This is a genomic window from Nocardia sp. NPDC050413, assembly GCF_040655475.1.
In the GTDB taxonomy this organism is placed as follows: domain Bacteria; phylum Actinomycetota; class Actinomycetes; order Mycobacteriales; family Mycobacteriaceae; genus Nocardia; species Nocardia coubleae.
On sequence record NZ_JBFAJZ010000014.1, the window covers coordinates 71,030 to 128,700 of the forward strand.

The 57,671-nt window shown below is 68.4% G+C and carries 53 protein-coding genes and 1 tRNA gene (1 of these 54 cut by a window edge); 21 read left to right on the top strand and 33 right to left on the bottom strand.

Going from position 1 to position 57,671, the window contains the following annotated elements:
- The coding region (locus tag AB0I19_RS25855) for a peptidylprolyl isomerase (RefSeq protein ID WP_357151930.1) at window positions 1–464 on the top strand (464 nt) is incomplete at its 5' end.
- Window positions 465–560: 96 nt separating this feature from the next.
- On the opposite strand, the gene AB0I19_RS25860 is transcribed toward AB0I19_RS25855, so the two are convergent.
- Together AB0I19_RS25860 and crgA are read right to left on the bottom strand one after the other, a co-directional pair.
- On the bottom strand, window positions 561–1,019 hold the full coding sequence (locus tag AB0I19_RS25860) for a PH domain-containing protein (RefSeq protein WP_357151933.1): 459 nt from the start codon (window positions 1,017–1,019) through the stop codon (window positions 561–563).
- A 76-nt stretch (window positions 1,020–1,095) separates the two neighbouring features.
- Window positions 1,096–1,359, bottom strand: coding sequence for a cell division protein CrgA (gene crgA, locus AB0I19_RS25865; RefSeq protein WP_067495154.1), 264 nt, complete (start codon window positions 1,357–1,359; stop codon window positions 1,096–1,098).
- 95 nt (window positions 1,360–1,454) lie between these two features.
- Here crgA and AB0I19_RS25870 point away from each other — a divergent pair, with 95 nt between their 5' ends.
- From AB0I19_RS25870 to AB0I19_RS25880, 3 genes are all read left to right on the top strand, one after another.
- Window positions 1,455–2,117 (top strand): aminodeoxychorismate/anthranilate synthase component II, encoded by a 663-nt coding sequence (locus AB0I19_RS25870; RefSeq protein ID WP_357151936.1) that lies wholly within the window; start codon window positions 1,455–1,457, stop codon window positions 2,115–2,117.
- Window positions 2,114–2,866 carry a dihydrofolate reductase family protein gene (locus AB0I19_RS25875; protein WP_357151939.1) on the top strand — a complete coding sequence of 251 codons (753 nt, stop codon included), beginning with the start codon at window positions 2,114–2,116 and terminating at the stop codon, window positions 2,864–2,866. The genes AB0I19_RS25870 and AB0I19_RS25875 overlap by 4 nt, the downstream gene beginning before the upstream one ends.
- A 131-nt stretch (window positions 2,867–2,997) precedes the next feature.
- Window positions 2,998–3,456 carry a deaminase gene (locus AB0I19_RS25880; protein WP_357151941.1) on the top strand — a complete coding sequence of 153 codons (459 nt, stop codon included), beginning with the start codon at window positions 2,998–3,000 and terminating at the stop codon, window positions 3,454–3,456.
- Between the two features lie 7 nt (window positions 3,457–3,463).
- Here the strand turns inward: AB0I19_RS25880 and AB0I19_RS25885 are convergent, their stop codons facing one another.
- The 8 genes from AB0I19_RS25885 to AB0I19_RS25920 form a co-directional block, all read right to left on the bottom strand.
- Window positions 3,464–3,883, bottom strand: a complete 420-nt coding sequence (locus AB0I19_RS25885; RefSeq protein ID WP_067495164.1) for a CBS domain-containing protein — start codon at window positions 3,881–3,883, stop codon at window positions 3,464–3,466.
- Window positions 3,884–3,948: 65 nt separating this feature from the next.
- On the bottom strand, window positions 3,949–5,838 hold the full coding sequence (gene pknB / locus AB0I19_RS25890) for a Stk1 family PASTA domain-containing Ser/Thr kinase (protein WP_357151944.1): 1,890 nt from the start codon (window positions 5,836–5,838) through the stop codon (window positions 3,949–3,951).
- Window positions 5,835–7,325: a serine/threonine-protein kinase gene (locus tag AB0I19_RS25895; RefSeq protein ID WP_357151947.1), complete on the bottom strand. Its 1,491-nt coding sequence runs from the start codon at window positions 7,323–7,325 to the stop codon at window positions 5,835–5,837. The genes pknB and AB0I19_RS25895 overlap by 4 nt, the downstream gene beginning before the upstream one ends.
- Before the next feature lie 37 nt (window positions 7,326–7,362).
- Complete coding sequence (locus AB0I19_RS25900) at window positions 7,363–8,826, bottom strand: penicillin-binding protein 2 (protein WP_357151950.1); 1,464 nt, start codon at window positions 8,824–8,826, stop codon at window positions 7,363–7,365.
- Complete coding sequence (locus AB0I19_RS25905) at window positions 8,823–10,295, bottom strand: FtsW/RodA/SpoVE family cell cycle protein (RefSeq protein WP_067495175.1); 1,473 nt, start codon at window positions 10,293–10,295, stop codon at window positions 8,823–8,825. Before AB0I19_RS25905 ends, AB0I19_RS25900 begins: the two co-directional genes overlap by 4 nt.
- Window positions 10,295–11,737, bottom strand: a complete 1,443-nt coding sequence (locus tag AB0I19_RS25910; protein WP_357151952.1) for a PP2C family serine/threonine-protein phosphatase — start codon at window positions 11,735–11,737, stop codon at window positions 10,295–10,297. The genes AB0I19_RS25905 and AB0I19_RS25910 overlap by 1 nt, the downstream gene beginning before the upstream one ends.
- A complete protein-coding gene (locus AB0I19_RS25915; RefSeq protein WP_067495180.1) occupies window positions 11,734–12,210 on the bottom strand; it encodes an FHA domain-containing protein in 477 nt (158 codons plus the stop codon). Before AB0I19_RS25915 ends, AB0I19_RS25910 begins: the two co-directional genes overlap by 4 nt.
- Window positions 12,211–12,375: 165 nt before the next feature.
- Window positions 12,376–13,767 carry a DUF3662 and FHA domain-containing protein gene (locus AB0I19_RS25920; RefSeq protein ID WP_067495183.1) on the bottom strand — a complete coding sequence of 464 codons (1,392 nt, stop codon included), beginning with the start codon at window positions 13,765–13,767 and terminating at the stop codon, window positions 12,376–12,378.
- 218 nt (window positions 13,768–13,985) lie between these two features.
- Between AB0I19_RS25920 and AB0I19_RS25925 the strand changes: the two genes are divergently transcribed.
- A tRNA-Leu gene (locus tag AB0I19_RS25925) sits at window positions 13,986–14,068 on the top strand.
- A gap of 57 nt (window positions 14,069–14,125) precedes the next feature.
- Here AB0I19_RS25925 and AB0I19_RS25930 read toward each other — a convergent pair.
- On the bottom strand, window positions 14,126–14,764 hold the full coding sequence (locus tag AB0I19_RS25930; RefSeq protein WP_357151955.1) for a methyltransferase domain-containing protein: 639 nt from the start codon (window positions 14,762–14,764) through the stop codon (window positions 14,126–14,128).
- A 700-nt stretch (window positions 14,765–15,464) separates the two neighbouring features.
- Window positions 15,465–16,490, bottom strand: coding sequence for a stage II sporulation protein M (locus AB0I19_RS25935; RefSeq protein ID WP_357151958.1), 1,026 nt, complete (start codon window positions 16,488–16,490; stop codon window positions 15,465–15,467).
- Between the two features lie 18 nt (window positions 16,491–16,508).
- Between AB0I19_RS25935 and AB0I19_RS25940 the strand changes: the two genes are divergently transcribed.
- Window positions 16,509–17,255, top strand: a complete 747-nt coding sequence (locus tag AB0I19_RS25940; protein ID WP_357151961.1) for an RDD family protein — start codon at window positions 16,509–16,511, stop codon at window positions 17,253–17,255.
- Between the two features lie 91 nt (window positions 17,256–17,346).
- Here AB0I19_RS25940 and AB0I19_RS25945 read toward each other — a convergent pair whose 3' ends face one another.
- The 6 genes from AB0I19_RS25945 to AB0I19_RS25970 form a co-directional block, all read right to left on the bottom strand.
- Window positions 17,347–18,642, bottom strand: coding sequence for a DUF58 domain-containing protein (locus AB0I19_RS25945; RefSeq protein WP_357151963.1), 1,296 nt, complete (start codon window positions 18,640–18,642; stop codon window positions 17,347–17,349).
- A gap of 2 nt (window positions 18,643–18,644) precedes the next feature.
- Complete coding sequence (locus tag AB0I19_RS25950) at window positions 18,645–19,631, bottom strand: MoxR family ATPase (protein WP_357151966.1); 987 nt, start codon at window positions 19,629–19,631, stop codon at window positions 18,645–18,647.
- Window positions 19,628–20,644, bottom strand: coding sequence for a DUF4129 domain-containing protein (locus tag AB0I19_RS25955; protein WP_357151968.1), 1,017 nt, complete (start codon window positions 20,642–20,644; stop codon window positions 19,628–19,630). The genes AB0I19_RS25950 and AB0I19_RS25955 overlap by 4 nt, the downstream gene beginning before the upstream one ends.
- A complete protein-coding gene (locus AB0I19_RS25960; protein WP_357151971.1) occupies window positions 20,641–21,501 on the bottom strand; it encodes a hypothetical protein in 861 nt (286 codons plus the stop codon). Before AB0I19_RS25960 ends, AB0I19_RS25955 begins: the two co-directional genes overlap by 4 nt.
- A 37-nt stretch (window positions 21,502–21,538) precedes the next feature.
- Window positions 21,539–23,092 carry an adenylate/guanylate cyclase domain-containing protein gene (locus AB0I19_RS25965; protein ID WP_357151974.1) on the bottom strand — a complete coding sequence of 518 codons (1,554 nt, stop codon included), beginning with the start codon at window positions 23,090–23,092 and terminating at the stop codon, window positions 21,539–21,541.
- Between the two features lie 166 nt (window positions 23,093–23,258).
- Complete coding sequence (locus tag AB0I19_RS25970) at window positions 23,259–25,025, bottom strand: DUF4407 domain-containing protein (protein WP_357151977.1); 1,767 nt, start codon at window positions 25,023–25,025, stop codon at window positions 23,259–23,261.
- Window positions 25,026–25,962: 937 nt separating this feature from the next.
- On the opposite strand from AB0I19_RS25970, the gene gltB reads away from it, so the two are divergent.
- The 8 genes from gltB to AB0I19_RS26010 all read left to right on the top strand — a co-directional run bounded on the left by gltB (window position 25,963) and on the right by AB0I19_RS26010 (window position 36,632).
- The gene (gene gltB, locus AB0I19_RS25975; RefSeq protein ID WP_357151979.1) at window positions 25,963–30,615 is read left to right on the top strand and encodes a glutamate synthase large subunit; all 4,653 of its coding nucleotides are present in this window, start codon (window positions 25,963–25,965) and stop codon (window positions 30,613–30,615) included.
- Window positions 30,608–32,077 carry a glutamate synthase subunit beta gene (locus tag AB0I19_RS25980; protein WP_181698180.1) on the top strand — a complete coding sequence of 490 codons (1,470 nt, stop codon included), beginning with the start codon at window positions 30,608–30,610 and terminating at the stop codon, window positions 32,075–32,077. The genes gltB and AB0I19_RS25980 overlap by 8 nt, the downstream gene beginning before the upstream one ends.
- Window positions 32,078–32,356: 279 nt before the next feature.
- Entirely contained in the window at window positions 32,357–32,917 is a 561-nt protein-coding gene (locus AB0I19_RS25985) for a tetratricopeptide repeat protein (protein WP_067644105.1), read from the top strand.
- A 360-nt stretch (window positions 32,918–33,277) separates the two neighbouring features.
- Window positions 33,278–33,658, top strand: coding sequence for a hypothetical protein (locus AB0I19_RS25990; RefSeq protein ID WP_357151982.1), 381 nt, complete (start codon window positions 33,278–33,280; stop codon window positions 33,656–33,658).
- Complete coding sequence (locus tag AB0I19_RS25995; protein ID WP_357151984.1) at window positions 33,655–34,650, top strand: hypothetical protein; 996 nt, start codon at window positions 33,655–33,657, stop codon at window positions 34,648–34,650. The genes AB0I19_RS25990 and AB0I19_RS25995 overlap by 4 nt, the downstream gene beginning before the upstream one ends.
- Window positions 34,647–35,159, top strand: coding sequence for a roadblock/LC7 domain-containing protein (locus AB0I19_RS26000; RefSeq protein ID WP_357151987.1), 513 nt, complete (start codon window positions 34,647–34,649; stop codon window positions 35,157–35,159). Before AB0I19_RS25995 ends, AB0I19_RS26000 begins: the two co-directional genes overlap by 4 nt.
- Before the next feature lie 10 nt (window positions 35,160–35,169).
- Window positions 35,170–35,541 (top strand): hypothetical protein, encoded by a 372-nt coding sequence (locus AB0I19_RS26005; protein ID WP_067495219.1) that lies wholly within the window; start codon window positions 35,170–35,172, stop codon window positions 35,539–35,541.
- 191 nt (window positions 35,542–35,732) lie between these two features.
- Window positions 35,733–36,632, top strand: coding sequence for a cutinase family protein (locus AB0I19_RS26010; RefSeq protein WP_084457544.1), 900 nt, complete (start codon window positions 35,733–35,735; stop codon window positions 36,630–36,632).
- Between the two features lie 48 nt (window positions 36,633–36,680).
- Here the strand turns inward: AB0I19_RS26010 and AB0I19_RS26015 are convergent, their stop codons facing one another.
- From AB0I19_RS26015 to lysX, 3 genes are all read right to left on the bottom strand, one after another.
- On the bottom strand, window positions 36,681–37,298 hold the full coding sequence (locus AB0I19_RS26015; protein ID WP_357151989.1) for a histidine phosphatase family protein: 618 nt from the start codon (window positions 37,296–37,298) through the stop codon (window positions 36,681–36,683).
- A gap of 102 nt (window positions 37,299–37,400) precedes the next feature.
- Entirely contained in the window at window positions 37,401–37,721 is a 321-nt protein-coding gene (locus AB0I19_RS26020) for a hypothetical protein (protein WP_133734150.1), read from the bottom strand.
- Window positions 37,722–37,871: 150 nt separating this feature from the next.
- Window positions 37,872–41,111 (bottom strand): bifunctional lysylphosphatidylglycerol synthetase/lysine--tRNA ligase LysX, encoded by a 3,240-nt coding sequence (gene lysX, locus AB0I19_RS26025; RefSeq protein WP_357152041.1) that lies wholly within the window; start codon window positions 41,109–41,111, stop codon window positions 37,872–37,874.
- 160 nt (window positions 41,112–41,271) lie between these two features.
- On the opposite strand from lysX, the gene AB0I19_RS26030 reads away from it, so the two are divergent.
- The gene (locus AB0I19_RS26030; RefSeq protein WP_067495227.1) at window positions 41,272–41,493 is read left to right on the top strand and encodes an RNA-binding S4 domain-containing protein; all 222 of its coding nucleotides are present in this window, start codon (window positions 41,272–41,274) and stop codon (window positions 41,491–41,493) included.
- Between the two features lie 20 nt (window positions 41,494–41,513).
- Here AB0I19_RS26030 and rraA read toward each other — a convergent pair whose 3' ends face one another.
- From rraA to AB0I19_RS26065, 7 genes are read right to left on the bottom strand one after another with little or no spacing between them, the layout of a single operon-like run.
- Entirely contained in the window at window positions 41,514–42,002 is a 489-nt protein-coding gene (gene rraA, locus AB0I19_RS26035; RefSeq protein ID WP_067495230.1) for a ribonuclease E activity regulator RraA, read from the bottom strand.
- Window positions 42,003–42,015: 13 nt separating this feature from the next.
- Window positions 42,016–42,471 carry an SRPBCC family protein gene (locus AB0I19_RS26040; protein ID WP_225281666.1) on the bottom strand — a complete coding sequence of 152 codons (456 nt, stop codon included), beginning with the start codon at window positions 42,469–42,471 and terminating at the stop codon, window positions 42,016–42,018.
- A 30-nt stretch (window positions 42,472–42,501) separates the two neighbouring features.
- Entirely contained in the window at window positions 42,502–43,422 is a 921-nt protein-coding gene (locus AB0I19_RS26045) for a CopD family protein (RefSeq protein WP_357151993.1), read from the bottom strand.
- Between the two features lie 6 nt (window positions 43,423–43,428).
- Complete coding sequence (locus tag AB0I19_RS26050) at window positions 43,429–44,064, bottom strand: copper resistance CopC family protein (RefSeq protein WP_357151996.1); 636 nt, start codon at window positions 44,062–44,064, stop codon at window positions 43,429–43,431.
- Window positions 44,064–44,714 (bottom strand): YcnI family protein, encoded by a 651-nt coding sequence (locus AB0I19_RS26055; RefSeq protein ID WP_357151998.1) that lies wholly within the window; start codon window positions 44,712–44,714, stop codon window positions 44,064–44,066. Before AB0I19_RS26055 ends, AB0I19_RS26050 begins: the two co-directional genes overlap by 1 nt.
- A gap of 40 nt (window positions 44,715–44,754) precedes the next feature.
- On the bottom strand, window positions 44,755–45,300 hold the full coding sequence (locus AB0I19_RS26060) for a hypothetical protein (protein ID WP_357152001.1): 546 nt from the start codon (window positions 45,298–45,300) through the stop codon (window positions 44,755–44,757).
- 4 nt (window positions 45,301–45,304) lie between these two features.
- Window positions 45,305–45,976, bottom strand: coding sequence for a DUF6474 family protein (locus AB0I19_RS26065; RefSeq protein ID WP_067495246.1), 672 nt, complete (start codon window positions 45,974–45,976; stop codon window positions 45,305–45,307).
- 133 nt (window positions 45,977–46,109) lie between these two features.
- Here AB0I19_RS26065 and AB0I19_RS26070 point away from each other — a divergent pair, with 133 nt between their 5' ends.
- The 4 genes from AB0I19_RS26070 (at window position 46,110) to AB0I19_RS26085 (ending at window position 52,358) form a co-directional block, all read left to right on the top strand.
- The gene (locus tag AB0I19_RS26070; protein WP_357152004.1) at window positions 46,110–47,903 is read left to right on the top strand and encodes a TM0106 family RecB-like putative nuclease; all 1,794 of its coding nucleotides are present in this window, start codon (window positions 46,110–46,112) and stop codon (window positions 47,901–47,903) included.
- A gap of 13 nt (window positions 47,904–47,916) precedes the next feature.
- Window positions 47,917–49,875 (top strand): molecular chaperone HtpG, encoded by a 1,959-nt coding sequence (gene htpG / locus AB0I19_RS26075; protein WP_357152007.1) that lies wholly within the window; start codon window positions 47,917–47,919, stop codon window positions 49,873–49,875.
- A 261-nt stretch (window positions 49,876–50,136) separates the two neighbouring features.
- The gene (locus AB0I19_RS26080) at window positions 50,137–51,858 is read left to right on the top strand and encodes a GMC family oxidoreductase (protein ID WP_357152009.1); all 1,722 of its coding nucleotides are present in this window, start codon (window positions 50,137–50,139) and stop codon (window positions 51,856–51,858) included.
- A gap of 50 nt (window positions 51,859–51,908) precedes the next feature.
- Window positions 51,909–52,358 carry a GNAT family N-acetyltransferase gene (locus tag AB0I19_RS26085; protein ID WP_357152012.1) on the top strand — a complete coding sequence of 150 codons (450 nt, stop codon included), beginning with the start codon at window positions 51,909–51,911 and terminating at the stop codon, window positions 52,356–52,358.
- Between the two features lie 53 nt (window positions 52,359–52,411).
- Here AB0I19_RS26085 and AB0I19_RS26090 read toward each other — a convergent pair whose 3' ends face one another.
- The gene (locus AB0I19_RS26090; RefSeq protein WP_067495259.1) at window positions 52,412–53,179 is read right to left on the bottom strand and encodes an SDR family NAD(P)-dependent oxidoreductase; all 768 of its coding nucleotides are present in this window, start codon (window positions 53,177–53,179) and stop codon (window positions 52,412–52,414) included.
- A gap of 263 nt (window positions 53,180–53,442) precedes the next feature.
- Between AB0I19_RS26090 and AB0I19_RS26095 the strand changes: the two genes are divergently transcribed.
- Window positions 53,443–54,318, top strand: coding sequence for an SDR family NAD(P)-dependent oxidoreductase (locus tag AB0I19_RS26095; protein ID WP_357152016.1), 876 nt, complete (start codon window positions 53,443–53,445; stop codon window positions 54,316–54,318).
- Window positions 54,315–54,962 carry a TetR/AcrR family transcriptional regulator gene (locus tag AB0I19_RS26100; protein WP_067495265.1) on the top strand — a complete coding sequence of 216 codons (648 nt, stop codon included), beginning with the start codon at window positions 54,315–54,317 and terminating at the stop codon, window positions 54,960–54,962. Before AB0I19_RS26095 ends, AB0I19_RS26100 begins: the two co-directional genes overlap by 4 nt.
- Here the strand turns inward: AB0I19_RS26100 and AB0I19_RS26105 are convergent.
- The 4 genes from AB0I19_RS26105 to AB0I19_RS26120 all read right to left on the bottom strand — a co-directional run.
- Complete coding sequence (locus AB0I19_RS26105) at window positions 54,938–55,645, bottom strand: TMEM165/GDT1 family protein (RefSeq protein ID WP_067644146.1); 708 nt, start codon at window positions 55,643–55,645, stop codon at window positions 54,938–54,940. The genes AB0I19_RS26100 and AB0I19_RS26105 overlap by 25 nt on opposite strands.
- A 358-nt stretch (window positions 55,646–56,003) precedes the next feature.
- Window positions 56,004–56,531: a peptidase gene (locus AB0I19_RS26110; RefSeq protein ID WP_067495270.1), complete on the bottom strand. Its 528-nt coding sequence runs from the start codon at window positions 56,529–56,531 to the stop codon at window positions 56,004–56,006.
- Between the two features lie 141 nt (window positions 56,532–56,672).
- Window positions 56,673–57,296, bottom strand: a complete 624-nt coding sequence (locus tag AB0I19_RS26115) for a superoxide dismutase (protein WP_067495485.1) — start codon at window positions 57,294–57,296, stop codon at window positions 56,673–56,675.
- Window positions 57,297–57,416: 120 nt separating this feature from the next.
- On the bottom strand, window positions 57,417–57,671 hold the final stretch of the coding sequence (locus AB0I19_RS26120; protein WP_357152020.1) for a hypothetical protein. Its footprint extends 357 nt past the window's final position; only the last 255 of its 612 coding nucleotides appear in the window; its start codon lies off the right edge, out of view; the stop codon is at window positions 57,417–57,419.

Here is a 57,671-nt window from a genome sequence, read left to right on the forward strand (position 1 = left end):
CGTTTTTCGGTAACCACGCGCCCAAGACGGTGCGCAATTTCGTCGGCCTCGCCGACGGCAGCGCCCCGTACACCACCCCGAACGCGGGTGGCACGGAAGCTGGCCCGTTCTACGACGGCGCCGTCTTCCACCGGGTGATGCAGGGATTCATGATCCAGGGCGGTGACCCTACCGGTACCGGCCGCGGCGGTCCGGGCTACGAATTCGGCGACGAGTTCCATCCCGAGCTGCGTTTCGATCGCGGATACCTGCTGGCCATGGCCAATGCGGGCCCGGGTACCAACGGATCGCAGTTCTTCATCACCGTCGGCCCGCAACCGCATCTGAACCGCAAGCACACGATTTTCGGCGAGGTGGTCGACCCGGATTCACGCAAGGTGGTCGACGCGATCGCGGCGGTGGAGACCGACCGCAACGATCGCCCGACCGAACCGGTCGTCATCTCTTCGGTCACTGTTACATAGCGGCTGGCGCCGCGGTTCTCGGCGCTTGACTCCGAGAACAGAACTCCCCGTCGCGATCGTCGCGGCGGGGAGTTCTTTGCTTCACGTGAAACAACGTCAGTCGGTGGCGACCTTCGCGAAGCCGTTGACGACGAGGGCGTCGAAGACGTCGGCAGGGTTGGCGCCCAGGTCCCAGCGACCGAAGATCAGCAGGCGCTCGGTGTCGTTGTGGCGGACGTCGACCTCGAGCATGGTGTTCTTGCGGCCGATGCGCCGGTAGGAGGTCACACGGATCCGGTCGATGTGGTCGAGGGGGTATTCGTCGCGGCCGGTGAGGGTGCCGACGACGAGGCGCGGCGGGGAACCGGGAACCATGGTGAGCCGGGGGCGCTGACGCAGGGCGAGCACGGCCATGGCCAGCACCGCGACGGCGGCGACGCCGAGGAACAGCCGCGAGGGGCCGTCCTGAGCAAGAACGGCCGCTACGGTCAGCAGGAGGCCGCCGCCGGTCACCGCGATCAGGGCCGCGGTCGGCGTGGTCCATGACTTGCTGGCGGCGGGTCGACCTGCGTTCACGCGGCTTGTTCCCTCATTGATCCTCGAGTTGTCCACAGCTTCATCCACAGGTGTGCATGAATGACACCGGTGTAGTTCAGCGCCACCGCATGGTCATGATGAGTCCGATGACCATCAGGCCGAAACCGATCAGGAAGTTCCAGGCGTTCAGGTCGTTCATCCAGCTGATCTTCTCGGCAGCCAGGTAGTACACGAGCAGCCAGAGCAGGCCGGCCAGCATGAAGCCGAGCATGATCGCGACGTACCAGACAGGCGACGGACCCGCTTTGACCTTCACCGGGGTACGGCTGGCAGGGCTCGGGGTGTAATCGGCCTTCTTACGGACCTTGGACTTGGGCATGACGTCCTCGTATTCTCCGGTACTGGTCGTCTCCTAGGCTATCCCACCAGGTAATGGATGCGACGACCTACCGGCCGGGCACGTACCCTCGTTGCATGCGTGTTCTGGTCGTCGACAACTACGACAGCTTCGTGTTCAACCTGGTGCAATACCTCGGCCAGCTGGGTGCCGACGCCGTCGTATGGCGGAACGACGACCCGCGCCTGGCCGATCTCGACACCCTGCTCACCCGCGGCGACGAAGGCGGCGCTTTCGACGGCGTACTGGTGAGCCCCGGGCCGGGCAGCCCCGACCGGGCGGGCGCGAGCATTCCGCTGGTGCACGCCGCCGCCGAGTACGAGAAGCCGCTGCTCGGCGTCTGTCTCGGACACCAGGCCATCGGCGAGGCGTTCGGTGGCACCGTCGACCGGGCGCCGGAATTGCTGCACGGCAAGACCAGCTCGGTGTACCACCTCGGCTCGGGCGTGTTGGCCGGTCTGCCCGACCCCTTCACCGCCACCCGATACCACTCGCTCACCGTGCTCCCGGAGACCATGCCCGCGGAGCTGGAAGTGGTCGGCCACACCGAGAGCGGCATCGTGATGGCCATGCGGCACCGCAGCCTGCCGATCCACGGCGTGCAGTTCCACCCGGAGTCGGTGCTCACCCAGGGCGGACACCGGATGCTGGCCAACTGGCTCGAGGTCTGCGGCGAACGCCCGGCCGAGGCGCTGGTGTCGGCGCTCGAGGCGGAGGTCGCCGCGCTGGTGACCCCGTGAGCGAGGCCGCCGCGGCATCGTCCGGTGGCGACGGGAGTGTCGCCCCGCCGAGACGGCCGCGAGTGCTGTTGTCGGTGGCGACCAGTCTCGATGGCTACATCGATGACACGAGCGCGCAGCGGCTGCTGCTGTCCAACAGCGCCGATTTCGACGAGATCGATCGCTTGCGTGCCGAGTCCGACGCGATCCTGATCGGCGCGGGCACCTTGCGGATCGACAATCCACGGCTGCTGGTCAACAGCGCCGAGCGGCGGGCAACGCGCGTCGCGTCGGGACGCCCGGAGTATCCCGTGAAGATCACCGTCACCGCATCGGGTGAGCTGGATCCGGCGCTGCGCTTCTGGCACACCGGAGGCGCGAAGGTCGTCTACACCACCACGGCGGGCGCGGTCCGGCTCGGTGATCGACTCGCAGGCAGGGCCGAGGTCGTGTGCCTGGGCGACCGGCTCGACCTGGCCGCCTTGCTCGACGACCTCACCGCACGCGATATCCACAGGCTGATGGTCGAAGGCGGCACCGGGATGCACACCGCCTTCCTCGCCGCCGACCTGGTCGACGAGATCCGCGTGGCGATCGCGCCGATCCTGGTCGGTGACGCGGCCGCGCCCCGCTTCGTCGGCCCGGCCCTGTTCCCCGGTGGACCACAGCGTCGACTCCACTTGACGGGTGTGGAACAACTTGGGGATGTCGCTGTCATGAACTACCTGGTCGGCGCCCCCACAGACCCGGTTCGTCCACCGGCCCTGTGATCGGATTCCGGCTGTCGACCTGGGGAAATACCGCTGTTCACAGTTCATCCGCCGGTGTACTGCACAACCTGAACATGACCGACTCCACAAATGCCACAGGCTGTGGATAACTTCCGAACCCAGGGGAAATGGTGCACACAGACAGCCTCGATCACCGCTTCATGCACAGGGCCATCGAGCTGGCCCGGCAGTGTCCGCCCAGTTCGACGGCCTACTCGGTGGGCGCGGTCATCGTCGTCGACGGTGTGGAGATCTCCACCGGCTACTCACGTGAGACCGACGAAAAGGTGCACGCCGAGGAATCGGCGCTGAACAAACTCGACGCCGACGACCCCCGCCTGGCCCGCGCGACGATCTACAGCACGCTCGAACCCTGCTCGACGCGCGCCACCGCGACCCGGCTGCCCTGCACCGACCGCATCCTGGCGGCGGGTATCCCCAGGGTGGTCATCGCCTGGCGCGAACCGAGCCTGTTCGTCGCGGCCTGCGAGGGTGTGGACAAACTCCGAACCAACGGTGTGGAGGTCGTCGAGCTCACCGACCTGGCCGAGGCGGCCAGGTCGATGAACGAGCACCTCGACCTGAGCTGACGGGGAGTCAGGGCCGCCCGTAGATGGCGGTGACGAACTCGCCGAGCTGATTGTCGTCCAGGTGGCGAGCCAGATCGGCCTCGCTGATCATGCCGACCAGCCGCTTGTTCTCGATCACCGGCATCCGCTTGACCCGATGGTCTTCCATCTGGTCGAGCACGTCTTCCACGTCGGCGTCCGCGCTGATCCAGCGCGGCGTCGCCTCGCACAGTTCGGCCGCGGTCGTCAGTTCCGGTGACAGGCCGCGCGCGATGCACTTCACGACGATGTCGCGGTCGGTGATGATGCCGCACATGCGTTCGTTGTCGTCGGCGACGACGAGCGAGCCGACACCGAGATCGGCCATCGCCGCCGCGGCCGTGGCCACGGTGTCGTCGCGGGTGATCCACTGAGCGCCGGGCTTCATGATGTCCCTGGCTGTGGTCATGGGCTACCTCCTCGTTCAGCAGTGCTGGGTGGGATGGAGCTAGCCCAAGTCTAGGCCCGTGGGCCTCACCGTGGAATGGGTGAGGCTCCTACCTGCAGGATCACGTTTCCGTTCATCGTCACCGAGGTGCCCGCCGGCGGATTCTGCCCGACGACCTTGCCCGAGGCGCTGCCGTCGAGGGTGATGACCGTCGTCTGGCTGAGCTGACCGGTCCAGCCCTGCGCGCGCAACTTCTCCTGGGCCTGGGTGGGGGTGAGCCCGGTCAGGTCAGGAACGGTGATGCGGTCGCCGAGGGACACCTGCACGGTGATGGTCGAACCCTTCTCCGCGTTGCTGCCGCCCGCCGGGCTCGTGGAGAGCACCTGGCCCTTCGGCTGGGGCGAGAGCACCTCCTTGACCTCCACCTTGAATCCGGCGCTCACGGTGAGGTTCGGTTCGGCGACGGAGATGTCCTGGCCGACCACATCGGGTACCCGGACCTGTTCGGGCCCGCTGCCGATGACGATGACGATCGGCTGCTCGATGTCGATGCGCACGCCCGCGGTCGGTTCCTGCCCGATCACCCGGTCGGTGTCGGCGACGCTGGAGGCGCGCCGCTGTACGTTCGGATCCATCTGCAGCCCGGTCGAATTCAGCGCCTGCTCGGCCTCGGCCTGGGTCATCCCGAGGATGCGCGGCACCGCGACCTGCGCGGGTCCGGTCGACACCTGCAGGGTGACGGTGCTGCCCTCGTCGATGCGCGACCCACCGAGCGGCTGGGTGGCGATCACATTGCCCGGCGCGACCTTGCCGTCCGGCTTCTGCTGCACGGCCACGCTGAAACCGGCCTTGACGAGCTCGGATTCGGCCTGCTGCGCGGTCTTGCCGGACAGGTCGGGCACCGCGACCTGGTCGGGCTTGCTGCCCGGGCCGATCAGCACCCAGAACATGCCGAACGCGACGGCGAGCGCCGCGGCGACGCCGAGCGCGATCAAACCGGTGCGATTGCCCTGCTCGGCGGGCGGGCCGACGGCGGGGTGTTCGGAGGTGTCGTCGCGGTCGTGGAACCGGCGCGGCGCGGGCTCGTCGTAGCCGGCGTAGTCCTCGTCGTTCATCACCATCGGCGCGCTGGGCTTCTGCCCACCGAGCACGCGGATCAGATCGGCGCGCATCTCCGCGGCGGTCTGGTAGCGGTTGGCCGGGTTCTTGGCCATCGCTTTGAGGATCACCGAATCGAGCTCGCGCGGGACCGCCGGGTTCACCGACGACGGCAGCGGCGGGTCCTCCTTCACATGCTGATAGGCCACCGCGACCGGCGAATCACCGGTGAAAGGCGGCTGGCCGGTGAGGATTTCGAACAGCACACAGCCGACCGAGTACACGTCCGAGCGCGCGTCGACGGTCTCGCCGCGCGCCTGCTCGGGTGAAAGGTATTGCGCCGTACCGATCACGGCGGCGGTCTGGGTCATCGGGTTGGAGCTGTCGGCGATCGCGCGCGCGATGCCGAAGTCCATCACCTTCACCGCGCCCGCACGGTTGATCATGATGTTGGCGGGCTTCATGTCCCGGTGGACGATGCCCGCCTTGTGGCTGAAGTCGAGTGCGGCGCAGACATCGGCGACGATCTCCATCGCCTTGCGCGGCGCCAGCGGACCCTTGCCGCGCACGATGTCGCGCAGGGTGTCGCCCTCGACGTATTCCATGACGATGTAGGGCAGCGGCCCGTCGTCGACGGTGGCCTCGCCGGTGTCGTAGACCGCGACGATGGCCGGGTGGTTCAGCGCGGCCGCGTTCTGCGCCTCGCGCTTGAAGCGCAGGTAGAACGTTGGGTCGCGGGCCAGGTCGGCGCGCAGCACCTTGATCGCGACGTCGCGCGAGAGGCGCACGTCGCGGGCCTTGTGCACCTCCGACATGCCGCCGAACCCGATGATCTCGCCCAGCTCGTACCGCGAGGAGAGATTCTTCGGGGTGGTCATTGCTGTCCTATGTTCGGGCCTACGGCGTTGTTGTCCTCATTCGGAAATGGTAGATCGAAGGTGGGGATACGCGGCTTGTCCCGGGTGGTGGTCGCCGCCGCCGGTTTCGTGGTGGTCGGTTCCGGTTTGGTCGTCTTGGGGACGGTGGTGGTCGGTTCCGGTTTGGTCGTCGTCGGTTCCGGCGTGGTGGTCGGCGGTTCCGTTGTCGTCGTCGGTTCCGGCGTGGTCGTCGTCGGGCGGTCGGGTTGCGTCGGCGCGGGTTCCTCGGAGGTGACCGGCGGCGGCAGCGGACGGGTGGTCGTCACCGGCGGAGCCACCGGCGCGGTGGTCTGCACGGTGGTTGTGGTCGGGCCGGTGTCGCGGTTGGGTTCGCCGCCGAACAGCAGCCAGATCACGCCACCGCCGAGCAGCAGCGCGCCCACACCGAGCGCGATCAGCCATTTCTGGTTGTTCTTGGCATCGTTGGTCGCGGCGACGGCGGCGGGCGCGGCGGCCTGGGTGGCCGGGCCCGCGTATCCGCCGGTCGGCGGCTGATTGCCGAAACGCATGGTCGCGCCGTCGTAGTCGGCGGCCGGAATCACGGTGGTCGGGCCGGGCGGCAGTACGCGGGTCGCCCCGGTCATCGACGCGGCGGCACCACCGGGCACGGGCGGCATGTGTCCGGCGCGCACGGCGGCCACGGCATCGGCGAACTCGCCACCGCTGCGGTAGCGCTGCGCCGGATCCTTGGCCATGGTGATCGCGATCAGCTCGTGCACATTGGCGGGCAGATCGGCGGGCAGCGGCGGCGGCGCGTCGCGCACGTGCTTCATGGCGACGGTGATCGCACCCTCACCGGTGAACGGGCGGACGCCTGCCAGCGCCTCGTACCCGACCACGCCGAGGGAGTACACGTCGGAGGCGGCGGTGGCGTCCTCGCCGACGGCCTGTTCGGGGGCGATGTACTGGGCGGTACCCATCACCATGCCGGTCTTGGTCACCGGGGATGCGTCGACGGCCTTGGCGATGCCGAAGTCGGTGATCTTCACCTGACCGGTCGGCGTCACCAGGATGTTGCCCGGCTTCACGTCGCGGTGCACCACACCCGCGGCGTGGGCCACCTCGAGCGCGCGGCCGGTCTGCTCGAGCATGTCGAGGCCCTGGATCACCGAGAGCCTGCCCATGCGGTTGAGCACGGCGTTGAGCGGTTCGCCCTGCACCAGCTCCATCACCAGGTAGGCGGTTTCGCCGCCGGACGGGTCGGTGGTCTCGCCGTAGTCGTAGATGCCCGCGATCCCCGGCGCGTTCAGCTGCGCGGTGGTGCGTGCTTCGACCCGGAACCGCTGACGGAACGTCGGGTCGGCGGAGAACTCGGTCTTGAGGACCTTGACCGCCACCCGGCGGTCGAGCCGGGTGTCCATCGCTTCCCACACCTGACCCATACCGCCGGTGGCGATGAGCCGCTGCAGGCGGTAGCGGTCGGCGATCATGGCGCCGTTGTTCAGCATCGGGGCCCCCGTGTTGTCACTCGCACACTCATTTCGTTCAGCCCCCTGCCAGGCCTGCGTCCAGTACCGACCTGGCGATCGGTGCGGCCACCGAGCCGCCGGTCGCCGCCAGCGCCCGGTCGCCGCCGTTCTCGACGATCACCGCGATGGCGATCTTCGGGTTCTGCGCGGGCGCGAAGGCCATATACCAGGCATGCGGCGGGGTGTTACGGGGATTGCTGCCGTGTTCGGCCGTGCCGGTCTTGGACGCGATCTGGTACGGCGACCGGCCGCCGCCCGCGGTGTTGGCTTCGGAGGCGATCATCAGGTTCACCAGGCTCGACGCTACCTGTGGACTCACGGCCTGGCCCACCGAGAAGGGCTCGGTCACACTCAGTTCCGACAGGTCGGGAGCCTGCGTCTGGTCGACCAGGTACGGCTGCATCCGGGAGCCACCGTTGGCGATCGTCGCGGCGATCACGGCGACGTCGAGCGGGGTCACCGCGACATCGCGCTGACCGATGCTGCTCTGGCCGAGAGCCGCGTTGTCGGGGATCGGCCCGACCGTCGACTCGGCGACCGGGATCGGGACGCCGCGGTGCGGGCCGATCCCGAAGGCCGCGGCCTGGTCCTTGAGTTCGGCGGCGCCGACCTTCATCCCCAGCTCGACGAACGCGGTGTTGCAGGACCGCCGGAAGGCCTCGGTGAGCGAGGCGGTCGGCTGGTCACCGCAGGTGGCGCCGTTGTAGTTCTCCAGCGTGGTCCTGGTGCCGGGCAGGGTGATGTTGGGTGCGGCGGTGAACTGGTCGTCCACGCTCACACCGTTGGCAAGCGCGGCGGCGGTGACCACGGCCTTGAACGTGGAACCGGGCGGATAGGTCTGCGAGACCGCGCGATTGAGCATCGGCTGGGACGGGTCGTTCTTGAGCCGGTCCCACGCCGCCCGACCGGCCGCGCCGTCGTGGCCCGACAGTTCGTTGGGGTCGTAGCTCGGGGTGGAGACCATCGTCAGGATCTTGCCGGTGCTCGGCTCGATCGCCACCACCGAACCGGTGTAGCCCTTGGCGGTCATCTCGTCGTAGGCCACCTGCTGCATCACCGGGTTCAAGGTGGTGATCACGTTGGCGCCGCGCGGGTCGCGACCGGAGAACATGTCGACGAGCCTGCGCCCGAACAGGCTCGAGTCGTTGCCCGAGAGCAGCGGGTCCTCGGCCAGTTCGATCCCGGTCTTGCCGTACTGCATCGAGTAGAACCCGGTGACGGGCGCGTAAGCCGGTGGGGTGCTCGGGTATTGGCGCAGGTACTTGTACCGGTCGTCGGTGGCGACCGACCCCGCGAGCACGGTACCGCCGGCCGAGATCTGGCCGCGCTGGCGCGAGTACTCGTCGAGCAGCACGCGCACATTGCGCGGGTCGGCGCGCAGGTCGTCGGCCTTGACCACCTGCAGATAGGTGGCGTTCACCAGGAGCGCGACGACCATCACCATCACGGCGACGGCGACCCGGCGTAGTGGAGTGTTCATGCGCTCGCCCTGCCTTCCGACCTGCGCAACAACTCGGTCGACGCCTCGGCGATCGGCGCCGGTGCGCGTTTGCGGGTCGGCGCGGGCGCGCGGGCGGCGTCGGAGATCTTGATCAGCAACCCGAGCAGCGCGTAGTTGGCCAGCAGCGAGGAGCCACCGTAGGAGATGAACGGTGTGGTCAGACCCGTCAGCGGGATCAGCTTGGTGACGCCGCCGACCACCACGAAGATCTGGATGGCGATGGTGAACGACAGGCCCGCCGCGAGCAGCTTGCCGAAACTGTCGCGCACGGCGAGCGCCGTGCGCAGCCCACGCACGATGAAGATCAGGAACAGCATCAGCACGGCGGCCAGACCGATCAGGCCGAGTTCCTCACCGATGGTGGTGACGATGAAGTCGGTCTTGGCGAACGGCACCTGCTGCGGACGCCCGCTGCCCAGACCCGTGCCCGCCAGGCCGCCGGTGGCGAAACCGAACAGCGACTGCGAGATCTGGTAGCCGGTGTTGTGGTAGTCGTCGAACGGGTGCAGCCAGGTGTCCACGCGCACGCGCACATGCCCGAACAGTTGGTAGGCGAACACGAAGCCGAGCGCGAGCAGGCCGCCGCCGATGAGCAACCAGCCCACCCGTTCGGTCGCGATGTAGAGCATCACCAGCACCGTGCCGAAGATCAGCAGCGAGGTGCCGAGATCCTTTTCGAGCACGAGCACACCGATGCACACGACCCACACGATCAGCACCGGACCGAGGTCGCGCGGACGCGGGAACTCCATGCCGAGGAAATGCTTGCCCGCGGCGGTGAACAGGTCACGCTGGGCGACGAGCACACCCGCGAAGAAGATGATGAGCAGGATCTTGGCGAATTCGCCCGGCTGCACACTGAATCCGGGGAGCTTGATCCAGATCTTGGCGCCGTTGACTTCGGAGAACCGGCTCGGCAACAGTGCCGGAATCGCCAACGCGATCAGTCCGACCAGGCCTAGTGTGTAGGTGTAGCGCGCCAGCGTGCGGTAGTCACGCAACACGATGAGCAGGCTGATGAACACCACGATGCCGAGGCCGGTCCACATGATCTGCTGGTTGGCGTCCGGGGACGGGATGGGGCTCGAGTCGTATGCCGCCTGCTGCGCGTCGGCGAGGTCGAGGCGGTGAATCAGGACGAGACCGAGACCGTTGAGCAGCGCCACGATCGGTAGCAGTAGTGGGTCGGCGAACGGCGCGAACCGGCGAACCGCCAGGTGCGCCACTCCGAACAGCGCGAGGAACGCCACACCGTACTTGGCGATGTCCCAGGTGATCGACTGTTCCTGGCTCGCCTCGACGATGAACAACGACACCGTCGTGATACCCGCCGCGCCCGCCAGCAGCAACAGCTCCTGGTTCCGCCGCGTCGAGGGCGGCGGTGCGGGCGCGAATCCGCCTGGGGGACTCGGGAAAGCCCCCGCCGACGGTGGTGCCGGTGCGGACATCAGTCCGTCACCCGGCAGTTCTCCCCTGAGATCTGCGGGGAAGGTGTCGGGGCGGGCGTAGTGGTCGGTGCGGGCGTCGGTGTCGCCGTCGCGGGCTGGTCACCGGGGCCGGGCGCGGGCGCCGGGGTGGCAGGGGGAAGCTCGGTGGGCAGCACACCCGGCTGCGGCACCGATTCCTTCTTGGGGCACGGGTCGAGCACCTCGCCGGTCAGCCGACGCATGCTCTCGCGGGCCTGGGCCAGCGAATCCGGCGGCAGGCTGCGCTCCACCTGGTCGCGGCCGGTCTGCTTGAGATCGCTGACCATCAGCTTCTTGCAGCCGGTGGGGGCGGTGGCGCCGACTTCGAGGAGGGTGATCTCGTTCTTGCTGTTCACGCAGGCAGTGAGCTCCACGTCGTGGATGGCGTAACCGAGGATCGAACCGGGCAGGCCGCGCATCACGACCACCTGATCGTTGTCGGCGCCCACGTAGTAGTTGCTGCGAATCATCTTGTAGCCCACCACGAGTCCCACCGCGACGGCCACGATCAAGGCCACCGACAGCAGCAGCCAGCGCAGCTTGTGCGACTTGGTCTCGGGCGGCGGGGGAGCGGCGGCGGCCCGGCGCGGCTGGGCGCGCGGCGGACGCATGGCGGCGGCGCGGCCGGCCGCGGTGTTCGGCGGCGGCGCGTCTTCCTCCTCCTCGGTGGAGGCGGCACCGGCGACGATCGGATGACTCTGCCCGTAGTCGAGGTCGATCACATCGGCGACGACAACGGTGACGTTGTCGGGACCGCCTGAGCGCAAAGCCAATTCGATGAGCCGGTCGGCGCACTCGTCGGTGTTGCCCTCGCGCATGGTGTTGCCGATGGTCTCGTCGCTCACCACGTCGGAGAGTCCGTCGGAGCACAGCAGATACCGGTCACCGGCGCGGGCTTCGCGCATGATGAGCGTCGGCTCGATCTCGTTGCCGGTGAGGGCACGCATGATGAGCGATCGTTGCGGGTGGGTGTGCGCCTGCTCGGGCGTGATGCGGCCCTCGTCGACCAGCGACTGCACGAAGGTGTCGTCGCGGGTGATCTGGGTGAGTTCGCCGTCGCGCAGCATGTAGGCGCGCGAGTCGCCGATGTGGACCATGCCGAGCTTGCGGCCGGCGAACAGGATGGCGGTGAGCGTGGTGCCCATGCCGTCGAGTTCGGGTTCGGCCTCGACGTGGTCGGCGATGGCGGCGTTGCCGGAACGGGTGGCGCGGTCGAGCTTGCCGAGGATGTCCTCGCCGGGTTCGTCGTCGTCGAGATGCGCCAGCGCGGCGATCATCAGCTGGGAGGCGACTTCGCCGGCGGCGTGTCCACCCATACCGTCGGCGAGGGCTAGCAGGCGAGCGCCCGCGTAGACCGAATCCTCGTTGTTGCCCCGGACGAGTCCGCGGTCGCTTCGCGCGGTGTAGCGCAGAACAAGTGTCACGATCGCAGCTCGATCACTGTTTTGCCGACCCGGACAGGAGTGCCGAGCGGAACACGGACGGCGGTGGTGACTTTCGCGCGGTCGAGATACGTGCCGTTGGTGGAACCGAGGTCTTCCACGTACCAGTCGTCACCACGCTGAGAGAGTCGCGCGTGCCTGGTCGAGGCGTAGTCGTCGGTGAGTACCAGCGTCGAATCGTCGGCGCGGCCGATGAGGACCGGCTGCGTGCCGAGTGTGATGCGAGTGCCGGCTAGTGAACCATGAGTCACCACTAGATACTTGGCGCCCTTCTGGCCTCGGCTCAGGGATGGCAGACCGATGGAACCACGCGCTCCGCGTGCGGCCCTCGGCTGTATCCGGATACCGGATGCCGCGTAGATATCGCTGCGCAAGGTCCGCAGAACGGCCCAGACGAACAACCAGAGCAGCAGCAGGAACCCCGCGCGGGTCAATTGCAGGATCAATCCCTGCACGGCGTTCCACCTCCTGTTCGCCCGGGTACGTCGGTACGGCAGGGGACGAAGTGACCCCCACCAGCGTGCTGGCTTGCGGGCCCCGAGGTCGGGGCCGTGCGTGTGATGGCAGCATCATAGGGCCGACGGCGTCGACACGTGACCTGCACCGCGCAGCTTACGGGATCAGACGATCCTGATCAGGATCTCGGAATGTCCGGCCCGGATGACGTCACCGTCGGCGAGCTGCCAGTCCTGTACCGGCGAGCCGTTGACCAGCGTGCCGTTGGTGGAACCCAGGTCGGAGAGCATGGCGGTCTGGCCGTCCCAGCGGACCTCGATGTGGCGGCGCGACACACCGGTGTCGGGCAGCCGGAAGTGCGCGTCCTGGCCGCGGCCGATGATGTTGGAACCCTCACGCAGCTGGTAGGTGCGGCCGCTGCCGTCGTCGAGCTGCAGCGTGGCCGAGTAGCTGGACTGGGCCGGGGCACCGTAACCACCCGCGGGCTGGCCGTAACCGGCTTGCGGCTGGGCGTAACCACCCTGCTGGCCGTAACCGGCCGGCTCCTCGTAAGCGGGCTCGGCGTAACCGGCCGCCTGGGCGCCGTAACCGGAGGACTGACCGTAGCCGGGCTCGGCGTAACCGTTCTGGCCGTAGCCGCCCTGCTGGTCGTATCCGGGTTCGGCATAACCCTGCTGGCCGTAGCCGGGCTGCTGGCCGTAGGCCTGCTGCGGATCGGCGTAACCCTGCTGGCCGTAACCACCCTGCTGGTCGTAGCCCGGCTCGGCGTACCCGGGCTGGCCGTAACCACCCTGCTGGCTGTAGGCCTGCTGGCCGTACCCGCCCTGCTGGTCGTATCCGGGTTCGGCATAGCCCTGCTGGCCGTACCCGGGCTGACCGTAGCCCGGCTGCGGGGCCTGGTCGTACCCGTTGTGGTACTCGCCGCCCTGCTGGCCGTAGGCGGGGTCGTAGCCGGGCTGGCCCTCGGGCGCGCCGTAGCCACCGCGGCCGTAGTCGTCGGCAGGCGGATAGGGAGCCCCAGGCGCGGCGGGCGGCGGTGCGTACCCGCGGTTGCGTGGATCGGACTCCGCGGGCTCTCGGCTTGGCTCGTAGCCTGAGTTGTGCGTCATGGGGCCAGCTCCTGGTTGCGGGTGTGCGGGTCGTTGTGGCGGTCCGGGGCGAGGTGGGACGGTCCCGCGACCGGCGTCGGGGTCGACGCGGCCGCTCGCTCTGAACATTCCGGTGTGCAGCGTAGGTGATGCCTCGAACGCCACGTGCACTTCGCCGTAGGTCTGCCAGCCCTGCTCGCGGATGTAATCCTGCAGATGTTTGGCGAACGCCTTGGTCGTCAGGTCGTGATCTGCGTCGAGTTTCCCGAAATCTGATTCGTTGATCGTGATCACATAACTGTTGGGTGCGAGCTGATGCCCGCCCTCCAGTTCCTGGATCCGATCTGCGGCTTCGCGCTGCAGCGCGGCCTCTACCTCCTGGGGAACGACGCTGCCGCCGAACACCCTCGCGAACACGTCACCGACGGCGCTCTGTAAGCGACGTTCGAATCTCGACACGATGCCCATCACAGCCCTCCCTTCGGTGCGCGTGTCCGTCCTGTCGGAGTGCCCTTTACGGCGTGTCCGAACCCGACCACGTTCCTTGCATGATATCCACGATCCTCCTACCAGGTAACTCCCGGCGCGGCGCCCCGGTTCCCGAGCCGAACACCTCCGCATCACCGCAGGTCAGAGGCTCGATTTTATTTTCAGCCGGAGAGCATGTTAGGTTTTTCGAGTCGCTCGGGCGAGTGGCGGAATGGCAGACGCGCTGGCTTCAGGTGCCAGTGTCCGTAAGGACGTGGGGGTTCAAGTCCCCCTTCGCCCACAGAGAGCAAAAGGCTCGATCCCACGGGATCGGGCCTTTTGTCGTTTCCGGCGACGCTCACCCCTTGCGCGCGACGAGTAGATGGAAGGGGAACGGCGGGCCGGGCAGGGTGCGCTGTTCGACCGTGAATCCGGCCCCGGTGAGCGCGCCCGTCACCTCGGCCACCGGGCGCAGCGTGAATCCATAAGGGGTGAAAGGCATCCGGGCCATCCCGTCCGGATCGCCGATGCCGATCACGGCCGTGCCGCCGGACCGAAGCACGCGGTCGAGTTCGGCACACGCGGCGGGCAGGTCGTCGAGGAAGTAGATGGTGTTCACCGTGATCGCCGCGTCCAGGCTCGCATCGGCCAGCGGCAGGGCGGCGAGGGTGCCCTCGGCGAGCACGAGCCGGTCCTCGGCCACCTCCATGGCATAGGTGCCACGGGCGCGGGCGAGCATGTCGGGCGAGGGTTCGATGCCGTGTACCACGCCGTCCGGGCCGACTCGCTCCAGCAGCATCGCCAGGCCCGCGCCGCCGCCGAAACCGATATCGGCCACATCCGCACCCGCGGCGGGGGCGGCGCCGTCGACGGCGCCCGCGATGGCGCGCTTGTTCCCCCGGTTGAGGAGAAAAGCCACCACCTTGCCGAGTGGTCCGTGCGGATTACCGAGCTGGCCGGCAACGATGGTGAGCAAACGGTCCTTGACCCCGGTCATCTCGTCATCGTAGGGCTTCGCCGTTCGGGGGCGGTGAGGCGAAGATCACAGCGCGGTAATCCGGCCGTCTTCCAGCTGTTTCACTGCCCGTCTCGCGCCGTTCGGGAGGCTCTGCGCAACTTGTCAGCCGCGCAGTAAGTAGCTGTATGGCAGGTGATTCGACCTGATTGCTAGTTGTCGATCATGTTTGCAGCCTTGTAAACCAACTTAAGGTTTCTTTTAAGGCTCCAAGTATCGCGCAACCGAAATTCGATTGCCGTTGTCGCAGGTTATCGGCTATGCGCGGGGCGCAGTCGGGGGTGCGGGCAATGGGCAGCAATATTCCCTGGACCACCCCATCGAACGCATGGGACCGTTGGTCCCAGGTTTGCCGAAGGTGAATTCCTGGTGTGTGCGATCGCCGTCCCGGCGAAGCGCCAGGAGTTAGCTGTAGTTGTGGAGGGCGTGCGCTTCACACGTCTTCGCAGACCCGCACTCGATACCCCTAACCTGCGCGTTGGGGGTTGCATGGGCATAACGATTGTGTACAGTTAACGGCAACGCTGGCCGCAGCTCGAGCTCGACTCGCTGCGGCCAGCGGAACTCAAATCGGGGGAGTTCACCAACTCGTAACCTCACGTAGCTGCTGATTGCCCAGTGGGCTCACAGCCGAGGTGTGCTCGGAGTTGCCTGCCGCACAAATGCACGTGCAGATGCGTGATCACCCCCGCGTGGGAACCTTCGGCAGCCATCGCAGGGCCGGATCGGGCATGGCCTCGGGCAGCGCGGAAGCGGCGTCCTGTTCTTCGGCGACCCGGCGGCCCACCACGAACACATAGGCGAGAAACAGGCCCTCGGCCAGGAAGCCCAGGGCGATGCGCACGGGCGCGGGCAGGCCGCTCGGCGTCACGAAGCCCTCGAGCAAGCCACACACCAGCAGCACCGCGACCAGCCCGAGCGCGACAGTGGCAGTCGCCCGGCCCTGCCGAGCCATCGCGGCGGCCCGGCTCGACCGACCGGGATCGACCAGCGTCCAGCCGAGCTTCAAGCCGACACCACCCGCCACGAACAGCGCCGTGAGCTCGAGCGTTCCGTGCGGAAGGATGAAACCGAAGAACGAGTCGAGCCGGTCGGCGTCGGCCATCAATCCACCGGTTATCCCCAGATTCAGCGCGTTCATGAACAGGGCATACACAGCCGGGAGGATCAGCACGCCGGTGAACAAGGCGATCGCCGAAACCCAGGAATTGTGGGTCCACACCTTGGCGGCGAAGGCGTCGTTGGGGTGTTCGGAATAGTAGGTCTCGAACGAACCCCCAGGTCCGGTGATGATCGAGTGATCGCCCTCGGGAATCCCCAGGGCTTCGCGGGCGCCTGCCGAGTTGTCCACAAGCACCGCGATCACCGTGCTGACGAGCAGGAAGATCGCGGTTGTCCCCAACCACCACGGCCACGCTCTGTACACAGCCGCCGGAAATCCCCTGGTGAAGAATCTGCCCATCTCGCGCCACGGCTGTGCGCGCGCCGCGAGTACGCGCCCACGCGCGCGGGCGAGCAGCGCGCTGAGCCCGGCGAGCATCTCGTGATCGGCGCGATGACCCTGCAGCTTGGCCAGCTGCTGGGACGCCGAGCGGTACAGGGCGATCAGTTCGTCGGCCTCGGCCCCGGTGAGCCTGCGCTGACGGACCAGCTGATCCAGCCGATACCACGACCGTTGACGCGCCCAGCTGTAGGCATCGGTGTCCATATCGGGAATGCTAGCCACATGGCCGAATTCACCACCGGCGAAGCGGTGGCGCTCGAACTTCCCATCGCGCGTATCCCCAGCCGTGCGGGCGCTTTCCTGATCGACCTGATGCTGCAGCTGACACTGGCCTTCTGCCTGTTCTACGCCGGGATGCTGATGCTGTTGTGGAGCGCCGCCGACGAGGCGTGGATGTCGGTACTCGCGGTGGTCACCATCGTGACCGTGCTGGTCGGCTACCCGGTGTGCAGTGAAACCCTCACCCGCGGACGGTCCCTGGGAAAGATGGCGTTCGGGCTGCGGGTCGTTCGCGCCGATGCGGGCCCGACGGATTTTCGGCACGCGCTCACCCGTGGGCTGGCGGGGGCGATCGTCGACTTCTGGATGCTCGGTGGCTTCGGCGCGGTCGCGGTGATCACCTCGCTGTGCTCACGCGAGGGCAGGCGCGTGGGTGACGTGCTCGCGGGCACGGTGGTTGTGCACACCCGTCAGCAGCTTCCCCGGCCCGCTCTGGCGGCCGCACCACCGTGGCTCACCGGCTGGGCGGCGCAGCTCGACCCGACCGGCCTGTCCGACGACCTCGCGACGGCCGCACGGCAGTACCTCACCAGGTTGCGCACCCTCACCCCGGCCGCCCAGCACCACCTGGGGACGAAGCTGGCCGAGTCGATGTGCGCGGCGGTCCGCACCCAGGTGCCCGCCGGTTATCCCCCGTATCACGTGATCGGCGCGATTCTGTCTCGGCGCCAGCAGCTTTCGCTGCGCTGAGAAGTTGTGCACAGGCTCGCCCTGTGGACAACCTGTTGGTGAATCGGTGCATGAACTGTGAGTGCCGGTGGAAACTCGGGCTGTCCACAACTCAGAGCGAACCGGACCGCTTGAGCTCCAGATACTCGTCGGCCAGCGCCTCCGGCAGCTGATCCGGCGCCGCGGTGACCACCGCGACCCCGCGCCTGCGCAGGGATTCCCGCACCACCGCGCGCTCGGCCAGCACGGTCTCAGCGGCGGCCGAGGTGTAGACGGCATCGGCGGTTTCCCGGTCGCGAGCGGCGGCGGCGATGTCGGGGTCGGTTACCGAGACGATGAGTACCCGGTGCCGTCGGGTGAGCGTCGGCAGCGCGGGCAGCAGGTGTTCGGTGACCGTCGGACCGTCCAGACTGGTGAACCACACGATCAGCGCGCGCCTGCGCACGCGGGAGAGCACGGTGCGAACCAGGCCGTCGGTGTCGGTATCCACAAGCTGCGGCGTGACCCCGGCAAGGGTGTGCATAAGTTTCATCGGCAGGCCCGCACCGCCGGCGCCGGTCACCTCCGCGCGCACCGTGCGGTCGTAGGCCAGCAGGTCGACGGTGTCGCCCGCCGCGCCGGCCAGCCCGCCGAGCAGCAGGGCGGCCTCGATCGCGCAGTCCAGCCTGGTGCCGTCGCCCACCCGGCCCGCGCTGACCCGGCCGGTGTCGAGCACCATCAGCATGTGCCGGTTGCGTTCGGGCCGCCAGGTGCGCACGAGCACATCGGTGGCGCGCGCGGTGGCCCGCCAATCGATGCTTCGCACGTCGTCGCCTGCCACGTACTCCCGGAACGAATCGAATTCGGTGCCCTGACCACGGGTATTGGCGACATTGCGGCCCTCGAGGTGATGCAGCCGCTTCACCTTCGACCGCAGCAGGCGCTCACTGCGGAAGGCGGGCAGCGCGCGGACGCGGGCGGGCGCGTCGACGCGGGCCTGCCGCCCGGCCATGCCGAGTGGTCCGAGCAGGCGCAGTGTCACCGGACCGGCCACCCGGTCACCGCGATATACCGGATTCAGCCTGGTGCGGAAGCGGATCCGGGTGTTCGGTGCCAAAGCCAGGCGGCGCGTGCGGTATTCGGCGCGCGCACTCTCGGGCCACGCATCCCACAGGAGTCCACGAACCGTGGCGGGGCCTGTATTGGTCACGGCCAGTTCGACTTCCGTCTCCCGGCCCAGCCGGACGACGGTCAACGGTTCGCGCGTCACGGTCAGCGTGTTCGGGCGGGCGGCCAGCGCCACATCGATCAGCAGGACGACGAGCAGCAGCGAACTCGCGCCGAGCACACCGCCGAACGACGGAACGGCGAACATCACCAGCGCGCCCGCTGTCGCGGCGAGCAGCGCGAACCGGCCTGTGACGACCACCGCTACACCGGAACCGGCACCGAGCCGAGCAACGACGCGAGCACACCCTCGGCGCTCACCCCGTCCAGCTCGGCCTCCGGACGCAACTGCAGACGGTGCCGAAGCACCGGTACCGCAACGGTTTTCACATCGTCGGGGGTCACGTACCCACGCCCGTTCAGCCACGCGAAGGCGCGAGCCGCGGCGAGCAGCGCGGTGGCACCACGGGTCGACGCACCGTGCGCGACTGCGGGCGAGGACCGGGTGGCGCGGCACAGGTCGACGATGTAGGCGAGCACCTCGGGACTCACCGTCACCTGGCCCACCGCGGCCCGCGCGGCCGCGATGTGCGCCGGCCCGGCGACCGGCCGCAGCCCGGCCGCACCGAGGTCGCGCGGATCGAAGCCGTTGGTGTGGCGCTGCAGGATGCGGAACTCGTCGTCGCGTTCGGGCAGGCGGATGTCGACCTTGAACAGGAACCGGTCGAGCTGCGCTTCGGGCAGCGGATAGGTGCCCTCCTGCTCGATCGGGTTCTGGGTGGCGATCACCACGAACGGGTCGGGCAGCGGCCGGGGCTGCCCGTCCACCGAAACCTGGCGCTCCTCCATCGATTCCAGCAGCGAGGACTGGGTTTTCGGCGGGGTGCGGTTGATCTCGTCGGCCAGCAGCAGGTTGGTGAACACGGGCCCCTGCCGGAAGGTGAACTCGGCCGAATGCGGGTCGTAGATCTGCGACCCGGTGACATCACCCGGCATCAGATCGGGGGTGAACTGCACCCGCGCGTGCTCGAGGTCGAGCGAGGTGGCCAGCGCGCGCACCAGCAGCGTCTTCGCCACGCCCGGCACACCTTCCAGCAGCACGTGCCCCCGGCACAGCAGCGCGAGCACCAGATACAGCACGGCCTGATCGTTCCCGACCACCGCCTTACCGATCTCGGTACGCAAGGCGGCCAGCGCCGCCCCGGCCTCGGCCGCGGTCGGCGTCTTCTGCAGGACAGTGTTGTCGGTCATCCGAGCTCCGTCTCGATCCATTCGAGGTGTGCGGCAACGTGGTAGAGGGTCGGTTCGTCGGGCACCGGGCCGAACAGTACGGTGCCGATCTGGGCGGCGGGGGTGCCGAGGCGGGTGGCGATGGTCGTGACGAGTTGGTCGTCGGTTCGGGCGCCGAGGCGTGGCCGGATTCGGCGCAGGGTCGCCGAGCGCAGGATGTGGGCGACGTGGGCCACGTCGCCCGAGCGGCGGTACAGCCCCGCCTGGCCGGCGAGCAGTTCGTTGGCGGCTACCTCCACCGGGCGCGGTTCGCCGACCAGTGCGCCGCGCCTGCGGGCCCGCCACCACACCACGACGGCGAAGGCGATGAGCAGTTGCAGGCCGCCGTAGGCCAGCCAGCCGGGCAGGGTGCTGAAGATCGAGTCGCCGCCGACGGGGTCGGGGAGGTCGTCGGGCCGGTCCGGTGGGCTGTCGGTGGCCGGTGGGGGATCGGGTGGGGTCGGTGCGTTGGGCGCGCCGCAGGATTGCAGGCCCGCGTACAGGAGCACGCCGAGGAACAGGATGCCCGCGAGGACGGCCCAGAACCGTGGGTTGCGCAGGATCGCCGGGAGCGGCGGAAGTTGTCGGCGCGGTGCGGGTTCGGTGTCGACGATCTCGATGTCGACCGGCTCGACGGCCGGTGGTGGCGCGTGCTGGGAGTAGCGGTCGGCGTATTCGAGGTGGCGGTATTCGTCCTCGGTGGCGCGGCGGCCACCGTACACGACCTCGTCGAAAGTGCTTGCCGCCGGATGTAATTCGGCGGACTGTTCGGGTGGGAGGGCGAGGGTCGCGTCGTCGGCGGTTTCCTGCGCGGTGCGTGAGCGGCGCACCGGCAGGCTGCCGTTCTGTTCCAGTCCGCGCAGGACCGCACGGAAGCGCTCACGTACGGCACGGTCGAAATCGCGGCGGCCCGCGGCGTTCTCGGCTTCGGCGCGATGGTCGGCGGCCGGGCCGAGCCGGGGCGGTGGCGGGGGACCGAACTGGTTGTCGTTCATCGGTTCTCACCCGGGATGCGGATGTCGAGCCCTTCACGGACACAGCGGCGGTCGATGTAGCAGAGCACCCGGCTGGTGGCTTCCACGATCTCGGCGACCGTCACCACCAGCAGCAGACCACCGACCACCAGCGTGATGAAGGCCCATCGGTGGGTGCCGGAGAAGTCCGACAGGAAGAAGGGGATACCGAAGGCAGGCACCGCGAGCACGGCGAACAGCACTCGCTGGGTGAGCCAGAGTCCGCCGATGCTCCAGTTCCCGCCCTCCACCAGGTCTTTCGAGCGGGCAACGGCCTGCCGGTAACCGGCCTTCTCGGCGATGATCACGGGTTCGGTGACGAACCGGCGGGCCCGCAGATTCGACAGCCAGATCAGGGCGAGCGGATAGGTGATGACGAGCAGGCTGCCGACCGCAAGCACACCGATCCCGATGAGCGAGAACATGATCTGCGCGAGCACGAGCGGCCCGCCGTGCTGCGCGGCGGTCCGGATGCCCGCCCGCAGGCCGATGCGCGCGCCGGCGAAGTCGGCCAGCGCCAGGGCGACGGTCACACCACGCAGCACCAACCGCGACAACCACCCGAATACGGCCGTTGCCAGCACCACCGCCCACGCGGTACCCGCGTCGGAGCCGTCGGTGAGGTGCGAGACCAGGCCGGTGATGCCGAGAACACCGAGTACGGCGAGGGTGAGCGTTGCCCCCGCGAGCGCGGCCAGCGGCCGGATATGGGCCTGGATCAGGGCGAACGGCTCGTCGAGCAGCTCGCGAAATCGCAGGGGGCGGATCGGGACCGTCGGCGATTGTGCCGGATCGATGCCCGCCCCGACGGCGCCGACCGTGGTCACGACGGGGCGCACGGCCCGAGTCTAGCGGGGCCCGGCCGGGGGAGTGGGTTCACGGAGTGTGCGGAAGGGCGAGGTGGGTGGGTTGCAGGCGGCCACGCAGCGTGACCTGCTCGCCGAGGATCCAGTGGTTCGCTTCGGTCGGCGCGGACTTGGTGAGGGTGGTCGCGGAGGTGAGCAGGCGTTGTTCGTACTGCTTGGACAGTTCGCACAGGCGGGCCGCCTCGTTGACCGCATCGCCGATGACGGTGAACTCGTAGCGGTTGTGGGTGCCCACATTGCCCGCGACCACACGCCCGGCGGCGACGCCGATGCCCGCGTCCAGGTCGGAGGTGTCGCGCAGGCGGCGCTGGATGGCGCGGGCGCACGAAAGGGCCTCGCCCGCGGCGTCTTCCAGCGGGGCGGGGGTGCCGAAGATGGCGAGGGCCGCGTCGCCTTCGAACTTGTTGAGCAGACCACCGTGGCGTTCCACCTCGTCGACGACGATGTCGAAGAAGCGGTTGAGGATGCCGACGATCTCGGGCGCGGGAAGGGTGGCGGCCATGGTCGTGGAGCCGATGATGTCGATGAACAGGGCGGCGGCCTCGGTTTCGGTCCCGCCGAGGACGGGGCGCGACGCGATGGCGGCCATGGCGACATCGTGGCCGACGTGTTTTCCGAACAGGTCCTCGATCATGGCGCGTTCACGCAGGCCGTGCACCATGTGGTTGAAACCGCTCTGCAGCTCACCGAGCTCGGTGCCGTCGTAGAGCGCGATCTCGGCGTCGAGGTCGCCGTTCTCCACCCGGCGCAACGCCTGGCGCACACCACGGATCGGCGCGACCGTCGCGGCGACGACCTGCGCCATGAGCACCATGCCGAACAGCAACGCCGACCCGCCGAGACTGAGCACGCACACGGCCAGGCGCGCCTTGCTCACCTGGGGATCGGCCAGCGCCCAGATGGCGACGACCATCGCCAGCGCCACCGGCACACCGACACCGACCAGCCACGACAGCATGGTGCGACCGAACACGCCGATGCCACGACGGCGTTGCGGATCGGCTTGCAGCACCCGCGCGGTGACGGGCCGCAGCGCGAATTCGACGATCAGATAGCTGTTGGCGCACACCACGATCGCGGCCGACCCGATGGCGAGGATGAGCTTGGGGATGAGCCCCGGCTCGATCACGCCGTACACGACGGTGAGCACGATGAGCGCCAGAGTCCACAGCATCGCCTGCTGCAGCACCATCCAGCGCGGCGCCGAGACGGTGACCCGCTGTTCGGCCGGTGTCGGCACGTGCTCGGGATCGGTGGCCCAGCGCATGGTTCGCAGCCCGGCGACGGTTCCCCAGACCGTGCCGACCGCGAGCGCGGCCACCGCGCACAGCGGCGTGAAGACGGCGTTCACCAGCAGCAGCCGCCCGGTGAACATGCTCGGGCCCGGCAGCACGAACCCCGCGAGCACGATGGTCATCGCGATGCCGATGAGGTTGGCGATGAGCAGGGGAGCGGTGAGCAGCAACTGCACCCGCACCCGGCGGATGGTCGCCTTCTCCTCGGCGGGTCCGAGCAGGGGCGAACCCCAGGGCGAAGACGTCCCGGAGCGTACGTCGCTGATCACACTCGAACTGTAAACCGAACCAACCTGAACAGGCGACTCTGTTAGCTAGGTCACTGGTGAATCAGGTACGTATAACAACTGCTGACCGAGCATTTTGTCGTTCACAACCGGAGCTGATCGGTGCGATCGATCACCGCTGGCGCCCAGTGAACAGATGTCCACTGAGCTATCGCGCGGGCGGCAGCTGACGCTGCTGACCACCCGGCAGCTCCTGGGTATCCGACCCGGCCAGCTCACCCTGCCCGGCGGCGGGCAGCGCCGTGCCCTGTCCGGCGGGCAACGCGGTGTAGCTCGGCTGCCCAGGGTACTGGCGCGGATCCGGGTGGTAGTTCCGGCCGGGCGCGTCAACCACATTCGACGCGATCTGCTGCGCGTACGGGTTGTACTGCGGCTGTGGATAACCCGCGGGCAGGTAGCCCTGCTGCCCGGGCGCCAGCTGATACGACTGCTGCGGCGCTTGCTGGAACTGCTGCTGCGAGTCCTGGGTATCGACGGTCACCTTCCGGCTGCGGCGCAGCGTGAAGGTGACCTCCTCGACCTCTTCGAACGCCTGTCGCGCGGTCCGCAGCGGATGCGTGGCCGAGTCGATGGCATTGGCGACGAACGACGGGACGAGCGGCCGGATCCAGCGCGCGGCGGTGTCGGTGAACGGCACGGTCCCGATGATCGGCAGCTCCAGCCCGCCCCCGGTCGGCGCCTGCGGCGGTGCCTGCTCGGCGGGTACCAGCGCACCGGCCTGGCCGTGCGGCAGGGCGTGCGGGAGGTATCCGGCGGGCAGCTGCTGCTGCGAAGTCGGCTCCAGAGCCACGGACTCGTCCTTTCGATGCGGCTCGGTGTACCCGAGCTCGAAACCGCCGATCGCGGCGATGATCCTGGTTCGCTGACGTTCTCGATCGATCACGCCGTCGGCCTCGATGGCCAGTCGTTGCGAGTCGAGTTCCTGGTCGGCCCGCAGCACCGCCGTCTCGGTGCGCACCTCGGCCTGTTTCACCGCGATGGCGGCGTCGGCGGCGCGTTCGGCCCGGTCGGCGATCTCGTCGGCGGCGACCTTGCGGTCCAGCGCGGTCTCCCCACGCCACCAGCGCAGCAGCAGCGGCAACAACGCCAGCGCGATTCCCGCGACCAGCATCAGCAGGCGAAGCGCGGCGCCGCCGAGGTGATCGGCGGTGTAGCCGTTCATGGCCAGCCAGCGGGCGCCGATCCCGCGATCGCCCTCGGCGAAGGCGTCGGCGCGGGCCGCGGCCAGCTCGGCCGTTTCGGCGCGCACGCGCTGGTCGAGGCCGTCGGTGCGGGCCTGTGCGGCGGCGAGCTGCTTGCGGGCGTCGTCGAGCATCTCGTTGGCGGTCTGGGCCTCGGGTCCGCGACCGGGAACACCGGTGATGCGGGTCTGCGGGCACTCCGGGGTCGGATTGAACTCGCAGCGCGCGATGACGAGGTTGCGGTCGATGTCGGCCTGCGCGGTCGCGATGGACGCGTCGAGGGCGGCGCGGTCGGCGACGGCGAGGTCGTACTCGGCGCGCGCGGTGGCGACGGCAGGCGCCTGTTCGGCGTCGGCGTGGGCGCGCACGTCCAGCTCGCGGTCGACGATCCCGCCGAGCAGCACGGTGGCGGCCAGCTCGGCCACGAACACCCCGGCCAGCACGCCGACTCCGACGCGCGCGGCGGTGCCGCGCCGGTCGTCGGTGGTGTTTCTGGTGGCAAGCGCCCGCCCGATCGCACCGGCCGCCACGGCGGCGAGCAGCGCGAGCACGGCGACGAAGAAGAACCCGATCCCGTCGGCGGCGGCGAGCGCGACGGCGGTGACCAGCCCCGAGGCCACGGCGAACAGCGCCACTGCGGCGCCGGTGACGACATATCCGGCGTGGTCGGGCCCGATATCGTCGCGCGAAGGCGTGACGAGGCCGCCGCCGAGCCAGGCGAGTGTGCCGGTCATACCTTCTCCCCGGTTCTTTCGCGTGGCGAAACTGTCATGGATTCGTGGTGTCAGCGTGACAGGCCCGGCGCCGCCACACCGAGCGGCGAAGCGGTATTTGTGGTCAGCCTCACAGATCCGAACTCCCGGCATCGCGCCGGCAGTCGGCGCGGGCCGCCGACCTCGGCGTGTCGGTCCCGGCGAGCCGCATCGGTGGCCGCTTCGGGGGCATCGTGTGGCGAACGACACTGCCGCCCGTTAGCTGGATATGTGCTGTGAAGAGCGTCTCACGCGCAGACCGTACGGTCGGCTGGCTACCAGGGCATGTCGGGGCGCTGTCGGGAATATCTCACCCCCGACGGCCCTGGTTAGCGGGGAAACCATAGGTTTGACCTGCGCTTTGCCGGGGAATCCTGCTGCGATGCAGGCGAGTTCGGTCGAAGGTCACACACCTCCGGCCGGTTCCGGCTCGCCTGTCGGCAGTGTTCGCGCAGGTCGGCGCCGGTTCTGCGGGATCGATCCGGCCCCCGCCCTGCTTTACACTGGACGACGCGCGTGACGATACGGGCTGGCGTTACAAACCCCAGCTAGACAGGGTTACTAAGCCCAACCTTAGTTGGTTGGGTCTGCGGTCTGACTTATCGTTTGCTCTTACGCCGAACGCACCCTTGTTCGGCACAACCACCTGTTCGGGGTCCGGTGAAACCGGGCCAAGAGTAGCGGGTGAAACCCCGCGCGGAGGTAAGGGACATGTAAGCGTCCCGTTACCTCTGAGCACCCCCACTACGTCAACGAAGCGGGTGGACAACTGGAGACGTGACTGCACGCCGCAAACCATCATCGCCGCTGGTTTCGGATCGTACGGACGCAGTCTTGACGGAGGCGAAACGACGAAGGGTCCACGCTCAGCTTGCTGGGTGGCCGATCATCGACAGCCGACTTTCTTGAAGGCAGAGGCATGACGCAACTTCCTGGCCACAGGTCACCCGGTGTCACCGGGCTCTACGATCCGGCATACGAGCACGACGCCTGCGGCGTCGCATTCGTCGCCGACATGCACGGACGACGCAGTCGAGACATCGTCGACAAGGCCATCACGGCACTGCTGAACCTGGAGCACCGAGGTGCCGCGGGCGCCGAGCCGAACTCCGGCGACGGCGCGGGCATCCTGATCCAGCTCCCGGACAAGTTCTTCCGCGCGGTTGTGGACTTCGAGTTGCCCGAGGCGGGTTCCTACGCCACCGGTATCGCCTTCCTCCCGCAGGCCCGCCGCGAAGCCGCGCGCGCCGCCTACGGCGTCGAGAAGATCGTCGCCGAAGAGGGCATGGCCGTACTCGGCTGGCGTGCGGTGCCGATCGACGAGTCCTCGCTCGGCGCGCTGGCCCGCGATGCCATGCCGACCTTCCGTCAGCTGTTCATCGGCTCGCCCAAGAACTCGGCCGAGCAGCTCTCGGGCATGGACCTGGAACGTCGCGCCTACGTGATCCGCAAGCGCATCGAGCACGAGCTCGGCAACGCGGGTCCCGGCGAGGGCGCCGTCGGCAAGGAGTCGGTGTACTTCCCGAGCCTGTCCGGCGAGACCTTCATCTACAAGGGCATGTTCACCACGCCGCAGCTACGCGCGTTCTACCTGGACTTACAGGACGAGCGCGTCGAGTCGGCCATCGGCATCGTGCACTCGCGCTTCTCCACCAACACCTTCCCCTCGTGGCCGCTGGCGCACCCGTTCCGCCGGGTCGCCCACAACGGTGAGATCAACACCGTCACCGGTAACGAGAACTGGATGCGCGCGCGTGAGGCGCTGCTGCGTTCGGACGTGTTCGGCAAGGACGAGGCGGGCAACAACCGCCTGAACAAGATCTTCCCCGTCTGTACCCCCGGCGCGAGCGACACCGCCCGCTTCGACGAGGTGCTCGAACTGCTGCACCTGGGCGGGCGCGACCTGCACCACGCGATCATGATGATGATCCCCGAGGCGTGGGAGCGCAACGAGAACATGGACCCCGCGCTGCGGGCGTTCTACGAGTACCACTCGATGCTGATGGAGCCGTGGGACGGCCCGGCCTCGGTCTGCTTCTCCGACGGCAAGAAGATCGGCGCCGTGCTCGACCGCAACGGTCTGCGCCCGGGCCGCATCTGGGTCACCGAGGACGGCCTGGTCGTACTGGCGTCCGAGGTCGGCGTGCTCGACATCGACCCGTCCACCGTCGTCCAGAAGATCCGCCTGCAGCCGGGCAAGATGTTCCTGGTCGACACCGAGCAGGGCCGCATCGTCACCGACGCCGAGATCAAGTCGGAACTGGCCGGCGCCGAGCCGTACCAGGAATGGCTCGACGCGGGCGTGAGCCGCCTGGCCGACCTGCCCGACCGCCCGCACGTGCACATGTCGCACGACCGCGTGCTGATCCGTCAGCAGATCTTCGGGTACACCACCGAGGACCTGAACCTGCTCATCACCCCGATGGCCAAGACCGGCGGTGAGGCGCTGGGCTCGATGGGCACCGATACCCCGATCGCGGTGCTGTCGAACCGGTCGCGCCTGCTGTTCGACTACTTCTCGCAGCTCTTCGCGCAGGTCACCAACCCGCCGCTGGACGCCATCCGCGAGAAGGTCGTCACCAGCCTCAAGCGCAACATCGGCCCCGAGGCCGACCTGCTGCACCCCGGCCCGGAGTCGTGTAAGCAGATCGCGCTCGAGCAGCCGATCCTCGACAACGACGAGCTGGCCAAGCTGGTCCACATCAACGACGACGGCAGCCACCCCGAGCTGCGTTCGGTCGTGGTCCGCGGTCTGTACCCGGTCGCCGAGGGCGGCGAGGGTCTGCGCCGGGCACTCGAGGCCATCAACACTCAGGTCTCGGCCGCGATCGACGGCGGCGCGCGCATCATCGTGCTGTCCGACCGTGAGTCCAACGAGAAGCTGGCGCCGATCCCGTCGCTGCTGCTCACCTCCTCGGTGCACCACCACCTGGTGCGCGAACGCACCCGCACCATGGTCGGCCTGGTCGTGGAGGCCGGTGACGCCCGCGAGGTGCACCACATGGCCGCCCTCGTCGGCTTCGGCGCCGCCGCGATCAACCCGTACATGGCCTTCGAGTCCATCGAGGACATGCTCGAGCGCGGCTCGCTGGCGCTGCCCGCCAGCACCGGCGACCTGGCCGCCGACTACCGCAAGGCCGTCGCGAACTACTGCACCGCGGCCAGCAACGGCGTGCTCAAGGTGATGTCGAAGATGGGCATCTCCACCCTCGCCTCCTACAACGGCGCCCAGCTGTTCCAGGTCATCGGCCTGGCCCAGGACCTGGTCGACGAGTACTTCACCGGCCTGCGCTCGCCGCTGGGCGGTATCGGTCTCGACGAGATCGCCGAAGAGGTGGCCATCCGCCACCGCACCGCGTTCCTGGAGAACCGCAACGAGCGCGCCCACCGCGAGCTCGAGGTGGGCGGTGAGTACCAGTGGCGTCGCGAGGGTGAGTACCACCTGTTCAACCCGGACACGGTGTTCAAGCTGCAGCACGCCACCCGCACCGGCCAGTACTCGATCTTCAAGGAGTACACCAAGCTGGTCGACGACCAGTCCGAGCGCCTGGCCGCGCTGCGCGGTCTGTTCAAGTTCAAGAAGGGCGTGCGCGCGCCGATCTCGATCGACGAGGTCGAGTCCGCCCGCGAGATCGTGAAGCGGTTCTCGACCGGCGCGATGAGCTACGGCTCCATCTCGGCCGAGTCGCACGAGACCCTCGCGATCGCGATGAACCGTCTCGGTGCCCGCTCCAACTCCGGTGAGGGTGGCGAGAGCCCCGCTCGCTTCGAGGTGGAGGAGAACGGCGACTGGCGCCGGTCGGCGATCAAGCAGGTCGCGTCGGGTCGCTTCGGTGTCACCGCGCACTACCTGACCAACGCCACCGACATCCAGATCAAGATGGCCCAGGGCGCCAAGCCGGGTGAGGGCGGTCAGCTGCCCGCGCACAAGGTGTACCCGTGGGTCGCCGAGGTGCGGCACTCGACGCCGGGCGTGGGTCTCATTTCCCCGCCGCCGCACCACGACATCTACTCGATCGAGGATCTGGCGCAGCTGATCCACGACCTGAAGAACGCGAACCCGCAGGCTCGGATTCACGTGAAACTTGTCGCGGAGCCGGGTGTCGGCACCGTCGCCACCGGTGTGTCCAAGGCGCACGCCGACGTCGTGCTCATCTCGGGCCACGACGGCGGTACCGGTGCTTCGCCGCTCACCTCGCTCAAGCACGCGGGTGGTCCCTGGGAGCTCGGCCTGGCCGAGACCCAGCAGACCCTGCTGCTCAACGGCCTGCGCGACCGCATCGTCGTCCAGGTCGACGGTCAGATGAAGACCGGCCGCGACGTGATGATCGCCGCGCTGCTGGGCGCCGAGGAGTTCGGTTTCGCGACCGCTCCGCTGGTCGTCTCGGGCTGCGTGATGATGCGCGTGTGCCACCTCGACACCTGCCCGGTGGGTATCGCCACCCAGAACCCGGTGCTGCGCGAGCGTTTCACCGGCAAGCCGGAGTTCGTCGAGAACTTCATGCTCTTCATCGCCGAGGAGGTGCGTGAGCTGCTCGCCGAGCTGGGCTTCCGCACGCTCGACGAGGCCATCGGCCGGGTCGACCTGCTCGACACCGCCAAGGCCAAGGAGCACTTCAAGGCCGCCAAGCTCGACCTGTCCCCGATCCTTGACATGCCGGAGACGGCGTTCATGAACCAGGACACCCGCTGCACCGGCACCCAGGACCACGGTCTGGACAAGGCGCTGGACAACGAGCTGATCGCCCAGGCCGCGCCCGCGCTCGAGCGTGGCAAGGCCGTGAAGATCGAAACCAAGATCACCAACGTGAACCGCACGGTCGGCACCATGCTCGGCCACGAGGTGACCAAGCTCTACGGTGGCGCGGGCCTGCCCGACAACACCATCGACATCACCTTCAACGGTTCGGCGGGCAACAGCTTCGGCGCGTTCGTTCCGGCCGGTATCACGCTGCGCGTGCAGGGTGACGCCAACGACTATGTCGGCAAGGGTCTCTCGGGTGGTCACATCGTGGTCCGCCCGTCGCTCAACGCGCCCGCCGGCTTCGTCGCCGAGGACAACATCATCGCGGGCAACGTGATCATGTTCGGTGCCACCAGCGGCCGCATCCTGATAAACGGTGTCGCGGGCGAGCGCTTCGGCGTGCGTAACTCCGGCGCCACCGCGGTCGTCGAGGGTGTGGGCGACCACGCGCTCGAGTACATGACCGGTGGCCGCGTGGTCATCCTCGGTGGCACGGGCCGCAACCTCGGTGCCGGTATGTCCGGTGGTGTGGCGTTCGTCTACGACCCGGAAGGCACGCTCGCCGAGCGCGTCAACCCGGATCAGGCCGATGCGATCGAGCAGCTCTCCGGTGACGACTTCACCTGGCTGCGCGACATCATCAGCACCCACCGCGACGAGACGGGTTCGGCTGTGGCCGAACGCATCCTGAGCGACTGGTCCCAGCAGGTGAACCACTTCGTGAAGGTCATGCCCCGCGAATACAAGAAGGTTCTGCTCGCCATCTCCGAAGCCGAGAAGAGCGGCAAGGACGTTGACGAGGCGATTATGGAGGCGGCTCGTGGCTGACCCACAAGGATTTCTGAAGCACACCTCGCGGGAACTCCCGGCGCGTCGACCGGTCGAGCTGCGTCTGCTCGACTGGAAAGAGGTCTACGAGGACAAGTTCTCCCACGAGACCCTGCAGAAGCAGGCCAGCCGCTGCATGGACTGCGGTATCCCCTTCTGCCACAACGGTTGTCCGCTCGGGAACCTGATCCCCGAGTGGAACGACCTGGTGTACAAGGACTCGTGGCGCGAGGGCATCGACCGGCTGCACGCCACCAACAACTTCCCGGAGTTCACCGGGCGGCTGTGCCCGGCGCCGTGTGAGGCGTCGTGCGTGCTCGGCATCAACCAGCAGCCGGTGACCATCAAGCAGGTCGAGGTCGAACTCATCGAGAACGCCTTCGACGAGGGCTGGGTCACCCCGGTGTACCCGACCCGCCTGACCGGCAAGAAGATCGCCGTCGTCGGTTCGGGCCCGGCCGGTCTGGCCGCCGCGCAGCAGCTCACGCGTGCCGGTCACACCGTCACCGTCTTCGAGCGCGACGACCGCATCGGTGGCCTGATGCGCTACGGCATCCCGGAATTCAAGATGGAGAAGTCGGTCATCGACCGTCGTCTCGCACAGATGGAAGCCGAAGGCACCATCTTCAAAACCGGCGTGAACGTTGGCGTCGACATCACCGCCGAGCAGCTGCGTGAGCGTTTCGACGCGATCGTGCTCGCCGGTGGCGCCACCATCGCCCGCGACCTGCCGATCCCTGGCCGTGAGCTCGACGGCATCCACCAGGCGATGGAGTTCCTGCCGCTGGCCAACCGCGTGCAGCTCGGCGACGACATCACCGACGAAGAAGGCCTGCCGCCCATCCACGCGAAGGGCAAGAAGGTCGTCATCATCGGTGGCGGCGACACCGGCGCCGACTGCCTCGGCACCTCGCACCGCCACGGTGCCGAGTCGGTGCACCAGTTCGAGATCATGCCCCGTCCGCCGGAGGAGCGCGCAGGCTCCACCCCGTGGCCGACCTACCCCCTCATGTACCGGGTCTCCTCGGCGCACGAGGAGGGCGGCGAGCGCGTGTTCTCCGTGAACACCGAGCGTTTCGTCGGCAAGGACGGCAAGGTCACCGGTCTGGAGGCCCACGAGGTCACGATGGTCAACGGCCGTTTCGAGAAGGTCGAAGGCACCGACTTCACCCTCGAAGCCGACCTGGTGCTGCTGGCCATGGGCTTCGTCGGCCCGCAGAAGCCGGGCCTGCTGACCGACCTGGGCGTCGGCTACGACGGCCGCGGCAACGTCCAGCGCGACAAGAACTGGGCCACGAACATCCCCGGCGTCTTCGTCGCCGGTGACATGGGTCGCGGCCAGTCGCTCATCGTCTGGGCCATCGCCGAAGGCCGCGCCGCCGCGGCCGCCGTCGACAAGTACCTCGAGGGTGAAACCGCGCTCCCCGCGCCGATCCCCCCGACCGCTGTCGCCCAGCGGTAATCAGTTCGACCGAAGGCGCCCACGGACTCCTCAGTCCGTGGGCGCCTTCGTCGTCGCACCGCAGGTGGCGCGGGAGTTTGCCAGGGATATGCGTCGGGTATGAATCCTTATGGCGCTCAAAGACTTAGGGGTGCCGATAATGGACGTGGCCGATCTTCCTTGCAGCACATAGACTTTCCGTGACGAGGTGTACGGGAGATCCGAGGGGGAGCTGTGCCGTTGCCGCCGGGAACGTTGGCGTATCTGCGCCGCGCAGCAGAGCGCGGTGACGGTACCGCTATGCACAACCTTGCCCACTTCTACCACGATCACAGCGATTACGAGGGTGCGGAGTACTGGTTCCGGCGGGCGGCGGCGGCGGGGCATACGCGCTCGATGAACAATCTCGCGGTGTTGCTCGATCAGTTCGGGGAGCTGGCCGAGGCCGAGATCTGGTATCGGCGGGCGGCGGCGGGCGGCAACGCCAACGCCATGTACAACCTGGCGACGATGCTGTATCAGAGCGGCGATATCGCCGAGGCCGAGACCTGGTACCACCACGCGGCACTCGCGGGGCACGTGGACGCCATGTACAACCTCGCGCGGTTGCTCGAGGACGACAACCGGCTCGACGACGCCGAAGCGTGGTACGACGAGGCGGCCGCGGCGGGCGACATCGACTCGATCAACAATCTCGGTCTGCTGCTGCGTCGTCGGGGCGCGATCACGGCGGCCCGGCGCTGCTTCCGGCGCGCCGCCGATCTCGGTCATCCGAAGGCGATGGCCAATCTCGCCGCGCTGCTCGAATCCGAAGGGGCGCACCGGGAAGCCGAATCCTGGTATCGCCGCGCCGCCGGCTGATCCAGCCGGCCTCGAACGCGACTCGGTTCCGACCTGTCATCGACTACCACCGAAGTGGGGGCACCCGCTGAGTGGCGCCGACGTGCATTCGCACTATGGCGAGTTCTGCGAAGACTATTAAAACGGAAGTTCGCCACCGGGTCGCTGAACGATGGAAACCGGTATTGACCACGGGCTTCGAGCGGTACCGGCGAACCGACCCGTTGGTTACCGAAAAGTATTGATACCGAGCGGTTTTCCAGCAACCACCAGCAAACTTCGGGGGCGCAGTAATTTTCCCGCGTTCGGGATGCGGAAATTTGCGGGCGGGTATAGCGTCTCGTGCTGTCGAACATTTTCGAGGACAGACCGGGGGCGCGGGTGAATTCTCTCGACGGCTGCCTGAAACGCATCATGGACATTCCCGGTGCGTGCGGCGTGACGCTGGTGGACGGTGCCAGCGGGCTGGCGGTGGCCGCCGTCGGTGCGCACGACATCGTCGACGAGCACGAGGACGCCGCGGGGACCACCGACGTCATGCGGACGGTTCTCGCGTGCACCGCGCTCTCTAGCACCGCCGCCGACGACGACGTCCGTGAGCTTATCGTGTGCCGCGACAAGGGCTTTCACCTGCTGCACCTGCTCGACGGCGATTTCGAGGGAAGACTTTTCGTCCACGCGGTATTCGACGGCGCCGCCGCCAATCTGGGAATGGCGCGCTATCAGCTCAAGGCCGCGCTGGAAGAAATGGCGCACCGATGAGCGCGGCCCTCGCCGAAGAACTCCAGCGGCTCGAAGAACAGGGCTCCACCGGCATATTGCGGGCGGGCGACGGCGAATTCCATTTGGCCCGTGGCGCCATCGCATCCGTCGGTTGCCGGCGCACCATCGGTCTCGACCGGCTGGCCGTCGAGGCCGGTGTCGCGACCGACGAGGACCTGCGCCGTGCCCGCGCGGGCGAGCCGGGTGCGCTGCTGCGCCGCCCACGCCTGGAGACCCTCGCCAGGCTCTCGGCCTACGACGCGGCCTACTTTCTGCTCGAAACCGAAGCCGAAGCGGAATTCGTTCCGACGGAAGAGCACTGGCTCGCTCCGGTGTGCCGGATCGCGCCGCACGCACTGGTGAGCGAATGCGCGCGGCGCCGACGCCCCGACGCCGGTCCGTGGACCGCCGACATGGTGTCGACGGTCCCCGTCTCGCCCGCGTACCGGGCACCTCGCAAACGCACGGTGCTCACCGTCGGCCAGGCCGACGTGCTCGCCGCCGCCGACAACCATCGCACCATCGCCGACATCGCCCGCGAGCTCGGCCGCACCACCTACGGCTGCCTCGTCGCCGTCCGCGACCTGACCAGAGCCGGGCTGATCGAGGCGCCGGAGTCGGTCGACGCCGAGGAGCGTCGCACCCGCCACCTCGCCGCGGCGCCGCCGCCCGAGCACGGTCGCCACGCGGCGCGCGCCGGTTACGCCGCCGCACAGCAGAATTCAGGCACCGGACCGCCGCTTCCACGCCGCGTCCCCGCACCGGTCGCCCCACCGACTTCGGGCAGGCACGCGCTCGTCGAGGAAGCGAGCGCGGCCGCCCGGACCCCCTACGCGACAACTCCGACTCCGGGCACGACCGCCCGGACCGCGGACGGGAACTCCCGCGGCGCGGACACCTACTCCTGGACACCCCCGGTAGACCAACCCTGGCGGCAGGTGGATCGCGCGCTCCTGATCCGCATCAGGACGGCGTTGGCGGAGCTGGCATGACCGGGCGCAGGAAGCTGCTCGGCGAGTGGAGGGGAAAGTTGACCAAAATGCCGCTGCCCGAACGTGAGCCGACCGGTTCGGAGCTCACGGGGCCGACCCCGTACGGCCAGGACCAGACCACGCGACCGCTGCCGCAGAGCTACCCGGCCGTCCAGGCCGAGCTCACCGCCCTGCGCGAGCGCGTCCCCCACCTCACCGGCACGGTCGTCGCCTCCAGCGACGGCCTGCTCATCGAACACGACCTACCCGCCCATATCGAACCGGCCGGGATGGCGGCGCTGGCCGCCGCACAGCTGTCGCTGTCGTACCGGTTGGCGAGCACCGCGCACGGCGGTGGTTTCAACGAGGTCGTCGTGCACGGCAGCGACGGGCAGGTGGTGATCTACGCCGCCGGGTACACCGCGCTCACCGTGCTCGCGGGCCCGGATGTGAACGTCGGCCGACTCCACCTGGAGTCGCGTCCGGTAGCTCGCGCCATCGCCGCTCATCTGGCGGCGGCGCACGATTGAAAGGTACGACATGTCGAATATGGATCTGGCGCTCAAGGACATGATGGTGATCGACGGCGCGATCGGCGCCGCGGTCGTCGACTACAGCAGTGGCATGGCCCTCGGAATGCTCAGCAGCAGCAAGTCGTTGGACCTGCAGGTCGCGGCGGCGGGCAACACCGAGGTGGTGCGCGCGAAGCTGCGGACCATCGAGCAGCTCGGTCTCAACGAGGAGATCGAGGACATGCTCATCACCCTCTCGGGCCAGTACCACGTGATCCGGCCGATGACCGGCCGCAAGTCCAAGGGCCTTTTCCTCTACCTGGCGCTGGACCGCACCCGCGCCAACCTCGCCCTGGCCCGCCACCGGCTCAAGGGCATCGAGGAGGACCTCGAGGTCTAGGCCGCTGCGGGCCGGGTGAGCGCGGGGCTCACTCGGCCGAAATGAATTCTGTCACAACGATCGGACAAGCTCGTCATACTCGTGTGGCACAGGCGTGGCGGTACCTCTATTGTCATTCGCGGCGAGGTCTGGGAGCCACACGTAAAACGGGGTTTGCTCTCCAGCGGCGAGCAAGGTGGAACTGGAGCGGTATGCAGGTGAAGAAGATTGTCGCGGCGCTCGGTGCGTCCGCGGCGATGTTGTCCGGAATCGTTGTCGGCAGCGGGAGTGCCAGCGCGGCGCCTGCCTGCCCGAGTCTCTATGTCGTCGCCATTCCCGGCACCTGGGAGACCGGCATCGACAAGCCGCCGGGGCCCGGCATGCTGTCCGGCGTCACCAACGGGCTGCCGCGCAATGTCGACGTCGACTACGTGACCTACGCGGCGACCGCCTTCCCGTGGGAGGGCGATGTCTACGGCAATTCCAAGAAGCAGGCGGTGAATTCGGCGCGCGGCCTCATCTCGGCCAAGCTCGCGCAGTGCGGTGACACCAAGGCCGCCCTCGTCGGCTACAGCCAGGGCGCCGACGCCGCGGGTGATCTCGCGGCCGAGATCGGCACCGGGCTCAGCACCATTCCGGCCGATCGGGTGGCCGCGGTCGGCCTGATCTCCGATCCGCGCCGCGCACCCGGCGACGTGCAGGTCGGCCCGCATGCTCAGGGCGCGGGCGCCGGTGGCGCGCGGCCGGGTGGCTTCGGCTGGCTCAGCGACCGCACCCGCACCATCTGCGCGGTCGACGACCTGTACTGCGCCACCGCGACCGACGATTTCGTCACCCGGTTCGCGGGCTTCCTGGCACAGAGCTCGGACGCCAACCCGGCGAACATGTGGCGCTACCAGATCGAGGCGGGCGCGATCATGCAGGATCTGATGGCCCACGGCGGTGTGCCGGTGCTGCAGGCGCAGCTCTCGGACGCGGCGAACCAGAAGCGGGCCAAGGATCTCGAGCAGTTCTACAAGTCGCAGGCGCACCACCTGTACGGCAGCTACTCGGTGGGTGGCGGACACACCGCCATCACCTGGATGCGCGACTGGATCGCCTCGCACGCCTGAGTTTTCGCAGGTGAAGCCGGGTGCGGGAGTTTCTCGCACCCGGCTTTTCTATGTCGTGCGGGCGAGGTTGCGCGGCAGCAGGTCCCACACGTGGCCGGACTCGTTGATCGTCGCCGCCGTCCGGGTGCCGCTGCGCGAGTAGAGGATCCGGGTGATCGAGCAGTAGTCGACGGGGAAGGTGAGCGGGCGGTCCAGGCCGAGGATGTCGGCGAGCAGCACGTTGACGACTCCGCCGTGGGCGAAGGCGACGACCGTCTCGGTGTGCGGGGTGGCGGCCACGAGTTGGTCCACGGCGTTCAGTACGCGACGGGTGAAGGCGGGTCCGTCGATCTGCTCGGGGAGCAGACCGGCCTTGATCCGGGTGTAGGCGTCGGCGAATTCGGTCTTGGCGTCTTCGATGGGGATGTAAGCGGGCAGGTCGCGGTCGTATTCGGCGAGGTCGTCGATGATGTCGACGGGCAGGTCGCGGGCGAGCGCGGTCGGTGCGGCGGTATCGCGGGCACGGCGCTGGGGGCTCGACACGATGCGGGTGATCTCGTGGGCGGCCAGCGCGGCTGGGACCCGCTCGGCCTGACGCCGACCGATGTCGGTGAGACCGGGATCGGCGGCGGTGGTACTTGCGACGACCTTGTCGGGCTGGGCATGACGCACGAGAATCAGCTGCACGTCACCCACTGTGCCCCATGGCGAGGTGTCTTGTCCGTCCAGGGCGGCCGAGTGCGGACCCGCGGCGCGCGTGTGCGCTGCCGCGAGCCCGGCGACATCAGATCATGGCTGGCCGTACGGCGGCTGGCCGTAAGGCGGCTGACCACCCTGACCCGGGCCGCCGCCGTAGGGCGGCTGGTTCGGCGGCTGGTCGTTCTTCTTCTTGTTCTTGAGCATGAAGACGAGGCCGACGATGGCGAGGACGACCAGCAGGCAGCACACGCCGCCGATGATGAGACCCTTGCTGCTCTTCTTGCCCTTCTTCTTCGCGGCCAGTTCGGTGACCAGGTCCGAGCCGGCGAGCGTGTCGATGCTGCCCGCGAGCACCTGTGGGTCGACCAGGGCGGCCGATGTCAGCAGGTCAAGGTACATATTCTTCCCCATCCGATGGTGTTTTGTCCCGGCATCCTCCCGGTGCCGGAACATCCGAGAGTACTGCTGTCGCTGCGCGTTTCGTTCGGAAACCCGCGGCACGCAGTGGTTCATCGCTGTGTCGCGCAAGATCGTTTACAGCCAAGGTCCGTGTACCCGATTTCAGCGCGGTTTCACCAACGGAAACGGCAGAGTCTCGCGGATGCCGCGTCCGGTGATGAACATGACCACCCGGTCCACCCCGATACCGAGGCCCCCGGTCGGCGGCATGGCGTGCTCGAGGGCCTGCAGGAAGTCCTCGTCGAGCTCCATCGCCTCGGGGTCGCCACCGGCGGCGAGCATGGACTGTTCGGTGAGGCGGCGCCGCTGTTCGACGGGGTCGGTGAGCTCGCTGTAGGCGGTGCCGAGTTCCACTCCCCAGGCCACCAGATCCCAGCGTTCGGTCACGCCAGCGGTGCTGCGGTGGGACCGGGTCAGGGGTGAGACCGAGGTGGGAAAGTCCAGGTAGAAGGTCGGCTCGGTGGTTTTCGCCTCCACCAGGTGCTCGTACATCTCGAGCACCACCTGGCCGGTGTCCCAGCCGCGCTGATAGGTGACACCGGCCGTGTCGCACAGCTCGCGCAGGCGAGTGAGGTCGGTCGCGGCGGTCACCTCGGTGCCGAGGGCCTCCGACAGCGCGCCGTGCACCGTGCGCACCCGCCATTCGCCGGAGATGTCGACCTCGGTGCCGTCGGGGCGCAGCACCACCTCGGCGCCGTTGGCCGCGACCGCCGCGTCCTGGATCAGACGGCGGCACAGCTGCATCATCCGCAGATAGTCGCTGTGCGCCTCGTACGCCTCGAGCATGGTGAATTCCGGATTGTGGCTGTAGTCCACGCCTTCGTTGCGGAAGGTCCGCCCGATCTCGAACACCTTCTCGATCCCGCCGACGCACAGCCGTTTGAGGTACAGCTCGGGCGCGATGCGCAGGTACAGGTCCAGGTCGTAGGCGTTGATGTGGGTGCGGAACGGGGTGGCGTTGGCGCCGCCGTGGACCTGCTGCAGGATCGGTGTCTCCACCTCGAGGAAACCCCAGTCGTGCAGTGACTCACGCAGCGAGTGCAGGACGGCGCTGCGTTTGGCGAGCAGTTCGCGGCTGTCGGCGTTGATCGCCATGTCGACGTAGCGGCGCCGGACCTTGGCCTCCGGATCGGTGAGGCCACGCCATTTGTCGGGCAGCGGGTGCAGGCACTTGCCGTTCATCCGCCAGTCCTGGGCCAACAGCGACAGTTCGCCGCGCCTGCTCGTGCCGATCCGGCCGCTCACCTCGATGAGGTCACCGAGGTCGAAGTCGGCGCTGAATTCGCCCGCGCGGGCACCGACCCGTTCGCGGTCGATGAGCAGCTGGATATCACCGCTCCAGTCGCGGACCACCGCGAAGATCACCCCGCCGTAGTCGCGGATGCGGGTGATCCGACCGGCCACGCGCACGGTTGTCCCGTGCGGGCAGCGGCGTGCGTCGGCGATGGTGTGGGTGGGTGGATAGGCGGCGGGGTAGGGGTCGACGCCGCTCGCGGCGAGGCGGTCGAGGGTGGTCATCCGCACGCGGACCTGTTCGGGGCGGCGTGGGCCGGACTCCTCGTCGGCGTCGATGTCGTCGGGGGCGCTGCCGTCGGCGTGCAGACCGGTGACCGTCGCCGGAACGGCGGGCGTGGTCCCGGTGTGCACAGCCGGGTCGGGTTGTGGGCCCAGGCGCGGCAGGAACCCTTCGGCCAGGCCGCTCGCCATCGCGACCCGTGGCAGTTGCCTGCGGTCCTCGTACAGGAAGAACCGTGGCACCCAGCGCGGGTGGTACTTCACGTTCGAGCGGTACAGCGCCTCGAGCTGCCACCAGCGCGAGAAGAACAGCAGCACACCGCGCCACGCGCGCAGCACCGGTCCGGCACCGATGCGACCACCCTCGGCGAACACCGAGCGGAACACCGCGAAGTTCAGCGAGATCCTGGTGATGCCGTACTGATCGGCATCGAGGGCGAGCTGCGAGATCATCAACTCCATCACGCCGTTGGGGCTCGCGGGATCGCGGCGCATCAGTTCCAGCGACACCCCCGTGCGCCCCCACGGCACGAACGAGAGCATGGCGTGGACCCGTTCGTCGTGGTCGATCGCCTCGACCAGCAGGCAGTCGCCGTCGAGTGGGTCGCCGAGGCGGCCCAGCGCCATGGAGAAACCGCGTTCGGTCTCGGTGTCGCGCCAGGCGTCGGCGCGCGCGATCACCTCGGCGAATTCGGCAGGCGGGATCTCGCTCGCCCGGCGCACCCTGATTCCGAAGCCGTTCTTGCGCAATCTGTTCGCGGCTTGGCGCACGGGCTTCATGGCGGGACCGGCGAGAGAGAACGTGCGGGTGTCGAGCACGGCTTCGTCGCCGAGGCGCAGCGCCGACAGCCCCGCCTGCTGATACGCCATCGCGCCCTGCTCGCTGGCACCCATCACCGCCGGTGCCCAGCCGAATCGGTCGGCCTGCTCGAGCCAGGCCCGGACAGCTTGCGGCCAGCCCTGTTTCGGCCCGATCGGATCACCGGCCGCCAGGCAGACGCCGAGCTCCACGCGATAGGTGATGGCCGCCTTGCCGTTCGGGGCGAAGACGACCGCGCGGTCGCGGCGGGTGGCGAAGTAGCCGAGCGAGTCGTCCCCATCGCCGGTCGCGAGCAGACCGCGTAGCGCGGACTCGTCGAGCGCGGTCATGGCGTTGTCCGCCCGTTGCGACCGCAGCAGCACGATCACGGCGGCGATCAGCGCGAGGGCGCCGAGCAGGCCGAGCACGAAATCCACCCAGCCCGGCGGGTGCCCGTCGAAGTGTTCGTTGTCGACCAGGACGGCCGCGGTCACCCGCGACACCGCCCACAGCGGTCGCTGCGCACCACGCGGCAGCGAACCGGGGAACAGCTCGACCAGGCCCCAACCCAGCAGGCACCCGAACGCACAGCCACCCACCAGCACCGCGAGCGCCTTGCGCACCGCGCCCGGCCGCACTCGGGTGTAGAACTCCGCGCGGGCGGCGATCAGGATCGCCAGCACCACACCGTGCACGACGAACGCCACCAGCGGGTCCAGCTCCCGCGTGCTCGCGTAGTCGACGATGTTGGTGATCGCGTACAGCGTCAGATAGATGACGAGCAACCACCACGCCACCCGTTTGCGGCTCGCCGCCGCACCGGCCAGCAACCCGACGACAAGCGCCCACACCAGGCTCGTGTCGGGCGCGTCGAAATAGTGGGTGTCCACATAATCGCGCGGCACCTCGGTGAGCTGCCGCAACCCCGGTGACAGGCTCCAGAGCGCGCACAGCACCGCGAACACACCGAGCACCAACCCGGTGACGTGCGGTACCTCCGAGAACCTGCCGTGCGCGCGATGGGGCACTCGGTCGACAGAGCTGCTGGGGTGTTGCTCGGCCCGCGTGGAAGTCACCGATCCAGTGTGCGTGCCCGCAGGTGCGAACCGCAGGGGGTCGCCGACGGCGTGTTCGTCACCGTGGGGCCCGGTGGACTACCGGATTTCCCGACGGGGTAAGTATTAGCGCATGTCGGAACCAGTGGACGTGCCGATCGATGACGAGGTCATCCGGCTCGGGCAATTCCTCAAACTGGCCAACCTGATCGATTCCGGTTCGGAGGCCAAGTCGGTGATCGCCCAGGGTCTGGTCCGGGTCAACGACGAGGTGGAATTGCGCCGCGGCAGGCAACTGCAGGTCGGCGACGTGGTTGTCCTAGCCGGTCACAAGGTGCGGGTCAGCGAGGGCTGACCCGCACCCTGTGCGAGTTCTCAGTCCTCCGCGCGGACGACGACGCCGTCGTGGTCGCTGTAGAGCATCTCGCCCGGCACGAAGGTGATGCCGCCGAACTCCACCGGCACATCGCGTTCGCCGCTGCCGGTCTGGGTGCTCTTGCGCGGGTTGGTGCCCAGCGCCTTCACCCCGATGTCGAGGGTGCGCAGGATGGCCGAGTCGCGCACGGCGCCGTTGACGACGACGCCCGCCCAGCCGTTGTCCACGCCGCGGCCCGCGATGATGTCGCCGACCAGCGCGGTGTGCACGCTCGCCCCGCCGTCGACGACCAGCACCTTGCCCTCGCCCGGCTCGCCGAGGGTCTGCTTGACCAGCAGGTTGTCCTGGAAGCAACGGATCGTGGTGATCCGCCCGGCGAACGCTTGACGGCCACCGAACTGGATGAACTGGGTATCGCAGCTGCGGATCTCGGGGCCGATCTCATCGGCTAGATCGGCGGTTGCCACTACATTCGCTGATTCGGTCATGACGCCGATTGTGTCAGGTGGTCGGGCGGTGGGCCTTCTCGATCTCGCTGATGAGGGCCTCGGTGGTGTGTTTCACGGCGATCTTGATGAACGGCTCGATGGTCCGGCCGAGCATCTTGCCCGCGATACCGCCGGGCACGAAGTACTGGATGTGCGCGTCGATGGTGCTGGTGTCGGCACCCTTGGGCGTGAAGACGAACGTCGAGAGGATCTCGAATCCCTTGATCGACTTGGTGCCGATCACCGAGCCCTCCTCCCAGCGCACCACCTCGATGCGGGAGGTGAGCGAGGCGGGGCCGAGCTTCATCTTCCCGTCGAACTTCGCGCCCACACCTTCGGTCTGGTCGGTGACCGGGGTGAAGGACTCGATGCCGTACCAGAATTTCGGCAGGTTGCGATAGTCGTTGACAAAGGCGAATGCCGTCTCGGCAGGCGCTGCGCAGTCTTCGACAATCCTCACGTCGCTCATACCGGCAACTGTAATGCGTTTGTATGGCGTCTAAGCGGTCACGGCCAGTGTGGCGGCCAAGCCGAGCGCCACCGCCATGAGCGTCACCTCGATCGCCGCGTTGCGGACCGACACGTCGGCGGTGACGCGGTGTTCGGCGGCCCGGCCCACCCAGGTGCGTCGCCACCACCAGCCGAGCCCGGCGAGCATCGCGAGCACGACCACCTTGGCCAGCATGATCCGTCCGTAGCCGGTGGTCACCAGGGCGGGCACCGAGCCGAGGCGCACGAGGCCGTCGATGAGCCCGGTCGCCGCGAGCACCGCGACCAGCGGCGCGGCTGCGGTGGAGTAGCGGGGCAGCGCGTTCGCCCAGCCGCCGCGCGTGCGCACCACGAGTGCCAGCGCGAGCAACAGCCCGAACCACGCCGCCGCGGCCAGGGCGTGCACCGCGACGAGCACCGATCCGAGCACCTGCTGCGACATGTGCCCGGTGATGGGCCGCAGGGCGAGCGCGACCGCCGCGAACACCAGGACCAGGTCGGCCGAGGCGTCATCGGGTCGGCGGAACGCCCATGCGGCGTAGCAGGCGACGGCGGCGGTGCAGAAGAGGATGGCGATCCCGATCTGCCCGCCGCTGAGCCTGCCGAGGAATGTGCCGAATTCGCCCGCGGCGAGTTCGTGCACCGGCACGCCGACGATGCCCGCCGCCTCGCACACCAGCACGGTGAACTCGGCGCCCAGCCAGATCGTGGCCAGCACCGCGACCGGCCGCCACGCCACCGCGAGCCGGTGGTCGAGGCGGGGCAGCGCGGCCAGCCCGAGCACTGTCGCGCCCGCGCCGTCGGCGATCACCCGCGCCCACGCCGCCGCCGGAAAACCGCCGATCCGGCGCAGTATCCAGGCGAGCACCACCCCGGCGAGGGCGGCGAGGACGACCGGAACCAGCACGCGCCACCGGCCTCCGGTCGTCATCGGCGGCTACTTCTTGCGGCCGGTGCCGAGCAGCGCCACTGCGAGACCGACGCCGAACAGCACGACACCACCGGCGACGAACACCCACACGGGCACGCCACCGGACTCTTCGCCGTCGGAGCCCTCGTCCTCACCCGGCTTGGCGCCCGGTGTCCCGGTGCCTTCCTTGGTGAGGGTGAAGGTCCGCGTCCCGCTGACGGGATGACCGTCGGCGGAGGTCACCCGGAACGCCATGGTGTATTCGCCGACCGGCCCGAGTTCACCCACTTCCACACTCACCGTGCGGCCCTCGACCACCGGCTTGCCCTTGGACCACAGGCGCCCGTCCGGGCCGACCACCGTCAGCGACGGAAACGTCTGCTGCAGTTCCTCGTTGAAGGTGATGCTCGCGCGCGCCGGGCCCGCCTCGATCGACGAACCGTCCTCGGGAACGCTGCTCACGGCACCGGAGTGCGCGTTCGCGATGCCGGTCGCGCCGAAGATCAGGGCGAACAGGCCGGCGACCAGGGTGACGGCGAACCGCCGTGCCAGGCGACGCCGCGCCGATCGATTGATCTCGGCAACAACCTCGTTCGGCACGACGACGTGGGGCGAGGTCTGTCGCGAGCGCCCGGACACCGCAGGAGTCTGACAGCGTTCCATCACGACTTCCTCGACCGCGCGACGAGCCCGAGACCGAGCGCGGCGGCGAACAGTCCGAGTGCCAGGCCGATACCGCCGGTCCAGCGAGCCACCGAGTCGGACTCCGCTTCGGCGGGCTCGTCGGTGGCGACGTGGTGGTCACCGCCGTCGGAACCACCCGATTCGCTGAGTGCCAGTGTGGGCGCGGGGTATTCGGGCTCGGCGCCGCCCGTGCTCGCCTGATCCCAGGCGACGACCTTGCCGTCGCTGTAGGTCTGCCGCGCGGGGAAGGTCACCTCGTCCTGGGTGGGCAGCGGTCCGAGCGAGAGCACGAAACGCTGGAACTGGCCCGGTCCGACACCGGGGTTGCCCGGCTCGGCGGTCCAGGCCACAGCCACCGCCTCGCCCTTGTCGTTGCGTTCGATGCGTGAGGACCAGCCCGGCATCGGTTCGGTGCGAACGCTTTTCAGGTTCGGCACGGTGACGCTCACCGAGGTGGTGGAGGCGGTGTCGGATTCGTTGGGCACCTTGAAGGTGGCAACGGTGTACTTGCCCTTGGCGGCGCCGGGCGCGTCGACGGTGACGTGCGCCGCCGCCGAACCGCAGGCGGCGAGCACGAGTGCGGCCGCGAGACCGGCCGTTGCCGTCCCACGGGTGATGAAGTTGTGCATGGAATGCCTTCTGTCCGAAGAGTTCTGATGTCGAGTGAGATCAGGCGGACAGCGGCGGTGCGCGCGGACATCGCACACCTTCCAGGCGGGTGCCGAGGACGATGTCGACGGATTCCGTCCAGCGCGCGGCACGGTGCGTGATGTCGATTCGCGGAACGGTGAGCACCGCCCGGATCACGCCCGACGCAACGAGATACAGCTGTTCGGCAACGAGAATCAGTGCCGCACAGACGAACGCGGCCAGCAGGTGCGCCACGACCATCGGCGCACTGGGCAGGTGCAGCACATCGAGAACACCGCCGTGATGATCGAGCGTTCCGGTCAGCGCGTAGTGCCCGGCCCATTGACCGCCGAGGAGTGCTCCCGCTGCCCGCAACCACCCGGTATCGGCACGACGCGCGAAGGTGGGGAGAGCCCGGCGCCCGGCGAACGCGCCCGTCGCGAGCGAAACCAGCAGCAACAGCGCGATTTCCGCCGAGCGCGGCACGCCACCACCGGCCATACCGTGCGCGGCGACGGCGAGCGCGCCGACGAGTACGCCGCAGCCACCACCGCGCAGGCGGGAGGTGAGCTGCGGCGTCGTCACAGGTTCAGCGGACGCCGAGACGGGCCAGCGCGTCGTTTTCCAGCACCGACAGTTCGGTGGAGATGGAGGTGTGCACGGCCTTGCGGCGCGCCGCGGGCATCTGCTCGGCGGTGCGCACGGCGACGGTGAGGTCGGTCAGCCGCGAACGGGCCGCCTCGACGAACTTCTTGGTCTCGCCGTCGGGGGAGTCGGCCGCGATCTTGTCCAGCGCGTTCTCGGTGTTGGTGATGCGGGCCTGCAGGCGGGCGCCGTGGCCGCTGAATTCGCCGAGCTGGTCGAGACCGATGCCGAGCTGCTGTGCCTTGCGCGCGTCGAGCTGCCCGCGCACCAGGGTGGCGCCACGGTAGGCCAGCGGCGCGAGCACCGGGATCAGCACCCGCGCCACCCCGATGTACTTGCGGATCTGGGCCGCGCTGAACAGTTCACGGTCGGCCTTGGCGGCCAGCTTCTGTGCCGCCTTCTCCTCGGCCTGCAGCGCGGCGATCTGCGCCTTGGCCACCTTGGCCTCGGTGCGGGCCTGCGCCTTCAGCGCGCGGCGGGTGGTCCGCTCGCCCGCCTTGGCCGCCTTGCGCTCGTTCTTGGCGCTGAGTTTCGCCTCGACGGCGGCTTTGTGCTTGAGCGCCTTCGCCTCCGCGCGACGACTTGGCCGCCGCTTACGCTTGCTGAACAACCCCATGAGATCAGGCCCTCCGTCATGCTCGCCAAGTCACGAGGCAGCGCCGTCCGGACCGGCCTGCCGTACTTCGTAGCGTAGTGGGATCAGGGTAGCGATTGGGCAATGTGTCGGGGGTAAGGACCATACTGCTGGTGTGCGTGCAGCCGAGGAGAACTTCGACAGCGGGCCGGTGACGATCCCGGCCCCGGCTTCCGCTGCGCTCGAAACCGAGCCCACAACGGCCACTTCGGCCGCTCGCGGCGGCTCCCCGACAGCCTTCCTCGACGCGCGCTCGCTCATCGGTTGCCGCCACCGGCTGCGCCTGGACGCCGCCAATCCGGGCATGCTCGCCGAGGTCAGGGAAGACCCGGGCGTGCAGCAGCGGCGCGAGGCGGCCACCGCGTATCGCACCAAGGTCCGCGACGAACTGGTCGGCGCCGCCCCGGACGACTGGGTCGTGATCGATCCGGCGCTGCGAGCCGGTGCGCGCGCCGACGCGACGATGGCCGCGATGCGGGCGGGCGCGTCGCGTATCTGGGGTGGTCTGCTGCCCCAGGAACCCGACACCGGCCGCCGTGGTGGCGCCGAGTTCCTGCTGCGCGACGCCGATCGCGGCGGATATATCCCGATCATCGTCGTCAACCACAAGGTCACCGACCCGCGCCGGCCCGACCCGGCCGATTTCCACCCGCTCACCTCGGACCTGTTCCGCTGGGAGCCGCGGCGCGACAAGCACGTGAAGCTGCGTCCCCAGCCGCGCGACCAGCAGCGCCTGGCCCACCTCTACCGGATGTTGCAGCGCCACGGCCTGGCCAGTCCCGCGCTGGTCGGCGGCGCCATCGGTCTCGCGTTCGACCGCATCCTCGTGCACGACCTCACCGGTGTGCTCGCCGACTACGACCTGCGCTACGCCGACCGCATCGCGGTGGTGCGCGGCGAACTGCCCACCCAGCCGTCGAAGGTGCCCGAGTGCAGGCAGTGCCCCTGGTGGGTGCGTGGCCCCGATCCGGCGCAGCGACCGGCGGGCCCGGAGGAGGTAGCGGAGCGTGACCACGCAGGGCCCTCGGGAGCGCAGCAGGCAGGCACTGCCGAGCCCGGGTGTGAGGGTGCGTTGGCGGCGATGCGGGACGTGAGTCTGGTCGCGCCCGGTTCGCGGGCCGAGGTGCTGCGCGTGCACGGCGTGCAGACCATCGACGAACTGGCCGCCTGGGTCGGCGAGGAACCCGACGACTGGCAGCACGGCCCGTTCACCGAGACCGTCGTCACCGCGCGCGCCTGGATCGCCGGTGCGCCGCTGGTCCGGCGCTTCGACACCGTCAGCGTGCGCCGGGCCGACGTGGAGATCGATGTCGACCTGGAGAGCTACCAGGAAGACGGTGCCTACCTCTGGGGCACCCTGCTCGACGACGTGTACCGCCCCTTCGTCACCTGGGACCCGCTGCCCACCGACGACGAGGGCCGCTCCTTCGGCGAGTTCTGGACCTGGCTGATGGCGCAGCGCGCGCGAGCCCACGCGGCGGGCAAGACCTTCGCCGCCTACTGCTATTCGCGCACCGCCGAGGACAAGTGGCTCTACGAGTCGGCCCGGCGCTTCGCGGGCAGACCCGGAATCCCCACCCACGAGGAGGTGCGCGCCTTCGTCGACTCACCCGAGTGGGTCGACATGTTCCAGGCCGTCACCGACCAGTTCATCTGCCCGAACGGCAAGGGCCTCAAGAAGATCGCCCCCGTGGCCGGGTTCGGCTGGCGCGATCCCGAAGCCGGTGGTGAAGCGTCGATGGGCTGGTACCGCCGTGCCGTCGGTTACGACGCCGACAGCGACCTGTCCCAGCGCACCCGGCTGCTCGAATACAACGAAGACGACGTGCGCGCCACCCAGGTGCTGCGCGAATGGATGACCACTAGAGCTGTAGTTGAGGTTCCCTCGCTCAAGGACTTCGCCCGGTAATAACATTGTCGGCGTGACAGAAGCAGTCGAAACACTCGAGTTCCAGGCCGAGACCCACCAGCTCCTCGAGCTGATGATCCACTCGGTGTACTCCAACAAAGACACGTTCCTGCGGGAGCTGATCTCGAACGCTTCCGACGCACTGGACAAGCTCAAGCTGGCCACGTTCCAGGACAAGGACCTCGTCGCCGACACCGCCGATCTGCACATCGAGCTGGAGGTCGACTCCGACGAGCGCGTCCTGACCGTGCGCGACAACGGCATCGGCATGTCCCGTGCCGAGGTGATCGATCTGATCGGCACCCTCGCCAAGTCCGGCACCGCCGAGCTGCGCCGCAAACTCACCGAAGCCAAGTCCGACGCCGCGGCCGAGGAGCTGATCGGCCAGTTCGGTATCGGCTTCTACTCGACCTTCATGGTCGCCGACAAGGTCACCCTCACCACCCGCAAGGCGGGCGAGACCGAGGGCACCCGCTGGGAAGCCGCCGCGGGCAGCTCCACCTACACGATCGACACCGTCACCGACGCACCGCAGGGCACCTCGGTGACGCTGGCGCTGAAGAAGCCGGACGAAGACGATCACCTTTTCGATTACACGCAGGAATGGAAGCTGCGCGAGATCGTCCGCAAGTACTCCGACTTCATCGCCTGGCCGATCCGCATGCAGGTCGAGCGGACCGTGATGGAGGGCGAGGGCGAGGACAAGGTCGAGAAGACCGTCGTCGAGGACCAGACGCTGAACTCGCAGAAGGCGCTGTGGACGCGCCCGCGCAGCGAGGTCACCGACGAGGAGTACAAGGAGTTCTACCACCACGTCAGCCACGCCTGGGACGATCCGCTCGAGATCATCCCGATGAAGGCGGAGGGCACCTTCGAGTACCAGGCGCTGCTGTTCCTGCCCTCGACCGCGCCGTTCGACCTGTTCACCCGTGAGCACAAGCGCGGCGTGCAGCTCTACGTGCGCCGGGTGTTCATCATGGACAACTGCGAAGAGCTGATGCCGGAGTACCTGCGCTTCGTCAAGGGTGTGGTCGACGCGCAGGACCTCTCGCTCAACGTGTCACGCGAGATCCTGCAGCAGGACCGTCAGATCCAGATGATCCGCAAGCGCCTGGTGAAGAAGGTGCTCTCGACGGTCAAGGATCTGCAGTCGGCCGAGGATCAGACCAAGTACCAGACCTTCTGGACCCAGTTCGGCCGGGTTCTCAAGGAGGGCCTGCTGTCCGACACCGACAACCGCGAAACCCTGCTCACCGTCTCCTCTTTCGCCTCCACCGCCTCCGAGTCCGAGCTCACCACGCTCGCCCAGTACGTGGAGCGGATGAAGGACGGCCAGGACGCGATCTACTACATGACCGGCGAAAGCCGTGCGCAGGTGGAGAATTCGCCGCACCTGGAGGCCTTCAAGGCCAAGGGGCTCGAGGTGCTGGTGCTCACCGACCCGGTCGACGAGATGTGGGTCGGCTCGGTGCCGGAGTTCGACGGCAAGAAGTTCCAGTCCATCGCCAAGGGCGAGGTCGACCTGGAAACCGAGGAGGAGAAGAAGGAGACCGAGGCCCTGCGCGAACAGCAGGACAAGGACTTCGCCGATCTGCTCACCTGGCTCGGCAAGACCCTGTCCGAGGTCGCCAAGGAGGTGCGCCTGACCAACCGGCTCACCACCTCACCGGCCTGCCTGGTCGGCGACGTCTTCGACTTCACCCCGATGCTCGAGCGCATGTACCGCGCCTCGGGCCAGGCGCTGCCGGAGTCCAAGCGCATCCTCGAGCTCAACCCGACCCACCCGCTGGTCACCGGCCTGCGCGACGCCTACGACGCGCGCAAGTCCGACGCCGACGCGGGCAAGGTCCCCGAGCTCACCGAGACGGCCGAGTTGCTGTACGGCACGGCCGTGCTCGCCGAGGGCGGCGAACTCAAGGACCCCGCCCGCTTCGCCCACCTGCTGACCGAGCGTCTCACCCGCACCGTGTGACACGATGCCGCCCTCGGCGTGACTGCTTGTGCTGCGGCACAGCAGTTCTCGTCGGGGGCGGCTCTTCGCCTGGGGTGCGGCGGCAGCTCCCGCCGGCGGCCGAGGCCGTGGTCTTACGGCTGGACGGTCGCCTGCGGCAGGTGGCCCCGTGCTTCGGCGGTGTTGTGACAGTTCCCAGTCGTGCGTGCGCCGATATATGGCCTCGGGCAAGGACAGTCGAGCCCGATTACGGTTCGGCGCCCGGCTCGTAGGCTCGCCACAATGGTGGACGTGAACACCCATTACGACGTGCTGATCGTCGGATCGGGTTTCGGCGGCAGCGTCACGGCGCTGCGGCTGGTGGAGAAGGGATACCGGGTCGGCGTGCTGGAGGCGGGCCGCCGGTTCGCCGACGCCGATTTCGCCTCGACCAACTGGGACCTGCGCCGCTACCTGTGGGCGCCACGACTCGGTTGCTACGGCATTCAGCGCGTCCATCGCCTGCGCGACTGTTTCATCCTGGCCGGAGCCGGTGTCGGCGGCGGGTCGCTCAACTACGCCAACACGCTGTACAAGCCGGGGGAGGCGTTCTTCGGTGACAAGCAGTGGGCGGGCATCACCGACTGGGAAGCCGAACTTTCCCCGCACTACGAGCAGGCCACCCGCATGCTGGGAGTGGTCCGAAATCCGCTGCACACCCCGGCCGACACCGTCATCAAGGCGGTGGCCGAGGAGATGGGCGTCGGGCACACCTTCGTGCCGACTCCCGTCGCGGTGTACTTCGGCGAGCCGGGCCGCACCGACGCCGACCCGTACTTCGGCGGTGTCGGCCCCGCCCGCACCGGCTGCGTGAAGTGCGGCGAATGCATGACCGGCTGTCGGCACGGCGCCAAGAACACGCTGGTCAAGAACTATCTCGGGCTGGCCGAGCAGGCCGGGGCCACCGTGCTGCCGATGACCACCGTGACGGCCCTGCGGCCGCAAACCGACCGCACCTGGCTCGTCGACACCGAGCGCACCGGCAGCTGGCTCCGCAAGCAGCGCACCACGTTCTCCGCCGACCGCGTGGTGCTCGCCGCGGGCACCTGGGGCACCCAGCGACTGCTGTTCCGCATGCGCGACCGCGCCGTCCTGCCCGCGCTGTCGCCGCGCCTGGGTGTGCTCACCCGCACCAACTCCGAGGCCATCCTCGGCGCGGGCCGTACCACCGTGAATCCCGACATCGAGGTCACCACCGGGGTGGCGATCACCTCCTCGTTCCACCCGACGCCCGACACCCACGTGGAACCGGTGCGCTACGGCCGGGGTTCCAACGCGATGGGCCTGCTGAACACATACCTCGTCGACGGCGACCAGCGCACACCGCGCTGGCTGCGGGTGCTCGGCATCGCGGGCCGTCACCCGATCCGCACCGTTCGTCTGCTGCGCACCACACGCTGGAGCGAGCGAACCCTGATCCTGCTGGTGATGCAGAGCCTGGACAACTCCATCACCACCTACACCAAGCGTGGGCTGTTCGGCCGCCGCTACACCAGCAAGCAGGGGTACGGCCACCCCAATCCGTCCTGGATTCCGGCCGGGCACGAGGTGACCCGAAGGGTCGCCGAGAAATTCGGCGCCACCGCGGGCACCACCTGGCCCGATGTCTTCGGTGTTCCGATGACCGCGCACTTCATCGGCGGCTGCGCCATCGGCGCCGATCCGGCCACCGGCGTGATCGACCCCTACCACCGGGTGCACGGCTATCCGGGACTGAGCATCGTCGACGGCTCGGCCATTTCGGCGAACCTGGGCGTCAACCCGTCACTCACCATCGCCGCGCAGGCCGAACGGGCGGCCGCGCTGTGGCCGAACCGGGGCGAGGCCGATCCGCGGCCGCCGATGGGGCAGCCGTACCGTCGGATCGCGCCGGTCCCACCGCGTGCTCCCGTTGTGCCCGCCGGTGCCCCCGCGGCCCTGCGGCTACCCATCGAACCGGTGGACCGGTCTGCCGTCGGCGCGTGAACCGGATCGAACACCGTGCCGAATAAGCGATTTCGGTCCACCATGGACATATGGGTGGGCACGAGATCCGGCGAGCACGTCCCGAGGACTACGACGAACTGATCGGGGTGGTCGACGACTGGTGGGGGCGGGCCGTGACGCACAACCTGCCGCGCATGTTCCTCGACCACTTCCATCGCACCAGCCTGATCGCCTCCGACGACGCCGGAATCTCCGGATTCCTCATCGGTTTCGGCTCGCCCGCCGACGCCGATGCCGCCTACATCCACTTCGTCGCCGTGCGTCCCGACGCCCGCAAATCCGGCCTCGGCCGCACCCTCTACGACGAGTTCTTCACGATCGTGCGCGCCGACGGCCGAAAGCTGGTGTCGGCCATCACCTCACCGTCGAACTACACCTCGATCGACTTCCACCGCAGCCTCGGCTTCACGGTGACCGGACCGGTCGCGAACTACAACGGCCCGGGCCGCGCCCTCATCACCTTCGAGCGCGTCCTGTAGAAACGCCGAACGGCGCCTCCCGAAAGGGAAGGCGCCGTTCGGTATTCGACTGCTTACCTGGGCGCCATGCGCAGGGCGCCGTCCATGCGGATGGTCTCGCCGTTGAGGTAGTCGTGGCGGGCGATGTACTCCACCAGCTGGGCGTACTCGTCGGGGCGGCCCAGCCGCGACGGGAACGGGACGCCCGCCTCGAGGTTCTTGCGGTAGTCCTCGGTGACGCCGGCCAGCATCGGGGTATCGATGATGCCGGGGGCGATGGTGTTCACGCGGATGCCGAACTGGGCCAGGTCACGCGCGGCGGGCACGGTCATGCCGTGCACGCCACCCTTGGACGCCGAGTACGCGATCTGACCGATCTGGCCCTCGAACGCCGCCACCGACGCGGTGTTCACGACCACGCCGCGCTGACCGTACTCGTCCACCGGCTCGGTCTTGGCGATGGCGTCGGCCGCCAGCCGCATCACATTGAAGGTGCCGAGCAGGTTCACGGTGATGACGGTGCGGAACAGCTCGAGATCGTGCGGGCCGTTCTTCGACAGGATGCGACCCGCCCAGCCGACACCGGCACAGTTCACCACGATGCGCAGCGGCGCCGGGCCCTCGGTCACCTGGGCGACGGCAGCGGCGACCTCGTCGTTGCTCGTCACGTCGGCGGCGATCAGGGTGACACCGTCGGGCACGCTGTCGCCCGCGCGCTCGATGGACTGCGGGATGTCGAGACCGAACACGGTGGCACCCGCCTCGGCCAGGCGCTTGGCGGTAGCGGCGCCGAGACCGGACGCGCCTCCGGTGACGATTGCGGCGGAACCAGAAATCTCCACAAAATCTCCTGTGTTTATTGGCGGCTGGCGCCGCGGGTCTCGGCGCTAAGCGCCGCCTCTTCCCTCCCTACGGGCACTCCTTCGTCGCACCCTTCGGTCAGTCCAGAGGCGGCGACGCGCCGAGACCGGTCGTGGTTTTCGGCCTTATCGGCCTTCTGCCAATAATGCACCATAACGTTCCGGGGTGTGGTGTGGCGCACCCCTACCTCGGCGTAGCCGAAATCGTCGCGAACAGCGGTGTTTGCCGGTGGTAGCGTGCCGTCATGAGATCGTTCGCCGGTCCGAGCGTGGCCGGGCGCAGGGTCCTGATCACGGGTGCCGCGCGCGGGATCGGTGCTGCGCTGGCGCGGCGGCTGGCGGCGAAGGGGGCGCGGGTCGCGCTGCTCGGGATCGAGCCGGAACTGCTCGCCGAGGTGGCCGCGGAATGCGGTGATGTGCCGTGGCGCTACTGCGATGTGGCCGACCCGGCCCAGGTGGGGCGGGTGATTCCGGTGCTGATCGCCGAACTCGGCGGGCTGGATGTGCTGGTGGCCAACGCGGGGATCGCCAAGCAGATGGCGATGGTTGGTGGCGACGCGTCGGTGCTCGAGGAGACGCTGGCGGTGAACGTCCTCGGTGTGGCGTACGCGGTGCAGGCGGCTGGCCCGTATATCGCGCACGCGGATGGGTACGTCCTGATGATGTCGTCCATCTCGAGTGCCGTGCAGCTGCCGCTCGGCGGCGCCTACAGTGCGTCGGCGGCCGCGGTGGCCGCGCTCGCGGAAACGCTGCGCTTCGAATTGTCTTCCACGGGAGCCAAAGTGGGCGTCACCTACTTCGCGGGAATCGACACCGACATGACCGTGCGCGGCTTCGACACCGCCGCCGCGCACACCATCCTCGGCGGCACGAGCCTGGCGGGGATCTCGCCGATCGGCCCGGCGGTCGACGCCATGGAACGGGCAGTGGCCCGCCGCAAGGCCACGGTGTACGCGCCGTGGTGGGTGGCGATGGCCCGGCCGCTTCGCCCCTTCGCCCAGCTGGTCGTGCAACGACTACACGGCAACAGGGTGGCGCGCGCCGTCGAGATCGCCCGCAACGAGGACGCACCGTTCACCACCGACCAACCGGCCCGGCCGCGCAGAATGGAACGGCAATGAGTGAGGAACCCGGATCGACCCTGCGTCAGCTGCCACGCGGGCGCCACCGCCTCTCGCGCGAGGAAGTGGTCGCGTCCCAGCGCGAACGCATCCTCGTCGCGATGGGGGAGGCAATGTGCGAGAGCGGCTATGTCGGCACGCCGGTCGCGGCGGTGCTCAAACGCGCCGGGGTGTCACGCGAGACGTTCTACGAGCAGTTCCGCTCCAAGGAGGACTGCTTCCGCGCCGCCTTCGACCGCGCCTCCAAGCTCCTCTCGGACCGCCTGCAGGACACCATCGCCGAACTCGCCGACGCCGACGCGCCGACCCGGATGGACCGCATCCTCACCGCCTACTTCCAGCACCTGATCGACGATCCCGCCTCCGCGCGGCTGTTCCTCGTCGAGGTGTACGCCGCGGGACCGGCAGCGATCGCGGCCCGGATGGACCTACAGCACCGGTTCGTCACGGTGGTCGCGGCGATGCTCGGCGCCGAAACCGACGAGCAGCGTTTCGCCTGCGCCACGTTGGCGGCGGCGATCGGCGCGATGGTCACCGGCAAGATCGCCGGGGGCGACCTCGACAGCCTGTGGGAGCTGAAGGATCAGCTCATCGCGTTGGCGCAGCGCTCGGGCACGGTTTACGGCAACGCCTTCGCCGGCTGATCAACCGGCTCGCGCTCACGCCGGGAGAACCGCCAGGCCAGCACCCCGGCGCCGGTGAGGGCGGGGGCGAGCAGGGCGAGCGCGAGGGATGCGACGCCGTCGACGCCGGGGACGAAGGCGTCGAGCAGGGTTTTACCGGCGAAGAACAGGAACAGCAGACCCGAGGCGATGGCGATCCCGCGCTCGGGCAGGTGCTTACCCGCGAACTTGCCGACCAGAATCGCCAGCCCACCCGCGGCGACCATGCCTGCCACCGAGCCGATCCACACCGCGAGCCAGCTGTTGTTCGAGGCGAGCGCGGCCGCGGCGAACATGGTCCGGTCGCCGAGTTCGGCGAGCATGAAGGCGGAGATCACCACGAGAAACGCATTGCGGGTGCTCGGTGGTTCGGGGGCGGTCTCGGTGTCGTCGGCCGAGGCGAGCGCGTCGCGCAGGGTCCACACGCCGACGGCCAGCAGGGTGAGCGCGGTCACCACCGCGATGGCACCAGCCGGCAACGCCGTGCCGAGAAAGTGGCCCACACCCGCGGCGATGAGGTTCACGGCGACACTGGCGACGCTGATTCCGGCCAGGACGACCCACCAGCGGTAGCGCAGCGAGAAGGTCAGCGCCATCAGCTGCGATTTGTCGCCCAGCTCGGCCAGGAAGATCACGCCGAAGCTCAGCAGGATCGTGGCGATCAATGAATTCAGCTCCCAGGTAACAACTTCCGGCCTGCGGCTGAGACGGGATGCCTTCAGCCACACCGGTCGAATGATCGGTTTCGTGGCCGAAGGTCTCGCCCACCGGTGACTACCGGTTCGCGCAGCCGGACCGCGCCGGTGGTGGCGGCGATCAGTATGTCGACTGGGCGATTGCGGGCTACTCCCCTTCGCTGTCGTCCACCCTAGCGCGGTTGCTCCCGGAATGCCAACATCGCATCATCGAAAGGGCAACGGACACAATAAGTTTGGCTGAGCGGCCCGGATAGTTCGGTTCCCCTGAATTCCGGATCGGGAAACCCTGTTGCCAGCGATTCGCCGGGCCGGGGTCGCGAAAGATTCAGGCAGCCAACAGCATTGCCAGCACGGCGGTATCCGGGTCGCTGATGAGATCCATGCCCACCCGGCTCACCAGGGAGGTGACGGTGCCGTCGAGTTCGGCCTCGGCCCAGGCGGCCCGATGCTCCAAACCCAGATGCGGCACGCCGGGCAGCAGCACGCACCCGGACGCGGCGCCCACGCACTCGGGCAGCGACGGCCGGGTCTGCGACGGCGGATGCAGCATCAGCAGGGCGGGCGGCACATGCTCGGCGAAACGCCCCGGCTCGATCGCCTGGTCACCGACCACCGGGCCCTCCGCGAGGACGAGACCGACGGTGTCGGGTTCCGGATCGTCGGGCAACTCCTCACGCACCCCGAACACCGTGCTGGTGAGCAGCAGGCCAGGCAGCGACGCCACCCGCACGGCGAGCACGAGCACCTGCGCCCACTCCTTGGTGGTATCCGGCCACCGCCCCGACACCACGAATCCCCGCAAACGACCATCCGCCTGAAACGGCGTGAACCCGATCGGCCCCTGAACAGTCATGACGACCTCCCGACTTACGGATAAGTCAGGAATAGCCCCGAACCCTATTGGCACACAAGTACCACTGAGTGCCAGGAACTGGTCATTCCACGCAAAAGGCCCCCCGGGCGAACGCCGGGAGGCCCTTCACGGAAGTACTACTCACCCAAAGATGAGGCCCTTGCCCTGGTTGACGGCGCGGGCGAAGCGGTCCTGCACGTCGGCCCAGTTGACGACGTTCCAGAACGCGGTCACGTAGTCGGCCTTGACGTTCTTGTACTGCAGGTAGAAGGCGTGCTCCCACATGTCGACCTGCAGCAGCGGGATGATGCCGAGCGGCACGTTCGCCTGCTGGTCGTACAGCTGGAAGGTCAGCAGCTTCTGGCCGAGGGTGTCGTAACCCAGGACGGCCCAGCCCGAACCCTGCAGGCCGTTGGCGGCCGCGGTGAACTGCGCGCGGAACTTGTCGAACGAACCGAACTGGTCGTCGATGGCCGCGGCCAGGTCGCCTTCCGGCTTGTCACCACCGTTGGGGGAGAGGTTCTTCCACCAGATCGAGTGGTTGGCGTGACCACCCAGGTGGAAGGCCAGGTTCTTCTCGTGCAGGAAGATGGCGCTGTGATCGCCCGCTTCGCGCGCGGCTTCCAGCTTCTCCAGCGCGGTGTTCGCGCCGGCGACGTAGGCGGCATGGTGCTTGGAGTGGTGGATCTCGTTGATCTGCCCCGAGATGTGGGGCTCCAGTGCGCTGTAGTCGTAATCCAGATCCGGCAGCGTGTACTCGGCCACGTTGTCCCTTTCCTGTGTCGGGCTGTGTGCGCCCATCCGATCGAGCACACCAACCATCATTCGTACACCCGATTCGTGCAACCGACGACGCGCGGGCTGTATTTCTGATGGCCCAGCCGATTACAGCGGGGGCGCGACGTCTGCCTTGCTTGCGCGGGCGTCGCCCGAGTCGTGGGCGGCCCACCAGCGGCGACCGCCCTCGACGAACTCGGCCATCGGGATCTCGCGGCCGTCCAGGTCGGTAATTGTGATCTTGTCGAACCATACTCGGACGTCGAGTTCGCGCGGATCGATGCCCTCCTCCTGGGAGAACTCGATGACATGTGCGGCGATGCGCTGGTCGAGCACCGTGTCGAAGCTGAGCAGCTCGCTCCA

Coding starts and splice junctions, on each gene's coding strand:
- crgA (WP_067495154.1), bottom strand. CDS start 1,359: ATGCCCAAGTCCAAGGTCCGTAAGAAGGCCGATTACACCCCGAGCCCT.
- AB0I19_RS25870 (WP_357151936.1), top strand. CDS start 1,455: ATGCGTGTTCTGGTCGTCGACAACTACGACAGCTTCGTGTTCAACCTG.
- AB0I19_RS25885 (WP_067495164.1), bottom strand. CDS start 3,883: ATGACCACAGCCAGGGACATCATGAAGCCCGGCGCTCAGTGGATCACC.
- pknB (WP_357151944.1), bottom strand. CDS start 5,838: ATGACCACCCCGAAGAATCTCTCCTCGCGGTACGAGCTGGGCGAGATC.
- AB0I19_RS25895 (WP_357151947.1), bottom strand. CDS start 7,325: ATGCTGAACAACGGCGCCATGATCGCCGACCGCTACCGCCTGCAGCGG.
- AB0I19_RS25900 (WP_357151950.1), bottom strand. CDS start 8,826: ATGAACACTCCACTACGCCGGGTCGCCGTCGCCGTGATGGTGATGGTC.
- AB0I19_RS25905 (WP_067495175.1), bottom strand. CDS start 10,295: ATGTCCGCACCGGCACCACCGTCGGCGGGGGCTTTCCCGAGTCCCCCA.
- AB0I19_RS25920 (WP_067495183.1), bottom strand. CDS start 13,767: ATGGGCATCGTGTCGAGATTCGAACGTCGCTTACAGAGCGCCGTCGGT.
- AB0I19_RS25930 (WP_357151955.1), bottom strand. CDS start 14,764: ATGACCGGGGTCAAGGACCGTTTGCTCACCATCGTTGCCGGCCAGCTC.
- AB0I19_RS25935 (WP_357151958.1), bottom strand. CDS start 16,490: ATGGACACCGATGCCTACAGCTGGGCGCGTCAACGGTCGTGGTATCGG.
- AB0I19_RS25940 (WP_357151961.1), top strand. CDS start 16,509: ATGGCCGAATTCACCACCGGCGAAGCGGTGGCGCTCGAACTTCCCATC.
- AB0I19_RS25950 (WP_357151966.1), bottom strand. CDS start 19,631: ATGACCGACAACACTGTCCTGCAGAAGACGCCGACCGCGGCCGAGGCC.
- AB0I19_RS25955 (WP_357151968.1), bottom strand. CDS start 20,644: ATGAACGACAACCAGTTCGGTCCCCCGCCACCGCCCCGGCTCGGCCCG.
- AB0I19_RS25970 (WP_357151977.1), bottom strand. CDS start 25,025: ATGACCGGCACACTCGCCTGGCTCGGCGGCGGCCTCGTCACGCCTTCG.
- gltB (WP_357151979.1), top strand. CDS start 25,963: ATGACGCAACTTCCTGGCCACAGGTCACCCGGTGTCACCGGGCTCTAC.
- AB0I19_RS25985 (WP_067644105.1), top strand. CDS start 32,357: ATGCACAACCTTGCCCACTTCTACCACGATCACAGCGATTACGAGGGT.
- AB0I19_RS25995 (WP_357151984.1), top strand. CDS start 33,655: ATGAGCGCGGCCCTCGCCGAAGAACTCCAGCGGCTCGAAGAACAGGGC.
- AB0I19_RS26000 (WP_357151987.1), top strand. CDS start 34,647: ATGACCGGGCGCAGGAAGCTGCTCGGCGAGTGGAGGGGAAAGTTGACC.
- AB0I19_RS26005 (WP_067495219.1), top strand. CDS start 35,170: ATGTCGAATATGGATCTGGCGCTCAAGGACATGATGGTGATCGACGGC.
- AB0I19_RS26010 (WP_084457544.1), top strand. CDS start 35,733: ATGCAGGTGAAGAAGATTGTCGCGGCGCTCGGTGCGTCCGCGGCGATG.
- AB0I19_RS26020 (WP_133734150.1), bottom strand. CDS start 37,721: ATGGGGAAGAATATGTACCTTGACCTGCTGACATCGGCCGCCCTGGTC.
- AB0I19_RS26030 (WP_067495227.1), top strand. CDS start 41,272: ATGTCGGAACCAGTGGACGTGCCGATCGATGACGAGGTCATCCGGCTC.
- rraA (WP_067495230.1), bottom strand. CDS start 42,002: ATGACCGAATCAGCGAATGTAGTGGCAACCGCCGATCTAGCCGATGAG.
- AB0I19_RS26040 (WP_225281666.1), bottom strand. CDS start 42,471: ATGAGCGACGTGAGGATTGTCGAAGACTGCGCAGCGCCTGCCGAGACG.
- AB0I19_RS26045 (WP_357151993.1), bottom strand. CDS start 43,422: ATGACGACCGGAGGCCGGTGGCGCGTGCTGGTTCCGGTCGTCCTCGCC.
- AB0I19_RS26050 (WP_357151996.1), bottom strand. CDS start 44,064: ATGGAACGCTGTCAGACTCCTGCGGTGTCCGGGCGCTCGCGACAGACC.
- AB0I19_RS26055 (WP_357151998.1), bottom strand. CDS start 44,714: ATGCACAACTTCATCACCCGTGGGACGGCAACGGCCGGTCTCGCGGCC.
- AB0I19_RS26065 (WP_067495246.1), bottom strand. CDS start 45,976: ATGGGGTTGTTCAGCAAGCGTAAGCGGCGGCCAAGTCGTCGCGCGGAG.
- AB0I19_RS26080 (WP_357152009.1), top strand. CDS start 50,137: ATGGTGGACGTGAACACCCATTACGACGTGCTGATCGTCGGATCGGGT.
- AB0I19_RS26085 (WP_357152012.1), top strand. CDS start 51,909: ATGGGTGGGCACGAGATCCGGCGAGCACGTCCCGAGGACTACGACGAA.
- AB0I19_RS26095 (WP_357152016.1), top strand. CDS start 53,443: ATGAGATCGTTCGCCGGTCCGAGCGTGGCCGGGCGCAGGGTCCTGATC.
- AB0I19_RS26100 (WP_067495265.1), top strand. CDS start 54,315: ATGAGTGAGGAACCCGGATCGACCCTGCGTCAGCTGCCACGCGGGCGC.
- AB0I19_RS26110 (WP_067495270.1), bottom strand. CDS start 56,531: ATGACTGTTCAGGGGCCGATCGGGTTCACGCCGTTTCAGGCGGATGGT.